Annotated in this window: 54 protein-coding genes (1 of these 54 running past the window's edge); 12 read left to right on the top strand and 42 right to left on the bottom strand. The window is 62.8% G+C overall.

Going from position 1 to position 56,285, the window contains the following annotated elements:
- The 6 genes from ahpC to GJ695_RS30095 all read right to left on the bottom strand — a co-directional run.
- On the bottom strand, positions 1-496 hold the 5' portion of the coding sequence (ahpC, locus tag GJ695_RS13150) for an alkyl hydroperoxide reductase subunit C (RefSeq protein WP_154365411.1). It extends 68 nt beyond the left edge of the window; the window shows 496 of its 564 coding nt (coding positions 1-496); it begins with the start codon at positions 494-496; its stop codon lies off the left edge, out of view.
- A gap of 86 nt (positions 497-582) precedes the next feature.
- Entirely contained in the window at positions 583-3,387 is a 2,805-nt protein-coding gene (locus GJ695_RS13155; RefSeq protein WP_371866525.1) for an EAL domain-containing protein, read from the bottom strand.
- A gap of 141 nt (positions 3,388-3,528) precedes the next feature.
- Entirely contained in the window at positions 3,529-5,010 is a 1,482-nt protein-coding gene (locus tag GJ695_RS13160) for an RCC1 domain-containing protein (RefSeq protein ID WP_154365413.1), read from the bottom strand.
- Positions 5,011-5,186: 176 nt separating this feature from the next.
- Positions 5,187-7,586 carry a YgiQ family radical SAM protein gene (locus tag GJ695_RS13165; RefSeq protein ID WP_154365415.1) on the bottom strand — a complete coding sequence of 800 codons (2,400 nt, stop codon included), beginning with the start codon at positions 7,584-7,586 and terminating at the stop codon, positions 5,187-5,189.
- A gap of 90 nt (positions 7,587-7,676) precedes the next feature.
- Positions 7,677-7,955: a DUF4404 family protein gene (locus GJ695_RS13170; protein ID WP_154365417.1), complete on the bottom strand. Its 279-nt coding sequence runs from the start codon at positions 7,953-7,955 to the stop codon at positions 7,677-7,679.
- A 13-nt stretch (positions 7,956-7,968) separates the two neighbouring features.
- A complete protein-coding gene (locus tag GJ695_RS30095) occupies positions 7,969-8,319 on the bottom strand; it encodes a VF530 family protein (RefSeq protein ID WP_229260490.1) in 351 nt (116 codons plus the stop codon).
- On the opposite strand from GJ695_RS30095, the gene GJ695_RS30100 reads away from it, so the two are divergent.
- The 3 genes from GJ695_RS30100 to GJ695_RS13185 are packed head-to-tail and all read left to right on the top strand — an operon-like array spanning position 8,318 to position 10,923.
- Positions 8,318-8,839 carry a PAAR domain-containing protein gene (locus GJ695_RS30100; RefSeq protein ID WP_229260489.1) on the top strand — a complete coding sequence of 174 codons (522 nt, stop codon included), beginning with the start codon at positions 8,318-8,320 and terminating at the stop codon, positions 8,837-8,839. The genes GJ695_RS30095 and GJ695_RS30100 overlap by 2 nt on opposite strands.
- Entirely contained in the window at positions 8,832-10,058 is a 1,227-nt protein-coding gene (locus tag GJ695_RS13180; RefSeq protein WP_229260488.1) for a hypothetical protein, read from the top strand. The genes GJ695_RS30100 and GJ695_RS13180 overlap by 8 nt, the downstream gene beginning before the upstream one ends.
- Complete coding sequence (locus GJ695_RS13185; RefSeq protein ID WP_154365419.1) at positions 10,051-10,923, top strand: hypothetical protein; 873 nt, start codon at positions 10,051-10,053, stop codon at positions 10,921-10,923. The genes GJ695_RS13180 and GJ695_RS13185 overlap by 8 nt, the downstream gene beginning before the upstream one ends.
- 52 nt (positions 10,924-10,975) lie before the next feature.
- On the opposite strand, the gene GJ695_RS13190 is transcribed toward GJ695_RS13185, so the two are convergent.
- Positions 10,976-13,102 (bottom strand): M3 family metallopeptidase, encoded by a 2,127-nt coding sequence (locus GJ695_RS13190; protein ID WP_154365421.1) that lies wholly within the window; start codon positions 13,100-13,102, stop codon positions 10,976-10,978.
- Between the two features lie 14 nt (positions 13,103-13,116).
- A complete protein-coding gene (locus GJ695_RS13195; protein ID WP_229260487.1) occupies positions 13,117-15,246 on the bottom strand; it encodes a M3 family metallopeptidase in 2,130 nt (709 codons plus the stop codon).
- 268 nt (positions 15,247-15,514) lie between these two features.
- On the opposite strand from GJ695_RS13195, the gene GJ695_RS13200 reads away from it, so the two are divergent.
- Positions 15,515-16,204: a hypothetical protein gene (locus GJ695_RS13200; RefSeq protein ID WP_154365423.1), complete on the top strand. Its 690-nt coding sequence runs from the start codon at positions 15,515-15,517 to the stop codon at positions 16,202-16,204.
- Between the two features lie 12 nt (positions 16,205-16,216).
- Positions 16,217-17,521: a DUF6630 family protein gene (locus GJ695_RS13205; RefSeq protein WP_229260486.1), complete on the top strand. Its 1,305-nt coding sequence runs from the start codon at positions 16,217-16,219 to the stop codon at positions 17,519-17,521.
- Here GJ695_RS13205 and GJ695_RS13210 read toward each other — a convergent pair.
- The 4 genes from GJ695_RS13210 to GJ695_RS13225 all read right to left on the bottom strand — a co-directional run bounded on the left by GJ695_RS13210 (position 17,511) and on the right by GJ695_RS13225 (position 19,323).
- Positions 17,511-18,086: a TMEM175 family protein gene (locus GJ695_RS13210; protein ID WP_154365425.1), complete on the bottom strand. Its 576-nt coding sequence runs from the start codon at positions 18,084-18,086 to the stop codon at positions 17,511-17,513. The genes GJ695_RS13205 and GJ695_RS13210 overlap by 11 nt on opposite strands.
- A gap of 25 nt (positions 18,087-18,111) precedes the next feature.
- Complete coding sequence (locus GJ695_RS13215; RefSeq protein WP_154365427.1) at positions 18,112-18,360, bottom strand: hypothetical protein; 249 nt, start codon at positions 18,358-18,360, stop codon at positions 18,112-18,114.
- Between the two features lie 24 nt (positions 18,361-18,384).
- Positions 18,385-18,831, bottom strand: coding sequence for an SRPBCC family protein (locus GJ695_RS13220; protein ID WP_154365430.1), 447 nt, complete (start codon positions 18,829-18,831; stop codon positions 18,385-18,387).
- Positions 18,832-18,912: 81 nt separating this feature from the next.
- Positions 18,913-19,323, bottom strand: a complete 411-nt coding sequence (locus GJ695_RS13225; protein ID WP_154365432.1) for a GGDEF domain-containing protein — start codon at positions 19,321-19,323, stop codon at positions 18,913-18,915.
- Positions 19,324-19,692: 369 nt separating this feature from the next.
- Here GJ695_RS13225 and GJ695_RS13230 point away from each other — a divergent pair, with 369 nt between their 5' ends.
- Positions 19,693-20,160 (top strand): heme-degrading domain-containing protein, encoded by a 468-nt coding sequence (locus GJ695_RS13230; RefSeq protein ID WP_154365433.1) that lies wholly within the window; start codon positions 19,693-19,695, stop codon positions 20,158-20,160.
- Here GJ695_RS13230 and GJ695_RS13235 read toward each other — a convergent pair whose 3' ends face one another.
- Together GJ695_RS13235 and GJ695_RS13240 are read right to left on the bottom strand one after the other, a co-directional pair.
- The gene (locus tag GJ695_RS13235; RefSeq protein ID WP_154365434.1) at positions 20,161-20,370 is read right to left on the bottom strand and encodes a SlyX family protein; all 210 of its coding nucleotides are present in this window, start codon (positions 20,368-20,370) and stop codon (positions 20,161-20,163) included.
- Complete coding sequence (locus GJ695_RS13240) at positions 20,367-22,445, bottom strand: UvrD-helicase domain-containing protein (RefSeq protein WP_154365436.1); 2,079 nt, start codon at positions 22,443-22,445, stop codon at positions 20,367-20,369. Before GJ695_RS13240 ends, GJ695_RS13235 begins: the two co-directional genes overlap by 4 nt.
- A 144-nt stretch (positions 22,446-22,589) precedes the next feature.
- On the opposite strand from GJ695_RS13240, the gene GJ695_RS13245 reads away from it, so the two are divergent.
- Positions 22,590-23,072 carry an SRPBCC family protein gene (locus GJ695_RS13245; protein WP_154365438.1) on the top strand — a complete coding sequence of 161 codons (483 nt, stop codon included), beginning with the start codon at positions 22,590-22,592 and terminating at the stop codon, positions 23,070-23,072.
- Here the strand turns inward: GJ695_RS13245 and GJ695_RS13250 are convergent.
- On the bottom strand, positions 23,069-24,205 hold the full coding sequence (locus GJ695_RS13250; protein WP_154365440.1) for an HD-GYP domain-containing protein: 1,137 nt from the start codon (positions 24,203-24,205) through the stop codon (positions 23,069-23,071). The genes GJ695_RS13245 and GJ695_RS13250 overlap by 4 nt on opposite strands.
- A gap of 91 nt (positions 24,206-24,296) precedes the next feature.
- A complete protein-coding gene (locus GJ695_RS13255) occupies positions 24,297-25,739 on the bottom strand; it encodes a dihydrolipoyl dehydrogenase (protein WP_154365442.1) in 1,443 nt (480 codons plus the stop codon).
- 96 nt (positions 25,740-25,835) lie between these two features.
- Here GJ695_RS13255 and GJ695_RS13260 point away from each other — a divergent pair, with 96 nt between their 5' ends.
- Entirely contained in the window at positions 25,836-26,726 is an 891-nt protein-coding gene (locus GJ695_RS13260) for an ArgP/LysG family DNA-binding transcriptional regulator (protein ID WP_154365444.1), read from the top strand.
- Here GJ695_RS13260 and GJ695_RS13265 read toward each other — a convergent pair.
- Together GJ695_RS13265 and hemE are read right to left on the bottom strand one after the other, a co-directional pair.
- Complete coding sequence (locus GJ695_RS13265; protein WP_154365446.1) at positions 26,723-28,738, bottom strand: primosomal protein N'; 2,016 nt, start codon at positions 28,736-28,738, stop codon at positions 26,723-26,725. The genes GJ695_RS13260 and GJ695_RS13265 overlap by 4 nt on opposite strands.
- Before the next feature lie 731 nt (positions 28,739-29,469).
- Entirely contained in the window at positions 29,470-30,555 is a 1,086-nt protein-coding gene (gene hemE, locus GJ695_RS13270; RefSeq protein ID WP_154365448.1) for a uroporphyrinogen decarboxylase, read from the bottom strand.
- 115 nt (positions 30,556-30,670) lie between these two features.
- Between hemE and GJ695_RS13275 the strand changes: the two genes are divergently transcribed.
- The 4 genes from GJ695_RS13275 (at position 30,671) to GJ695_RS13290 (ending at position 39,273) form a co-directional block, all read left to right on the top strand.
- Positions 30,671-32,590 carry a S9 family peptidase gene (locus GJ695_RS13275; RefSeq protein WP_154365450.1) on the top strand — a complete coding sequence of 640 codons (1,920 nt, stop codon included), beginning with the start codon at positions 30,671-30,673 and terminating at the stop codon, positions 32,588-32,590.
- The gene (locus GJ695_RS13280) at positions 32,587-36,744 is read left to right on the top strand and encodes a DEAD/DEAH box helicase (protein WP_154365452.1); all 4,158 of its coding nucleotides are present in this window, start codon (positions 32,587-32,589) and stop codon (positions 36,742-36,744) included. The genes GJ695_RS13275 and GJ695_RS13280 overlap by 4 nt, the downstream gene beginning before the upstream one ends.
- A gap of 77 nt (positions 36,745-36,821) precedes the next feature.
- The gene (locus tag GJ695_RS13285; protein ID WP_154365614.1) at positions 36,822-38,735 is read left to right on the top strand and encodes a DUF885 domain-containing protein; all 1,914 of its coding nucleotides are present in this window, start codon (positions 36,822-36,824) and stop codon (positions 38,733-38,735) included.
- A 97-nt stretch (positions 38,736-38,832) separates the two neighbouring features.
- Complete coding sequence (locus GJ695_RS13290) at positions 38,833-39,273, top strand: CCDC90 family protein (RefSeq protein ID WP_154365454.1); 441 nt, start codon at positions 38,833-38,835, stop codon at positions 39,271-39,273.
- Between the two features lies 1 nt (position 39,274).
- Here GJ695_RS13290 and tatC read toward each other — a convergent pair whose 3' ends face one another.
- The 24 genes from tatC to GJ695_RS13410 all read right to left on the bottom strand — a co-directional run bounded on the left by tatC (position 39,275) and on the right by GJ695_RS13410 (position 56,143).
- Positions 39,275-40,030, bottom strand: a complete 756-nt coding sequence (gene tatC, locus GJ695_RS13295) for a twin-arginine translocase subunit TatC (protein WP_154357466.1) — start codon at positions 40,028-40,030, stop codon at positions 39,275-39,277.
- Positions 40,031-40,552: a Sec-independent protein translocase protein TatB gene (gene tatB / locus GJ695_RS13300; RefSeq protein WP_154365456.1), complete on the bottom strand. Its 522-nt coding sequence runs from the start codon at positions 40,550-40,552 to the stop codon at positions 40,031-40,033. It abuts the gene before it with no gap.
- A gap of 13 nt (positions 40,553-40,565) precedes the next feature.
- Positions 40,566-40,769 carry a Sec-independent protein translocase subunit TatA gene (tatA, locus tag GJ695_RS13305; protein ID WP_154365616.1) on the bottom strand — a complete coding sequence of 68 codons (204 nt, stop codon included), beginning with the start codon at positions 40,767-40,769 and terminating at the stop codon, positions 40,566-40,568.
- Between the two features lie 114 nt (positions 40,770-40,883).
- On the bottom strand, positions 40,884-41,252 hold the full coding sequence (locus GJ695_RS13310; protein ID WP_166455185.1) for a histidine triad nucleotide-binding protein: 369 nt from the start codon (positions 41,250-41,252) through the stop codon (positions 40,884-40,886).
- Positions 41,253-41,274: 22 nt separating this feature from the next.
- Entirely contained in the window at positions 41,275-41,613 is a 339-nt protein-coding gene (locus GJ695_RS13315) for a phosphoribosyl-ATP diphosphatase (protein WP_110845880.1), read from the bottom strand.
- Positions 41,610-42,038 carry a phosphoribosyl-AMP cyclohydrolase gene (gene hisI, locus GJ695_RS13320; protein WP_154357606.1) on the bottom strand — a complete coding sequence of 143 codons (429 nt, stop codon included), beginning with the start codon at positions 42,036-42,038 and terminating at the stop codon, positions 41,610-41,612. The genes GJ695_RS13315 and hisI overlap by 4 nt, the downstream gene beginning before the upstream one ends.
- Positions 42,038-42,808, bottom strand: a complete 771-nt coding sequence (gene hisF, locus GJ695_RS13325) for an imidazole glycerol phosphate synthase subunit HisF (RefSeq protein ID WP_154365458.1) — start codon at positions 42,806-42,808, stop codon at positions 42,038-42,040. The genes hisI and hisF overlap by 1 nt, the downstream gene beginning before the upstream one ends.
- A complete protein-coding gene (gene hisA, locus GJ695_RS13330; protein WP_154365460.1) occupies positions 42,808-43,599 on the bottom strand; it encodes a 1-(5-phosphoribosyl)-5-[(5-phosphoribosylamino)methylideneamino]imidazole-4-carboxamide isomerase in 792 nt (263 codons plus the stop codon). Before hisA ends, hisF begins: the two co-directional genes overlap by 1 nt.
- A gap of 29 nt (positions 43,600-43,628) precedes the next feature.
- Positions 43,629-44,267: an imidazole glycerol phosphate synthase subunit HisH gene (gene hisH, locus GJ695_RS13335; RefSeq protein ID WP_154365462.1), complete on the bottom strand. Its 639-nt coding sequence runs from the start codon at positions 44,265-44,267 to the stop codon at positions 43,629-43,631.
- A gap of 9 nt (positions 44,268-44,276) precedes the next feature.
- Positions 44,277-44,867: an imidazoleglycerol-phosphate dehydratase HisB gene (gene hisB, locus GJ695_RS13340; protein WP_090190670.1), complete on the bottom strand. Its 591-nt coding sequence runs from the start codon at positions 44,865-44,867 to the stop codon at positions 44,277-44,279.
- 18 nt (positions 44,868-44,885) lie between these two features.
- Positions 44,886-45,980: a histidinol-phosphate transaminase gene (gene hisC / locus GJ695_RS13345; RefSeq protein WP_154365464.1), complete on the bottom strand. Its 1,095-nt coding sequence runs from the start codon at positions 45,978-45,980 to the stop codon at positions 44,886-44,888.
- 13 nt (positions 45,981-45,993) lie between these two features.
- A complete protein-coding gene (locus GJ695_RS13350; protein WP_154365466.1) occupies positions 45,994-46,806 on the bottom strand; it encodes a DNA-methyltransferase in 813 nt (270 codons plus the stop codon).
- Entirely contained in the window at positions 46,803-48,110 is a 1,308-nt protein-coding gene (gene hisD / locus GJ695_RS13355) for a histidinol dehydrogenase (protein WP_154365468.1), read from the bottom strand. Before hisD ends, GJ695_RS13350 begins: the two co-directional genes overlap by 4 nt.
- Positions 48,111-48,115: 5 nt before the next feature.
- On the bottom strand, positions 48,116-48,781 hold the full coding sequence (hisG, locus tag GJ695_RS13360) for an ATP phosphoribosyltransferase (RefSeq protein WP_154357456.1): 666 nt from the start codon (positions 48,779-48,781) through the stop codon (positions 48,116-48,118).
- 5 nt (positions 48,782-48,786) lie between these two features.
- Complete coding sequence (gene murA, locus GJ695_RS13365) at positions 48,787-50,037, bottom strand: UDP-N-acetylglucosamine 1-carboxyvinyltransferase (RefSeq protein WP_154365470.1); 1,251 nt, start codon at positions 50,035-50,037, stop codon at positions 48,787-48,789.
- A 2-nt stretch (positions 50,038-50,039) separates the two neighbouring features.
- Entirely contained in the window at positions 50,040-50,276 is a 237-nt protein-coding gene (locus GJ695_RS13370) for a BolA family protein (RefSeq protein ID WP_154357454.1), read from the bottom strand.
- A gap of 16 nt (positions 50,277-50,292) precedes the next feature.
- Positions 50,293-51,060 carry an ABC transporter permease gene (locus GJ695_RS13375; RefSeq protein WP_154365472.1) on the bottom strand — a complete coding sequence of 256 codons (768 nt, stop codon included), beginning with the start codon at positions 51,058-51,060 and terminating at the stop codon, positions 50,293-50,295.
- Positions 51,057-51,971, bottom strand: coding sequence for an ABC transporter ATP-binding protein (locus GJ695_RS13380; protein ID WP_154365474.1), 915 nt, complete (start codon positions 51,969-51,971; stop codon positions 51,057-51,059). The genes GJ695_RS13375 and GJ695_RS13380 overlap by 4 nt, the downstream gene beginning before the upstream one ends.
- A 160-nt stretch (positions 51,972-52,131) precedes the next feature.
- The gene (locus tag GJ695_RS30490; protein WP_154365476.1) at positions 52,132-52,566 is read right to left on the bottom strand and encodes an STAS domain-containing protein; all 435 of its coding nucleotides are present in this window, start codon (positions 52,564-52,566) and stop codon (positions 52,132-52,134) included.
- Positions 52,567-52,575: 9 nt separating this feature from the next.
- Positions 52,576-53,214, bottom strand: a complete 639-nt coding sequence (locus GJ695_RS13390) for an MlaC/ttg2D family ABC transporter substrate-binding protein (RefSeq protein WP_154365478.1) — start codon at positions 53,212-53,214, stop codon at positions 52,576-52,578.
- Between the two features lie 29 nt (positions 53,215-53,243).
- The gene (locus GJ695_RS13395) at positions 53,244-54,050 is read right to left on the bottom strand and encodes an MlaA family lipoprotein (RefSeq protein ID WP_154365479.1); all 807 of its coding nucleotides are present in this window, start codon (positions 54,048-54,050) and stop codon (positions 53,244-53,246) included.
- Positions 54,051-54,521, bottom strand: coding sequence for an outer membrane lipid asymmetry maintenance protein MlaD (gene mlaD, locus GJ695_RS13400; protein WP_154365481.1), 471 nt, complete (start codon positions 54,519-54,521; stop codon positions 54,051-54,053). It abuts the gene before it with no gap.
- Between the two features lie 24 nt (positions 54,522-54,545).
- Positions 54,546-55,331, bottom strand: coding sequence for a lipid asymmetry maintenance ABC transporter permease subunit MlaE (gene mlaE, locus GJ695_RS13405; RefSeq protein WP_154357447.1), 786 nt, complete (start codon positions 55,329-55,331; stop codon positions 54,546-54,548).
- Complete coding sequence (locus tag GJ695_RS13410) at positions 55,328-56,143, bottom strand: ABC transporter ATP-binding protein (protein ID WP_154365484.1); 816 nt, start codon at positions 56,141-56,143, stop codon at positions 55,328-55,330. The genes mlaE and GJ695_RS13410 overlap by 4 nt, the downstream gene beginning before the upstream one ends.
- Between the last annotated feature and the right edge of the window lie 142 nt (positions 56,144-56,285).

Here is a 56,285-nt window from a genome sequence, read left to right on the forward strand (position 1 = left end):
AAACCTGGCCTGGGTGCTCGGCAACGTATTTCGCTGCTTTAACTTTGCGCAGCAGTTCCGATGCGTCGCGGCCGATGCCGTTGTCGTGCACTTCCATCACTTTGATGAAGCCTTCTGGATTGATGACGAAGGTGCCGCGCAGTGCCAGGCCTTCTTCTTCGATCATCACTTCGAAGTTACGCGACAGTTTGCCGGTTGGGTCGCCGATCAGCGGGTAGTTCACTTTCTTGATCGCGTCCGAGGTGTCGTGCCATGCTTTGTGCGCGAAGTGGGTGTCGGTCGACACGCCGTACACGTCCACGCCCAGTTTGGCGAATTCAGGTTGGAAATCGGCCAGATCTTCCAGTTCGGTTGGGCACACGAAGGTGAAGTCGGCTGGGTAGAACATCAGAACGGACCACTTGCCTTTCAGCGACTCTTCGGTCAGGTCGATGAATTTGCCGTCGACGTAAGCGGTGGCAGCGAATGGCTTGACTTGGGTATTGATCAGGGACATTGTGGTTTCCTCGTTGGGTTGTGAATCATTGAGACGCCAGTTTAAGGCTTTTTAACCCATTTGCAAAATTGATTGTTCCAATAGTTTCAATTGTCTTTGACTATCAACGCCGCAAACGGCATAGCATTATCACGCAGGAAGAGGTCGAATTGTTGCGCCGGCATGGGCTTGGCGAACAGATAGCCCTGGCCATAGTCGCAGCCGGCGGCGGCCAGCAGGTCGCGCTGTTCGGGCGTTTCCACGCCTTCGGCGATCACTTTCAGGTCCAGCTTGTGCGCCATGACGATGATGGCTTCCGACAGGGCCATGTCGCTGGAGTCCGGGGCCAGGTTGCGGGTAAAGGAGCGGTCGATCTTTAAATAGTCGATGTCGAATTTCTTCAGGTACGACAGCGACGAGTAGCCGGTGCCGAAATCGTCCAGCGCCACCTGGATGCCGGCGTCGCGCAGTTGCAGCAGGCGGTTGCTGACGGCGCTGCTGGCGTCCAGCAGCAGGCCCTCGGTGATCTCCACCACCAGCGACTGGCCAGGCAGCGCCAGCGATTGCAGGTGTTCCAGCCAGCCTTGATAAGAACTGCCTTCGCGCTGGAACTCCAGCGGCGACTGGTTCAGGCTGACCTGGAACTCGGCGTAATGCTGCTGCCGCCAGCGCTGCACCCAGCGCGCCGATTCGCGGAACACCCATTCGCCGATGTCGATGATCAGGCCGCTCGACTCGGCCAGCGGAATGAATTCCAGCGGACTGACCAGCCCGCGCGACGGATGGTTCCAGCGTATCAAGGCCTCGGCCTTGTGGATGGCGCCGCTGGCCAGGTGCACGATGGGCTGGAAATATAGCTCGAACTGCTCGCCCTTGAGCGCGCCGCGCAGGTCGTTGGTCAGGCGCATGCGGTTCAGCGCCGCCACCTGCAAGGTCGGCGTAAAGTAGCTGTAGCGGTTGCGGCCGGCGCCCTTGGCCGCATACATGGCCTGGTCGGCGTGCTTGAGCAGGTCATCGATGTCGAGCGCATCATCGGGATACAGGGTGATGCCGATGCTGGCCGAGACGAACGCCTGCTCCTGCCCCAGGTCGAACGGCTTCAGCAGGCTGTTGAGGATGGCCTGGGCGATGCGCTCCACGTGGTCCGGCGCCTCCAGCTCGGTCAGGATGACGGTGAACTCGTCGCCGCCCAGCCGCGCCACCGTGTCCGACTTGCGCACGCAGGCGCCGATGCGGCGTGCGGCGTCGATCAGCAACACGTCGCCCTGCTGGTGGCCGAGCGTGTCGTTGACTTCCTTGAAGTGGTCGAGGTCGATGAACAGCACGGCGATGCGCGACTTGTCGCGCTGGCTTTTCAGCATGTCGTGCCCCAGGCGGTCGAGGAACATGCGGCGGTTGGGCAGCTGGGTCAGCGTGTCGAAATTGGCCTGCTGCCAGATCAGCGCCTCGCTCTGCTTCTTGGCCGTCACATCCTCGATCATGCACAGATGGTGCGGATGACTGCCGGCCGCCGTGTCGATGCTGTTGACCGACACGTCGATCCAGGCCACGCTGCCGTCCGGCCGGAACAGGCGGCTGAGCGCCTTGAAGCTGCTGATCTGCCCGGTCGTCATCAGCGCCATCTGCGCCTTGATCTGCACGATGTCGTCCGGATGGCCGACGTCCAGCCAATGCAGCGCCCGCAATTCGTGCTGGGTACGGCCCAGGATCTCCTGGTAACGCGCATTGATGTCGCGGTATTCGTAGCTGATCGAGTCGATCAGCGCGATGCCCAGCGGCGACGCCTCGAACATGGTGCGGAAGCGCTGCTCGCCCTGGCGGATGGTTTCCAGCGCCCGCTTGCGCTCGCGCGCCAGCAGGCTGAAGTGGATGGCCACGCCCAGCATCAGCACCAGCGCCGCCCCGGCCAGCGAACGGTACAGCCACAACAGGTTGCCGCGCGGCGGATCGACGCGGTACATGAAGCCGTCGAAGCGGGCGCCGCGCGCCATCATGCCAAGGCCGGCATAGACGTCGGCGATATGCTGCCAGCGCTCCGGATTCATGTAGCCGATTTCCACCAGCACCGGCTGCACCAGCGGCACCATCTGGCGCGCCTCGTACAGCAGGTGCTGGCGCTCGCTGCGGCGCGAATACTTACTGAGGATAAGGTCGGCCGCTTCCTCCTGGTGACTCATGGCCCACTGCCAGCCGCGCATGCTGGCGGCGCGGAAGGCCGCCACGCGCGCCGGGTGGCTGGCGATTTCCTGCTCGCTGGTAAACAGGTTATCGCCGTAGAAATCGATGCCGACCGCGCGCGGGCTGTAGATATCATACGGAAAGCCGACGCGGTCGAAGGTGTCCGGCTCGTTGGTGGTGTAGATCGCCATGGCGTCCACCTTGCCGTTGATCAGGTCGTCCGGATTGAAGCTGTGTTCGACGCGCTGGAAACTGCTGGTCGGCACGCCTTCCTTGGTCAGGTAGGCCAGCAGCTCGTCGGCGTTGCCGAGGTCGTCGGTGAGGGAGCCGATCATGGCCTTCTTGCCGATCAGGCGGCGGATATCGGCGTCGCCGCTGCTCTGGCGCATCGCCAGCGCATACGGCGAATGCTGGAAGATCACGCCCAGCACCACCACCGGCTTGCCGGCCATGCGCGCCAGCAGCAGGCTGCTGCTGCCGGTGCCGTATTCGGCCGTGCCGGCGATGACGTCGCGTTCCGGCGCGTTGCCATCCTGTCCCTCCAGGATGCGCACCTCGAGCCCGGCCTCGCGGTAATAGCCCAGTTCCTGCGCCGCGTAATAGCCGGCAAACTGGAACTGGTGTGCGTGCTTCAGCTGCAGCGTGACTTTTTCCAGCGCCAAGGCCGGCGCCGCGCCCAGCAGCAGGGCGGCAACGGTACACAGCTTGGCAAGGACGCTGAAGCGGAAAAGCACGGAGATCCCGGGACGGAAAGCACTGGCTCCAGTGTAGCTGTTTCATGCGCTACAACGCTGCTTTATGCCAACCCGGACGCACAAAAAGCAACGGACGGCCAGGCTTGCGCCTGCCGTCCGTTGGGCGCGGAAGAAACCCGCTTAGTTCGGGTTGGCGATGCTGACCGGCACCGTCGAGGTGGTGGTCTTGCCGTTGCCCAGCTGGCCATCGGCGTTGCCACCCCAGGTCCACAGCGTGTTGTCGGCTTTCAGGCCGGCGCTATGAATGGCGCCGGCGCTGATGCCGGTCCAGGTGCGGTCCAGGCCCACCTGGACCGGCGAGAACTGGTCGGCGCCGCTGCCGTCGCCCAGTTGGCCGTCGCTGTTGGCGCCCCAGGCCCACAGCGTGCCGTTGCTGCGCACCGCCAGGGTGTGCAGGCCGCCGGCCGACACCAGCGTCCAGTCGGCGTCGGTGCTGATCTGGGTCGGCGCACTGACGGTGCCGCTGCCGGCGTTGTTGCCCAGCTGGCCGGAGCCATTCGCGCCCCAGGCCCACAACTTGCCGGAGGTATCGATCGCCATCGAGTGGCTGCCGCCGGCCGAGACCGCGACATAGGTCAGGCTGCCGATCTTGGCCGGCGTCGACACCGGCGAGGTGCTGACGGCGGCATTGCCCAGCTGGCCGCTGCTGTTGTCGCCCCAGGTCGACAGCGAGCCGTCTTTCTGGATGGCCAGGGTATGGGTGCCGCCGGCGCTGGCGGCAATATAGGTGGTGGTGTTGGTTTTATCCGTGCCGCCGACCTTCACCGGCGCCGTGCGCACCTGCACCGTGGTGTCGCCCAGCTGGCCTTCGGCGTTGCGGCCCCAGGCCCACAGCGTGCCGTCGGCCTTCAGCGCCACGACGTGGTACTTGCCGGCCCAGACGCCGATCCAGGTGGTGTCCTTGCCGATCTGGGTCGGCGTCGAGCGGTTGGTCTGGTCACCCTGGCCCAGCTGGCCATAGGTATTCAGGCCCCACGACCACAGCGAGCCGCCGGTGGCGGTGGCGCCGGTATTGGCGCGGATGGCGACCGCGAACTGGTCGCCGACCGAAATTTTGCTCCAGGCGGTGGTGGCGGCGCCATTGGCGACCACGACCGGCGTCAGGCGCGCGGTGGTGCTGCTGTCGCCCAGCTGGCCCCAGTTGTTCTGGCCCCAGGAATACAGTTTGCCGTCGGCGCGGCGGGCGATGGTCTGGAAGCCGCCGGCCGACACATCTTTCCATGGCGCCGTCACGGTGATGGTCACCGAACCGACCACGCTGTCCTGGGTGGCGTTGATGGTTTCGGTGCCGACCGCGACGCCGGTCACGCGGCCGGTGGCGGTGGCGACCGACGCCACGGCGGCGTTGCCGCTCTTGGTGGTCCACGCCAGGCCGCCGGCGACGGTCAGCGGTTTGGTGCTGCCGTCCGAATAGGTGCCGGTGGCGGTCGCGTCCTGGAAGGTCGTGACCGGGATGGTGGTGGAGGCCAGCGTGACCGCGATGCTTTTCAGCGTCGGGGTCGCCGAACCGCTATTGCTGCCGCCGCCGCCACCGCCGCCGCACGCGGCCAGCACGGCAAACACCGGGATCAGCAAGAGGGAGGAGAATTTAAAATTTTTCATGATCTTCCAGTTCACAGAATAAGGTCTGCGGTGGACCCAGTGTAGTCCGGCACAGCGTCCACGCATCGCACGAGCAGGACTGAATTATCCACGTAATTGCAGCGATACGGTGATTTAACAACATTTCTTTTGAGAATTTATGCGAAAAAAAAGCACCCGCGGGTGCTTTTTCAGGATTACTTGCGGCCACGCGGCGGCGCGGCGGCGGCGCGGGCCGGTTTGCCGCCCTTGGCCGGCGCCGGCGGCGCCTTCTTGATCTTGATGGTGTCCAGGATCGACGGCTTGGCCTTGGTCTCGACGGTGGCGCGCGCGGTCAGCGAACCGGTCAGGGCGTTCGGCTTGCCGCGGCTGCCCACCGGCAGGCCGCGCTCGCGCCGGCCTTCGCCCGGCGCCAGCATCGGCATCGCGCGCTTGCCCTGCGACGCCTTGAAGTTCTCTTCCCCCACCACATACGGCGGGATCAGGTGGCGCTCGCCAGTGCCGATCAGGTCGCCACGGCCCATGTTGCGCAGGGCGTCGCGCAGGATCGGCCAGTTCTTCGGATCGTAATAGCGCAGGAAGGCCTTGTGCGCCTGGCGCTGCTTGAGGCTGCGCGGCGTAAACACTTCCTCCGAATCGTCGGTGACCTTGTGCAGCGGATTGCGGCGCGAGTGGTACATGGCGCTGGCCATGGCCATCGGCGTCGGCATGAAGGTCTGCACCTGGTCCAGGCGGAAGTTGTTCTTTTTCAGCCACAGCGCCAGGTTCAGCATGTCCTCGTCGGTGGCGCCCGGGTGGGCGGCGATGAAGTACGGAATCAGGTACTGCTTCTTGCCGGCTTCCAGCGAATACTTCTCGAACAGCGCCTTGAACTCGTCGTAGGCGCCGATGCCCGGCTTCATCATCTTGCTCAGCACGTTAGACTCGGTGTGCTCGGGCGCGATCTTCAGCAGGCCGCCCACGTGGTGGGTCACCAGTTCCTTGACGTATTCCGGCGAGCGCACGGCCAGGTCGTAGCGCAGGCCGGACTGGATCAGGATCTTCTTGATGCCAGGGATGGCGCGGGCGCGGCGGTACAGCTTGATCAGCGGATTGTGGTTGGTGCCCAGGTTGACGCAGATCGACGGGTACACGCACGACAGGCGGCGGCAGGTGGTCTCGATTTCCTTGTCCTTGCAGGCCAGGCGGTACATATTCGCGGTCGGCCCGCCGAGGTCGGAAATGATGCCGGTGAAGCCCTTGGTCTTGTCGCGGATGTGCTCGATTTCGCGCAGGATGGACGGCTCGGAACGGCTCTGGATGATGCGGCCTTCGTGCTCGGTGATCGAGCAGAAGGTGCAGCCGCCGAAGCAGCCGCGCATGATGTTGACCGAGAAACGGATCATTTCCCACGCCGGGATGTTGGCGTTGCCGTAGCTCGGGTGCGGACCGCGCGCGTAGTTCATGTCGTAGACGTTGTCCATCTCGTCCATCTGCAGCGGCAGCGGCGGCGGATTCATCCAGACGTCGCGGTCGCCGTGGCCCTGCACCAGCGCGCGGGCGTTGCCGGGATTCGACTCCAGGTGGAACACGCGCGAGGCGTGCGCATACATCACCGGATCATTGCTGACGGTTTCGAACGACGGCAGGCGCACCACGGTCTTGTGGTGTTTTTCCAGTTCCATGGCGCGGCGTTCCTCGCGGCTCATGATGCGGATCGGCTTGTACTCGGACGGCGGCGGTGGCGCAGCCTGGGCGGCGGCCTTGGTCGGCTCGACCATGGCCGGATTGGTTTCCTCGCCCGGCTTGGCGTTCGGATCGTTGCTGGTGGCGCAGGTCGGCGAGTTCGGCTCGACCATCAGGTACGGGTCGACATGTTTGTCGACCTTGCCCGGCGTGTCGACGCGGGTGCTGTTGTGCACGCCCCACTCTTCGCTCGGCATCCAGCCGGCCGGCACCAGGAAGGAGGTGCCGCGCAGGTCGCGGATATTCTTGATGCTTTCGCCTTCGGCCATGCGGCGGGTCAGGTCGACCAGCGCGCGCTCGGCGTTACCGAAGATCAGCATGTCGGCCTTGGACTCGAACAGCACCGAACGGCGCACCTTGTCCGACCAGTAATCGTAATGGGCGATGCGGCGCAGCGACGCTTCGATCGAGCCGATCACCACCGGCGTGCCGGGGAAGGCTTCGCGGCAGCGCTGGGCGTAGACGGTGACGGCGCGGTCGGGACGCTTGTTCGGCTCGCCGTTCGGCGTGTAGGCGTCGTCCGAGCGCGGCTTGCGGTCGGCCGTGTAGCGGTTGACCATCGAGTCCATATTGCCGGCGGTGACGCCGTAGTACAGGCGCGGCTTGCCGAGCGCGCGGAAGGCGTCGGCCGACAGCCAGTCCGGCTGGGCGATGATGCCGACGCGGTAGCCGTTGGCTTCCAGCAGGCGGCCGACGAGGGCCATGCCGAAGCTCGGATGGTCGATATAGGCGTCGCCGGTCACCAGGATGACGTCGCACTGATCCCAGCCGAGCACGTCCATTTCTTCACGGGACATCGGCAGGAAAGGCGCTACGGCAGCGCGGGCAGACCGCTTCGGGACGGCCGCAAATAAATTAGTAGGGGGGTTCATATGGGGCCGTATTGTACCGGAGTTAGCCCCGTTCCGCTCACGCGGTCGTGAATTTCCTTTTACTTTTCAAACACTTGTGCGAAAACGATATCAAATACCCATGTTTGACAGGATCGTGCCCAGCTCGCGCAGGCCCGACTCCAGCGTCGGATGCTTGGCGGCGAACTTGGCCGACAGCTCCTGCGAGCGCTCCGCCAGGCCGTACGTGGTGGACTCGCCGGGGGCCGGCTGTTCGGCGCCGCGTTCCAGCAGCGCCTGGATATCGCCGTTCAGCTGTCGCAGCAGCTCCTGCAGTTCCTCATCGACCGGACCGGCATTGGCCAGGTTGGCGTGCAGGCTCTTGAGCGAGGTTTTCAGATTGCTGTCCATAATCGTTCCCTGTTTAGAATGTGGTGGCCAGATACAGGTCTTCGACCTGCGTCCTGGCCCACGGCGTCTTGCGCAAGAACTTCAGGCTGGACTTGATGCTGGGATCGCTGCTGAAACAGTTGATATCGATCCGCTGCGCGAGTTGTTCCCAGCCGTAATGTTCATGCAGACGGGTCACTATCGCTTCCAGCGTCACGCCGTGTAGTTGGTTGTTCATATCGTACTCAAAAATCAAAGGCTGGGATGATTGTACACAAAGTGGCCGACATTCCAGTGTGATGCTTAACGCAAGCTTTTGTGCCAGATCAGTATAGCCGGCAGCGCGGCGCTCTAGAGTGACTTCTTTTTCCTTGGAGAAGCTCATGATGCGCGCCGTCATCTGCAAAGGCGACCCGACCTCCCATGGCGGCAAAGTCCTCGAAGGCAACGAACTGGTCACCACCAACGGCCGCGCCGTGGCGCAGCTGGGGCACAAGACTTTCTGCCCGCAATGCAAGGGCACATTTCCCATCATCGAAGGACTGGACTTCCACACCTACGCCGGCATCGGCACCGCGGTGGACGGCATGAAGACCGCCTGCGGCGCCAAGCTGATCGCCACGCAGCAGCAGATGGTGATAGACGATGGCGGCGGCGGTAGCGCGGCGGCGCCATCCAGCGCCGCCGCCCCCGTCGCCAAGGATCGCGCGCAATACAGTGGCGCCTTCCGCGCCGTCGACGAAACCACCGGCCAGCCGGTCGCCGGCCTGCCGTACCGCATCGAACTCCCCGATGGAAGCATCGTACGCGGCGTCACCGATCAAGATGGCTACACCCAGCATGTCAGCAGTCATACTCCGGACACCGTCCATCTCTACTGGGAAACGGAGATCCACGATGACTGACGCCGCCTGCAAGCTCGACGCCAGCGCCGCCGTCAAGACAGTCCCTGTCTGTGCCAAGCGCACGGTGTGCTACGAATTTGACACAAAGGCTACGGATGCTGGCGTGGCAATACCCTATCTTGTTGTCATCAACGGAAAAATCGACGGAAAGTTGAACAAGCTTGACCGCTCACGGAAGATCATGCGCACGGTCAATGTGGGAAGCACGGTTGCTCTCTATCTCAACAGCGACGTTCATCCGGATCATCGCAGTACACCGGTATATGCGGTAGAGGTGGGCAACAACCATGTGCTGATCAGGATCACGGAGAAAACCGGCCAGCATGCCGATCTTCGGCCAGTCGTCGGCACACCGTCGACACGCGGCCCGGATAAGCCAGGTGAGCTGGCGCAGGACTGCTATCAGGCGCCATTGACCGGCAACATCTGGATGACCGTCTCCCATCGCTACACGCAAGTGGAGGCCGAAAAATTGCTGGCCTCAGATACTGCGGTTGAGATCAGGCAGGCCATTGGCAGCATTTATCGCGGACTGAAATCGGCCAGACTCCAAATACCGCTGACGATGAAAACCGCAGACTGCGTACAAACGCTGAACGTCGCCTTTGAGGAGGGCGGCAACCCACAGAAAAACATTGCTGGCATCTCCACAACAGCAGATGTCCTAACACGCACACATCCATGGGCATTTGAAGCCCTGTTCAAGGAGGCCAGCAAGCTGGGTATTACCGACATGTTGATCACCTCTTGCTGGCGCCCATGCTACGGCTCCATCGCCCACCGCGCTGGCCTCGGACTCGACGTTTGCTACATCGCCACGCCGACTCAAAAAGTGAAAATCAATCGTATCGGCTTGCTTTTTAAAGGGCACTCCAACAATCCATATGTCTCGGATGCAGAAAAAAAACTGCGCAACGAATCCCTGGCATTGCAAGCACACGCTAACAATAAATCCGATCAGGAGGCCACGCAAGCCGCGCGCAACAAGCGCAATGAGCGCGTCGAGGAGATGGACAAAACCCAGCCCAAGGTGATGAGTGCCCTGCGAGAAGGCCTGCGCATCCAGCCAGTTGTTGGGCAGCTATTAGATCCATGGTACATCGATTTGAACACCCACAGCAATACCAGCCGGTCCATCAATGAACAGCAGAGCAAAACCGAACAGGGGCATGCCCATCATTTACATATCACCATCAGAGAGCCCAAGATATATGAATAAGCAAACTGGCATGGTTCTTTTCAGCCTGTTACTCCTACTGGACAATATTCAGGCGGCAGGATTGCAAGATGACTCACCTTCACGCCGATGGCTCAATGTTCCTTGGGAAGTACGTTATCTTTTGTTTACCAATACCCAGCAACGCTATGCCGAAGGCTATAGATTGGCAAAATTACAGAATACGCTGGACGGGAAAAAAGGCAAAAACTACGTCTATCTCGACGCATTGGAACTGATCAAACCGACAGCCAATTTTGTCACCCCTGACGCGCGAACCATCACCACCGGCATTATCGCCTTCGACAAGCAAGGCGACGTCACTACTCCTGACGGCGAATTGCGTAAATTCTCGGGGAAACTATCGGCGCTAGAAAATCTCGTACTGGTACAACGCACAGCGCCGATGGCAAAACCCTATGAACTGCTGTTCTGGTCGCAAGGTATTCCGGGCAACTTGGCTTTCGCACCAGGACCATGCACGATGCTCGATACCCTGCGTTACGAGGATGAGTGGAGGAGCGGCGACAAACGAGGTGACTTCGGCTGCCGTGAATGGACTGCGCAGCTGTTCAATGACGAACGTCCCTACATCGACGTTACCACCTATACCAAACGCGGCAACTTCATTGGCGAATTCGTCGGCTGGTCCCGTTTCAAAGATGCCCCCAAACCGGTCATCGGCATGAATGGCAAAACCTGGCTTTGCCTACATGAATGTCCAGCCGGAGAAAAGCCCGGCGTGATCGGTGACATACAGACATGGACCCGGAAGCACCGCTACCCGATGCCTGTTCCACCGCCATATCAGCCTGAATATCCAAACAAAAACTACTACGACGATCTGCACGAGATGGATGAGGACTGAGCGATCCAAAAGTCGAATGCGGGACCGAGACTAAACGGTCCCGCCGTTACGATTACTTCTCGGTCAAACCACGGCGTTCCAGCAGCGGTTCGATCTTCGCATCACGACCGCGGAAGTTGCGGTACATTTGCATCGCGTCCATGGTGCCGCCTTTCGACAGCAGCATCTTGCGGAAGTAGTCGCCGTTCTTGCGCAGCATGCCGCCGTTTTCATTGAACCAGTCGACGGTGTCGGCGTCCAGCTTCTCCGACCACAGGTAGCCGTAGTAGCCGGCCGAATAGCCGCCCGAGAACACGTGCGAGAAATAGGTGGTGCGGTAGCGCGGCGGCACCGGCGCGTAATCGACGCCGGCCGATTTCAGCGCCGACGCTTCAAACGTCAGCACGTCGCCCGGCATCTGCGACACGCCCAGCTGGTGCCATTTCTGGTCCAGGATCGACGCCGCCAGATACTCGGTGGTGCGGAAGCCCTCGTTGAATTTCTTCGACGCGATCACCTTGTCCAGCAGTTCCTGCGGCATCGGCGCGCCGGTCTGGTAGTGTTTGGCGTAGTTGGCCAGCACCGCCGGATAGACCGACCACATCTCGTTGACCTGCGACGGGAACTCGACGAAGTCGCGCGGCACGCGGGTGCCGGAGAAGCGCGGGTACTTCACGTTCGAGAACATGCCGTGCAGCGCATGGCCGAATTCGTGGAAGGCGGTACGCAGCTCGTCGTAGGTCAGCAGCGTCGGCTCGCCCGGATTCGGCTTCGGAATATTCAGGTGATTGGCCACCACCGGATGGGTGCCCATCAGCGACGATTGCGACACGTAGGCGTTCATCCAGGCGCCGCCACGCTTGTTGGAGCGGGCGTAGTAGTCGCCGATGAAGATCGCCAGCTGCTTGCCGTTGGTGTCGAACACGTCCCACACGCGCACGTCCGGATCATAGACCGGCAAGTCCTTGCGTTCCTTGAAGGTCAGGCCGTAGACCTTGTTGGCGGCGTAGAACACGCCGTTGGTGATGACGTTATTCAGTTCGAAGTAAGGCTTCAACTGGTTCTGGTCGAAGTTGAAGCGCTCGGCGCGCACCTTGTCGCTATAGAACGACCAGTCCTGCGCGGCCAGTTCAAAACCGCCTTTTTCCTTGTCGATCACCTGCTGGATCTCGGCGCCTTCCTTCTTGGCATTGGCGACGGCCGGACGGGCGAATTCGGACAGCATCTTGTTGACCGCTTCCGGATCGTGCGCGGTCTGGTCTTCCAGCGCGTAGGCGGCGTAGCTTGGATAGCCCAGCAGCGCCGCCTTTTCGGCGCGCAGCTTGGCCAGCGACAGCACCACCTGCGTGTTGTCGAACTGGCCGCCGTGGCTGCCGCGCGCCAGCGACAGCGCCATCAGCTTCTCGCGCACGGCGCGGTTGGTCAGCACCGCCAGATTGGCCTGGCCGGTGGTGTTCACCACCGGGATCAGGAATTTGCCGTCCTGGCCCTTGGCCTTGGCGGCGGCAGCGGCGGCGTCGATCGCCTTGTCCGGCATGCCGGCCAGTTCCTCGCGGCTGTCGACCACCAGCGCCGAGGCGTTGGCTTCTTCCAGCACGTTCTGCGCGAAGGTGGTTTGCAGCTTGGCCAGTTCCGCATTCATCGCTTTCAGCTTCTGCTTGTCGGCGTCCGACAGCTGCGCGCCGGCGCGCACGAAATCGGTGTGATAGCGCTCCAGCAGATACTTCGATTCCGCATCCAGGTGCAGCTTGTCGCGCTGCTCGTACAGCGACTTGATGCGCGCATACAGCTTGCCGTTGAGGCGAATGGCGTCGCTGTGCGCGGCCAGTTTCGGCGACAGCTCGCGCTCCAGCGCCTTGAAGGTGTCGTTGGTGTTGGCACCGGACAGGTTGCCGAACACGCTCGATACGCGCGACAGCAACTGACCCGACTTCTCCATCGCGACGATGGTGTTGTCGAAGGTGGCCGGCTTCTTGTTGTTGGCGATCGCCTCGATTTCGGCGGCGTTCTGGCGCATGCCTTCTTCAAACGCCGGCGCATAGTCCTCGTTCTTGATCTTGTCGAAGGCCGGATAGCCGAACGACAGCGTGCTTGGCTTGGCAAACGGATTCGATGCCGGCAGCATCGACGCCGGTTCCGCGTGCGCGGCGCCGAAAACAGCCGCCACACCGGCGGCGATGATCATATTGGTACGGTTCATTCGATATCCTTTATTTATTTGCCGGTCAGCCCGCGGCGTTCCAGCAGCGGCTCGATCACCGGATCGCGGCCGCGGAAGTTGCGGAACAAATTCATCGCATCGTCGGTGCCGCCGCGCGACAGCAGCTTGGCGCGGAACCAGTCGCCGTTCTTGCGTTGCAGGCCGCCGTTTTCCTTGAACCATTCGACGGTGTCGGCATCCAGTTTCTCGGACCACAGGTAGGCGTAGTAGCCGGCCGAGTAGCCGCCCGAGAAGCTGTGCGAGAAGTAGGTGGTGCGGTAGCGTGGCGGCACCGGCGCGAAGTCGACACCCATGTCCTTCAGCGACTGCGCTTCAAAGCCCAGCACGTCGGTCGGGATCTGGGCCGGCGTCAGCTGGTGCCAGCGCTGGTCCAGCAGCGATGCGGACAGGTACTCGGTGGTCAGGAAGCCCTGGTTGAATTTCTTCGACGCGATGACCTTGTCCAGCAGTTCCTTCGGCATCGGCTCGCCGGTCTTGTAATGCTTGGCGTAGTTGGCCAGCACTTCCGGCCACACGGCCCACATCTCGTTGACCTGCGATGGATATTCGACGAAGTCGCGCGGCACGCTGGTGCCGGAGAAGCGCGGATACTTCACGTTGGAGAACATGCCGTGCAGCGCGTGGCCGAATTCGTGGAAGGCGGTCTTCACTTCGTCGTAGGTCAGCAGCGTCGGCTCGCCGGCCGGCGGCTTCGGAATGTTGAGGTGATTGGCCACCACCGAGTGGGTGCCCAGCAGCGACGATTGCGAGATGTACTCGTTCATCCAGGCGCCGCCCTGCTTGTTGGAGCGGGCGTACATGTCGGCGATGAAGATGGCCAGCTGCTTGCCGTCGGCGTCGAACACATCGAACACGCGCACGTCCGGGTTGTACACCGGCAGATCCTTGCGCTCCTTGAACGACAGGCCGTACAGCTTGTTGGCCGCGTAGAACACGCCGTTGGTCAGCACGTTGTTGAGTTCAAAGTAAGGCTTCAGCTGGTTCTCGTCAAAGGCGAAGCGCTGCGCGCGCACCTTGTCGGTGTAGAAGGCCCAGTCGGCGGCGCCGATCTTGAAACCGCCCTTGTCGGCGTCGACCACCGCTTGCAGGTCGGCCGCTTCTTTTTTCGCGTTGTTGACGGCCGGCTTGGCCAGTTCGCTCAACAGCTTGTTGACCGACGCGGTATCGTGCGCGGTCTGGTCTTCCAGCGAGTAGGCGGCGAAGTTTTCGTAGCCCAGCAGCGTGGCCTTTTCGGCGCGCGCCTTGGCGATCTTCAGCACCACTTCGCGGTTGTCGAATTCACCGCCATGGCTGCCGCGCGCCAGCGACAGCGCCATCAGCTTTTCGCGCACGGCGCGGTTGGTCAATTCCGCCAGCGGCGGCTGGCCCGAGGTGTTGACCACGGCAACCAGGAATTTGCCGTCCATGCCCTTGGCCTTGGCGGCCGCAGCGGCAGCGTCGATGGCTGCCGGGCTCATGCCGGCCAGTTCTTCACGCGTATCGACCACCAGGCCGGAAGCGTTGGTTTCCTTCAGCACATTCTGGGTGAAGGTGGTTTGCAGCTTGGCGATGGTGCCGTTGATGGCTTTCAGCTTTTCCTTGTCGGCGGCCGACAGGTTGGCGCCGGCGCGCACGAAGTCGGTGTGGTAGCGCTCCAGCAGGTGTTCGGATTCGGCGTCCAGCTTGAGCGCGGTGCGCTTGTCGTACAACGATTTCACGCGCGCATACAGCTTGGCGTTGAGGTAGATGGCGTCCGCGTGCGCGGCCAGCTTCGGCGACATTTCGCTGTCGATGGCGTCCAGCTTGTCGTTGGTGTTGGCGCCTTGCAGGTTGCCGAAGATGGTTTGCACGCGGGTCAGCAGCGCGCCGGATTTTTCCATGGCGACGATGGTGTTGTCGAAGCTTGGCGCCGCCTTGCTGTTGGCGATGGCGTCGATTTCCTTCAGCTGGATGCGCATGCCTTCATTGAAGGCCGGAATGAAGTGTTCGTCCTTGATCTTGTCGAATGCCGGATAGTGAAAGGGCAGGCTGCTGGCGGTGGCCAGCGGATTGCCGGCCAGGGCGGCGGCCGGCGCCGCCAGTACGGTTTGCGAAAACGCTACGCCCAGGGCGGCAGCAACAACAAGCATATGAGGACGGGTCATGAAGATCTCTTTTCTCTTATGAAGGGCAGGAAAAATGCTGAAGTGCTCAAAAGTTCAGCATGGAAGCGATAGATCATAGCAGCGTGATGCGGCGTGGTCACTGGCAAATAATGCTGCACTGCACTTGCTTGGAATCATGGGCTGTTTTCCGAAGAATACTTTGCCTCTTTGTAAATTCCCGTCTAATGTCATATGAAATAGGAGATGCGCCAATGCAATCACGGTCCGCACAATTGACTTCGTCGCGCCACGAAATTACATTAAAAGCATGCAAAATAAATATCTCGCCATCGCTGCGCTGCTGGCCGCAGCCAATGCGGCCGCCGTCAGTCAGGCCGACTACGCGCGCATCATGCCGCCGCCTGGCCTGTACAGCATCGAGGCCGATGCCACGATCATGCACACCCGGCAGCCACTGGGCATACGCACCCAGCGCAGCGGCGCCACCGAAACCAGCACCTACATCGCGCCGGACCAGCAGGTAACGCGCCAGTTGCCGCTGGACCAGCCGGAAACCACCTGCGTGCCGCCGCGCCCCGCCAAAGCCGCGCCGCTGCCCTCGTACATGTTGCCGGCCGTGTGCAAGAACCTGTCCGAAACCGTCAGCGGCGACAGCCTGACGCTGGTGCACCAGTGCCAGACCGGGCGCATGTCGATCGTGTTCCAGCGGCTGGACAGCACGCACTGGCAAGTCAGCCACGCGGCCGAGATCATGGGCGGCGTGCCCAACGTTACTGCGCTCAAACCCATGCTGGAGCAAATGGCGCGGCACGGCGCCAGCGAACAGGAGCGCCAGCAGGCGAAACGGATGCTGGCCGAGCTGCCGCAGCGGCAGGCGGCGCTGGAAGCCCAGCTGGCCAGCATCGGCATGAAGCCAGGCTATACCAATCAAGTCGCCATGCGCGATACCAGCGTCCAGCGCTGGACCCGCATTGCCGATCAATGCCAACCCCGATAGAAAACAATCCCCATGAAGATGCGCGATCCCGCCGGCCATCCCCAGCGCTACGAATTCCATCTCGGCCGCGACGTCGAGAGCGAAACCAACTGGGAACAAATTCTCGCGGCGCTGCCGCCGTATAACCAGGCCTACCGCACGGCCAGCCGCTATGTCGGCGACCAGGAACATGTGCACCTCATGTACGGCATCGGCGCCAGCCTGGACGAGATCATCGCCACCCTGCAGCTGCGCACGCCGCGCATGCTGGCCGACATGGCCTATGTGCGCGCCTATGAGGGCGGCGAATGGTCCGATGCCAGCCCGCTGGACGGCAAGCACCGGCGCACCTTTGCTTACATCACGCTGGCCATGCTGTTGCTGCCGGAGCCGGAGTTGATGGAAATGATCCGTCAGATGACTTCATCCTACAAGGATTGCCAGAGCTATCTGTACGACCTGATGCTGCTGGCCGTCAATCCGCGCCACAAGGTGCAAAAGAAATACAAGTCCGATAAATACCAGAAGATATGGTTGGACCCGGTAGTGCGCGTACTGGCCTTGCCGCCGCAGCAGCGGCCGGCCGCCATGGCCAAGCACATGCAGCAGTGGACACGCATCATGCGCCCGTTCGGCTGGAAGCCCAACCTCAAGGACATGCCCGACAGCGACCGCTGGTTCCGCCATTTCGCGTTTGAAGTCGCGCTCGCGTGTGCGCTGTACGACATCGATGACAGCGCCTTCAACACGCATCCCTATTACCCGCGCGATCTGGTGGACTACTACCGCGCCCACATCCGCAGCACGCGCGACGGCTGGCGCGGCGAGTATGTGGGCGCCGGCGTCGAAGTGATCGCACCACCGCCGCCGGTCAAGGCCGACCTGGCCAACAGCAAGCGCAAAAACCTGGCGCGCTGGGTGGAATTGGCGGCCGATGGCGACATCGGCGCCACCGACAGCGTGCTGGAAATCACCGGCAAACTGCGCAAGGTGCGGGATCCGGAAGAACTGTTGTCCGCCCTGTTCGACAACGACATCGCCGTGCACGCCGATATCAAGGACGACGACTCACTGGAATCCCAGATCAGCAGCCTGAACGAAGCGCGCGGCCTGCCGCCATTTGAAGGACCGCTCGCGCCGCCGCAAGGGCCGGCGCGCTGCGAGGCCATGCTGCACACCTGGGAGGAAGAAAGCCCCGCACGCGGCTACAGCGTGGTCCAGATCGACCTGCAGGACGATGCCTGGCACGCCGTGCTGGTGCGCAGCATCTACCGCGACGAACTGCTTGAACTGTCCGAAGCGCTGGAAATCCCGCTGCTGGTGTCACTTAAGACTTGAAGCGCGCCTCGATACGACGGTCCGGCAGGAACCACAGGATGGCCACCAGCACATAGAGGATGAACGACAGCCACACGTGGAGGAAGGCGGCCGGCACCGCCAGCAAATACATCACCGCCGAAGCGATTCCCTTGCGCTCCTTGGTCAGTGCCATGGTGACGACCGCGTCGCTCGGGTTGCAGACGATCAGCGCCTTCTCCAGCATCGTATAGGCGATGGCGGACATGAACAGCATGGCGCCATACAGCGCCACCGGCAGCGGCGCGAACTGGTTCTCGCCCATCCAGCCGGTGGTGAACGGCACCAGCGACAGCCAGAACAGCAAATGCAGATTCGCCCACAGCACGCGGCCATCCACCACCGTCGACGCATGCAGGAGGTGGTGATGGTTGTTCCAGAAGATACCCACGTAGATAAAGCTCAGCACATAGCTGCAAAACACCGGCAACAGTTCCTGCAGCGCAGCGAAATCCGCCCCATGCGGCACCTTCAATTCCAGCACCATGATCGTAATAATGATCGCGATCACGCCATCGCTGAATGCTTCCAACCGTCCCTTGCCCATCGACACTCCAACAAAAATATTTAGCTTACTTATCCAGTTTTTCCAGCGGCAGCGAGGTGAAGCCGCTCTTGATACATTGGCCCACCGCCTCGCGCGATCCCTTGACCTCGCAGGCGTCAAGGAGGCTGCGGACTTGCGGCACGACCTCGGGCTTCTGGAACGGCAGGTAGACTGCATCTTTCAAGGCTGCCATGCAGGACTCGGCGACGTAGCTGCCCTTGGTAAAAGGCTTGTAGCCCGGCAGCCTGTCCGCCATGACCGCCCACGGTTTCATCTCATCCTTTGGGAAAATATCTCGCTACTCACGGATTTCAGGTTCGGTCAGCTGGGCCAGCAGCAGCAGCGACTCCTGCCAGCCGAGGTAGCACGCTTCCACCGGGATCACGGCCGGGATGCCTTCCTGGACCACTTTCATCTCCACCCCGCAAAACACTTCGCGCAGCGTGACGGTGGTTTGCATCTGGCCCGGTAGGTTGGGATCGTCGAACTGCGCGGTGTAGCGCAGTGTCTGGCCGGGCACCAGCTCCAGGTATTCGCCGCCGAACGAATGGCTGCCGCCGGTGGTGAGATTGGTGAAGCGCATGCGGTACTTGCCGCCCACCCTGGCGTCCATTTCGTGCACCTTGCCGACGAAGCCGTGCGGCGGCAGCCATTTGGCCAGCGCGTCCGGATCAAGGAACGCCCGGTACACCCGGTCCGCCGTGGCCTTGAGCACGCGTTGCAATTGTACGGTATTGGTAGTCATGATCGATTCCCTCAAAAGAAGTCAGAGGACAGCCCTCTACAGCCTACGACGAGCGAGGCTACCGGAAATCGACACGCGGCGCTACCTGATTTCCACTTCCAGCGCCTGCTCGTCCAGCGTCAGGTTACGGCCCAGCATTTTCGCGCTGTAATTCAGCGGCAGGCCCAGATCGCGCGGTCCGGCTTCGGCCAGCCAGGCGCGCAGGCGCTGGCTGTCGGCCACCACCTGCTCCGCCTGCGACGTCCAGGCGCGACGATTGAGGGCGCCGGTCACGCCGTCGGTGCAGGCCAGCCGCTCCAGCTCACGCGCGGCTTCCTCGCGGTGCGCCAGCAGGATGGCCACCATCGACATCACCACCGTGACATTGGCGGCCAACGCAAACAGCAGGTTGGCCGGATGCGGCGCAAAGAAATTCGGAAACAGTTCGGTATAAAACGCGCCCAGCACGCCGCACGCGGCGGTCACCGCCATCTGCACCAGCAGCGACGTCACCAGCAGCCAGCGCCACCATCGCCAGCTGCAAGGTCAGCAGGCCGTTGGCCCAGCCGATGCGGAACGGATAGCTGTCGAAGCCGGCGCAGTAGCCGGCCGCCGTCACCAGGCCGGACGACAGCAGCAACACCCAGCCCAACGCCTGCAGGCTGATGCCGAGCTACGCCCGGCGCGCGGCAAGGTTGACCTTGCCCATTACCGCCAGCAACGCCACGGCCATGGTCAGCATGGCTGAACGTCATGGCGATGAGCAGGGAAGTGACGTCGATATGCATGGAGGAGGAAAATTTGTGTGCGCAGGGAAAGAGTATAGCAAGCCCGCGTGGGCTACACTCTGGTCTGACATCACCTCAAGATTGGGAAGGAAGCATGGAAAACTACGCGGAACTGCTGCAAACACTGACGCAGCAGGAAGAAGAATTGCAATTTACCGCCTTCAGCAGCGATACCGCGCTGACGCTGGGACTGAAAATCGTCGAGCTGGCGAAGGCCAAGCAGAAGATCATCACGGTCAACATCACCGTCAACGACAAGGTGCTGTTCCACCATGCGATGCAGGGCGCGGCGGCAGACCAGGCCGACTGGATACGGCGCAAGAACAACGTGGTCGCGCGCTTCGGCCGCTGCTCGTTCTACATCGGCATCGACCACAAGCACCGCGGCGTGGCGTTTGACGAAATCAAATACCTGGACCCGCAGGACTACGCGGCCAACGGCGGCGCCTTCCCGATCACCATCAAGGGCACCGGCATGATCGGCACCGTCACCGTCTCCGGCCTGCGCCAGGCGGAAGACCACGCGCTGGCCGTCGAAGCCCTGCGCGCCGTGCTGGCCTGATCAGTAGTGCGGCGGGCGCTCGTGCGGGAGCTGGCCGCCGCTGCCCCCTTGCGCGCTTTCGCGCACGCGCTGGACCAGCAGGCCGCATAGCTGTTCCAGCTTGTCGATCTGCTGCTGTTGCTCGTAGACGCGCTGGTTCAGCGTCTCCACCACGTGTTCCTGGTGCGCCAGCTTGATTTCCAGTTCGATGAAGCGGTCTTCGGTGTTCATGGTTGTTCCTTGTCGGGTTTCGGGGTGGCCAGCAGTTCCTTCATGCGCGCCAGGCGTTCCTTTGGCGTGATCACTTCGGTTTCCAGCGGCACGGCGGTCCCCTCGTCCAGTTTCATTTCCTTGATAAAGCGCGACGGGTCGCAGTGCACCTGCTCGCCCGCGCGCTTGCGCTTCTTGCACCAGGTGATCTGCAAGGTGCGCTGCGCGCGCGTGATGCCGACGTACATCAGGCGCCGCTCTTCCTGCACCCGCGCCGCGATCGATTCGGCCGGCGCGTCGGCGTCGCCCTTGTGCGGCAGGATGCCTTCCTCGACGCCGACCAAGAACACGTGCGGATACTCCAGTCCCTTCGACGCGTGCAGGGTCGACATGCGCACCGCGTCCGGATCCTCGTCCTGCCCTTCCAGCATCGACATCAGCGCCACCATCTGCGTCAGCTCCAGCACGTTCTTCTCTTCGCCGTCGCGGTCCTTGCCGCCCCGGCCGCGATCCTTCAGCCAGTTGACGAACTCCAGCACGTTCTGCCACTTGCTCTGCGCCGCGCGCTCGTCGAACATATCGTATAAATAGTTTTCGTAGCTGATCGCTTCCAGCAGGTCATCCAGCACCTGCGCCGCGTTGTCGCCGCTGCCGCTCGGTCCCGGCCGGCTGGCGCGCGCTTCCAGGTTGTTGATGAAGTTGCAGAAGTCGCGCAGCGGATTCAGCTGGCGATCGGGCAGCAGGCCCTCGATGCCGCCCTTGAACACCGCCTCGAATAGCGAACACTGCCACTGTCCCGAGAAGGTGCCCAGCGTTTCCATGGTCGACTGGCCGACACCGCGGCGCGGCGTGGTCACCGCGCGGATGAAGGCCGGATCGTCGTCGGTGTTCGCCAGCAGCCGCAGATAGCTGATGATGTCCTTGATCTCGGCCTTGTCGAAGAACGACTGGCCGCCGGAAATCGTGTACGGAATACGCTCTTTGCGCAACGCCTGCTCGATGATGCGTGCCTGGTGGTTGCCGCGATACAGGATCGCATAATCCGACCACTTGTTCTTGCGCTGGAAATGGTCGGCCGAAATCATGATCGCCACCTGCTCGGCTTCCTGGTCGTCGTTGGCCATCGCCAGCACGTTGATCGGCTCGCCCAGGCCGTGCTCGGACCACAGCGACTTCTCGAACAGCTTGGGATTGTTGCCGATCACCGCATTGGCCGCCTGCAGGATGCGCGTGGTGGAGCGGTAGTTCTGCTCCAGCTTGATCACTTCCAGGTTGGGGAAATCGGTCTGCAGCGTTTTCAGATTTTCCACCGAGGCGCCGCGCCAGGCGTAGATCGCCTGGTCATCGTCGCCCACGGCGGTGAACATCGGCTTCTTGCCGACGCCGGTCACCATCAGCTTGACCAGCTCGTACTGGCAGGTGTTGGTGTCCTGGTACTCGTCCATCAGCAGGTAGCGCAGGCGGCGCTGCCACTTGTCGCGCACCGGGTCATTGTTGCGGAACAGTTCCACCGGCAGGCGGATCAAATCGTCGAAATCCACCGCCTGGTAGGCCGACAGCGTGGCCACGTAGCTGGCGTAGATGCGCGCCGACTGCGCCTCGTCCTCGTCCTTGGCCTGGTTCAGCGCGATCTGCGGGTCGACCAGGCCGTTCTTCCACAGCGAGATGTCGGTCTGGATGCGGCGCACCGCCTGCTTGTCGGTGGTGATCGCCAGATCCTGGATCAGCGAGCCGCAATCGTCGCTGTCCATGATGGAGAAGCGGTCCTTGAGGCCGACGCCGTTGGCTTCCTGGCGCAGGATCTTCACGCCCAGCGAGTGGAAGGTCGACACCGTCAGCTGCTTGGCCTGCTTGGGCTGCTTGAGCAGCTTGGCGATCCGCTCCTGCATCTCCAGCGCCGCCTTGTTGGTGAAGGTCAGCGCGGCGATGGTGCGCGGATCGTAGCCGCGGTCCTCGATCAGGTGGGCGATTTTCTGCGTGATCACGCGGGTTTTGCCCGAGCCGGCGCCCGCCAGCACCAGGCACGGACCATCCAGGTAGGTAACAGCCTGGCTCTGCGGCAAGTTAAGGCCGAATACGGGAACTTTGGTGGACATGGAGTGAGGGCTAGGAAAACGGGAGAACAGCCCCACATTGTATCAGTCGCCGCGGCCGCCACTGATATGCCGCATGTAGGGTTGCTGACAATGCGCTAACATGCGGACATGGGGCCACCGCCTAACCTTATTCTGGTTGCAATCATGAAATTTGAACACTTAATCGAAGTAAACGACCCGCTCAACCCGCTGATCGACGCCCTGACCGTCCAGCAAGTCTGGCGCGGCCTGGTGCTGCGCGCCGAATCGCCGAAGCTGTTCGTGCCGCACCTGGACGAATCCATCATCGACGAGCGCACCGACAACAGTTTCCGCCGCCGCCTGCGCTACGGCGAGCTGGTGGTGGAAGACCGCGTCGAGCTGGAACCGATGCGCCAGGTGCGCTACCGCGTGGCGGCGCAGCAGGACATCGCCGAGTCCAGTTTGACCATGACCATCGAGACGCCGAGCGAGAACGCGCTGTTCGTGCGCTTCCAGTACGAGGACAGCCATGACGCCGCCACCGATGCGGCCAACGCCATGTACGACGAGTTCCGCCGTTCGGCCTACGTCGAGTCGGACATCGACACCATCGGCATGCTGCGCAACCTGGCGCAGGAAGGCCGGCTGGACGCGCTGCTGAACTAATCGGCGACGGCCGCGCGTCCCCACACCTGCGCCATGCGCAGCGGCGGGACGTGCAGCGCGGCCACCTGCGCGTTGGTCAATACCTCCCGGATGGTATGCAGTTCGCTGCGCGTGTCGCGCTGCAGGAATACGTCCAGCGGCGCGCCGCGCGGTCCCAGCACCGATTCCACATGCGGCGTGGTCGACTGCAAGCCGCGCCGCGCCACCACGCCCACCTCGCCGTTGATCAGCCGCACCCAGGTGCCGATCGGATAGATGCCCAGTTCGCGTATCACCAGCGACACCAGGTTGGTGTCGAGCGTGGTGCGCGCTTCCAGCAGCATGTCGCGCAGCGCGCCGTTCGGCGTCATCACCGGCCGGTAGCGGCGCTCGGACACGCGGGCGCAATAGCGGTCGGCCAGCGCCACCAGCTTGGACAACAGCGGAATCTGCGCGCCGACCTTGCCGTGCGGGTAGCCGGTGCCGTCCTCGTTTTCGTGGTGGTGCAGCACGCAGCTCAGCCACGCCTCGTCGTTGACGCCGGCGGCGCGCAGCAGCTGCACGCTCAGTTCGGGATGGGCCAGCATGCGGGCGCGGTCGTCCGCATTCAGCGGCGCGCTGCTGTCATGCCAGCGCTGGTGATGCGCCAGCATGCCGGTGTTCATGGTCAGCGCGGCCAGCGTGACGGTCATGACGTCGTTGCGCGAACGTTGGCGCGCGCGCGCCAGCAGCACCGCGATCACCGCTGTATTGACGCTGTGGCGCGCCGCATACGGCGCCTGCTGCTGGTTGTGCAGCACGCTGGCGGTGGCGATGTCGGCGTTCAGGTCCACGGCGGCGTGGACCAGCAGGGCGATATCGTCCAGCTTGCGGCAGAAATCGGCCGGCGCGACGCCCTGCGACACCGCTTGCAGCAGGGTGTGCAATTCGAGATATGCCGCGTTCAGCTTGCGCAGCACGGATGGCGGTTCCGGCGGCGCCTCGGGCGGCACGCCGTCTTCAAACACGCCGCGCTCGACCAGATACGCGATCTGGTTGGCGCTGGCGATCATATGTCCCTTGCGAACCAGCAAAGCGCCATTTTCACCGTAGACATCCCACGGCAGCAGCATGCCCAGTTTCAAATCGGCCGCTGTGACTTTGCGTATGTTCATTAAGCTGATAAAGATGCTATCGATCCGGCAGCATACGGCTTTTCAGGGGCGCGTGTGTAAAATTTTTGTATCTTTGATTTAACAATAACAATCAAGGCGCAGGTGTGCAATCGACGCAAGGACAGTCATGCACCGGCTCATGTTGCAGATGGTGCGCCAGATCGCGCAGCGCGCTGCGCACGCCTTCCTCCACCACCGGATGGTAGAACGGCATGTCCAGCATGGCGTCCACCGTCAGCCCGGCCTGCACTGCCCAGGACAACAGATGGCCGATGTTTTCCGCGCGCGGGCCGATCATCTCGGCGCCGAGGAAGCGGCCGCTCTGGTATTCCGCATAGACGCGCAGCATGCCCTTGTTTTGCAGCATCACGCGGCTGCGCCCCTGGTTCACGAACGACACCTTGCCGACCGCAAAGCGGCCCGCGTGTGTAATACAAAGCTCGCTGTAGCTGGCGCCCATGGTGGCGATTTGCGGCTCGGTGAACGAGATCGCCAGCGGCGTGCGGCGCAGGCCGGGCTGAACGTCCGGAAAGCGCGCCGCGTTCTCGCCGGCGATGCGGCCATGGTCGGCCGCCTCGGGCAGTTGCGGACGGTCGTTGTTGGCGTCGCCGGCGATGAAGATGGCGCTATCCCCGCATTGCATCGTCTGCGGATTGAACAGCGGAATGCCATGGTGGTCGCGCTGCAGGCCGGTGTTTTCCAGTCCGAGATGATGCACATTCGGCCGCCGGCCGATGGCCGCCAGCAGATAGCTGAAATGCTCGGTCTGCTGGTCGCCATTGGTGTCCTCGCTGGTGACGGCCAGGCCGTCGCCTTGCTGCTCCACCTTGACCACCCTGGTTTTGAAGCGCACGTCCAGTTCGTCCAGCATGGCGCTGCGGGCCACATCCAGCACTTCCGGATCGCTCAACTGGGCGACGCTGCCGCCACGGCCGAAAATGGTCACGCGCACGCCCAGGCGGTGCAGCGACTGCCCCAGTTCCAGCCCGATCACGCCGGTGCCGGCCACCGCCACCGATTCCGGCAGGTCGTCCCAATCGAACACGGCGTCGCTGTGGATCACGCGCGGACCGGCCGCGCGCCATTCGTCCGGCACGATCGGCGTCGAGCCGGTGGCGATGACGAAACGCTCGGCCTCGACCACCGTGTGGTCGTCGATTTGCAGCCGGGTCGGGCCGAGGAAGCGGGCATGGCCGTGCAGCTTGTCCTCGGCCGGATAAGCGTCCACGCTCTCGACCACGAAACCGACAAAGCGGTCGCGTTCGCTGCGCACGCGCGCCATCACCGCCTTGCCGTCAATGCGCACCTCGCCCGCGTGCACGCCGAAGTCGGCGGCGGTATGCAGCGTGTGGGCCGCGTCGGCCGCCGAAATCAGCAGCTTGCTCGGCATGCAGCCGACCCGCGCGCAGGTGGTGCCATAGACATTGCTTTCGATCAGGATAGCCTGCTTGCCGCCGGCCTTGGCGGCGCGATAGCCGGTCATGCCGGCCGTGCCTGCGCCGATCACGGCGACTTCAGTGCGTAGGATTTTCATGGGAAGAAGTCTACTCCGAACTGCCAATCGTGTTTTACTTTGTGGCAAAACGGTATTAGTATGGCTTATCGTTTTCAAATTTTATAAGCTTGCCTTATGGACAATCTGGATTATCGGGCGTTGGCCGTGCTGGATGCTGTAGTCAGCCAGGGCAGCTTTGAAAAGGCGGCTTTGGCGCTCGGCATCAGTCAATCGGCCGTATCCCAGCGCATCAAGGCGCTGGAGGATGCGGCCGGGCGTCTGCTGATCGTGCGCGGCCAGCCGGCCATGCCGACCGGGCTGGGCCAGCGGCTGGTGTCCCATCACCGCAACGTCAAGCTGATGGAAGCAGCGCTGGATATCGATCTGGGCAACCAGGTCAGCATGCCGGAGATTGCGCTGGCGGTGGACGCGGCCAGCCTGGCGACGTGGTTCCCGCTGAGTCTGCAGCCGCTGTTGTCGCCGCCGCGCTGCCAGTTGAACGTGCAACTGGCAAGCACCGAGCATGCGCTGCATCTGGTGCGCGAAGGCAGCGTGTTCGGTTGCGTGGCGGCCGGGGCGGCCGAGCCGCAGGCCAACGGTCCGCAGGTGACGCCGCTGGGCCATATGCGCTACGTCTGCGTGGCCACCAAGGGGTTTGCCAACCACTGGTTCGGCGACGGCTTCCTGATCGAGGCGGCGCAGCTGGCGCCGGCCGTGGTCAGCGACCGCGACATGATGGATGGCTTCGTGCACCAGGCGACCGGCCTGCGCGGCGCCTATCCGCGCCACACGCTGCCGCTGTCGGCGGCCACCAGCGAGTGCGTGTTCGGCGGCCTGGCGTATGGCCTGATGCCGCAGCCGGAAGTGGCGGCGGCGCTGGCCGACGAGCGGCTGGTGGATCTGGCGCCCGGCCAGCATGTCGACGTGGCGCTCAACTGGTACGCCTGGAACCTGGACACGCCGTTCACCCGCGCGCTGTCCGAACAAATCGTGACGACCGCCCGGCGCTACCTGCTGCCTGCTTAAATATCCAGCGGATCGACTTCCAGCGACCACTTCACGCGGCTCTTCATTTCCTTGAGAGTGAGCATCCACTCCTTCAGAAACGCCTGCAGCGCCGGCCTTGACGGTGATTCCACAAGTAGCTGCGCGCGGTCGACGTTGTACACCCGCGTCATGGTCATCGGGATCGGATCGTTGATGGTGATGCCCGGATGCTCCATGCAATCGCGGGCCATGGTCAGGAATTCGATCGCCGTGGCCAGCTCGCGCGCCTCGGCCCGCAGCAGCGCCTGGAACAGATAGGGCGGCAAGGCGGCCTGCTCGCGCTCCTCCAGCAGCGCCGTGGCGAAGTGGTCGTAATCGTGGTGCACCACCGCGCCGTACAGCGGATGCTGCGGATAGCGCGTCTGGATCAGCACCTCGCTGGGAATGCCGGCCCGTCCGGCGCGGCCGGCCACCTGCATCAACTGCGCGAACAGCCGCTCGCTGGCGCGGTAGTCCTGCGAGAACAGCGCCGTGTCCGGATTCATGATGCCCACCAGCGTCAGCTTCTTGAAGTCATGCCCCTTGGCGACCATCTGCGTGCCGATCAGGATATCCACCTCACCGCGGTGCACGGTGTCGAAGGCCTCCTGCGCGCTGCCCTTCTTGCGCGTGGAATCGGCGTCGATGCGCAGGATGCGCGCCTCCGGGAACATGGCCTGCAAGCCTTCTTCCACGCGCTGCGTGCCGCGTCCCAGCGGTTGCAGGTCGACGTTGCCGCAGGTCGGGCAATGACGCGGGATGCGCATCTCCAGGCTGCAATGGTGGCAGCGCAGCCGATGTTCCGGACGATGCAGCACCATAAACGAGGTGCAGCGCGTGCATTCGCTGACCCAGCCGCACGATTCGCAGCAGATCACCGGCGCATAGCCGCGCCGGTTCAGGAACAGCAGCGACTGCTCGCCGCGCTCCAGGCGCTGCTTGATGGCCGCCACCAGCCGCGACGTCAGGCCGTCGGACGGCTTGTCGCGCTCCATGTCGACCAGCTTGACCGTCGGCAGCACGGCGTTCTGCACCGCCCGCTCGCGCAGCTCCAGCTTGCGGTAGCGGCCGGACTGGGCGTGATGCCAGCTTTCCAGCGACGGCGTGGCCGATCCCAGCACGATCGGAATCTGCAGCTGCCAGGCCCGCCACACGGCCAGGTCGCGCGCCGAATAGCGCAGGCCTTCCTGCTGCTTGTACGAGGGATCGTGCTCCTCGTCGATGATGATCAGCTTCAGATGCGGCAACGACGACAGGATCGCCAGCCGCGTGCCCAGCACGATGCGCGCCTTGCCCTGATGCGCGGCCAGCCAGTGCAGCATGCGCTCGCCTTCGGACAGGCTGCTGTGCAGCGTAGCCAGCATCACGCCGGGGAAGCGCGCACGGATATTGCCTTCCAGCTGGGGCGTCAGGTTGATCTCCGGCACCAGGATCAGGATCTGCGCCTCCTGCTCGCGCGCCAGCACCTGGGCGCAGGCTTGCAGGTAGACCTCGGTCTTGCCGCTGCCGGTGACGCCGTACAGCAAGGTCGGCTTGAAGCCCTGCTGGCCGCCGATGGCGTCCGCCGCCGCCTGCTGCGAGGCGTTCAGCACCGGCATGTCGACCGGCGCCGGATCGTGCGCCGGCTCCACCTTGGCCAGCTTTTTCAGCGCCCGGTCCAGCGCCACCGTGGTCAGCACGCGCAAATTCTTCGGCAGGCCCGGCAGCGCCACCTCGCCCAGCGGACGCTGGTAGTAATCGGCGGCAAAGCCGGCCAGCGCCAGCCACTGCGCCGACAGCGGCGACAGCTGGCTGCGCACGGCCAGCGCGTCTTTGAGCTTGTCGGCCGGCACATCGGTCTGGTCGGCCACGCCGACGATCAGTCCCACCACCTCGCGCCGCGCGAAGGACACCAGCGCCAGCTGGCCGATTTGCGGCCGCTCGGCCGGATCGCACTCCCAGCGATAGTCGAACACCGCATTAAGCGGCGTATCAATGGCGATTTGCAGGTAGCAGAGGCGTGGATTATTCATGCTGCACCTTGCAAAAAACCGGGTGCTGTATGTATCCACAGTTTCTGTGGATAACTTTGTGGACAATGGAATCTTAATCCCCGGAAAGCATAGACATCCAAGTTGGTATCGTCGTAAACCGGGCAAAAATTCAAAATTTTTTCTCTTTAAAATCAGTTACTTGGAAAACGCTTCCTAGAGGAAGAAAAATCGCCGTCGTTTCTGCTCAGCTGTGCATAAGTGAAGTATTTAGGATGCTTTTTGCACCGAAATCAAGCACTTTTTTGCGCTTATCCACTGGTTTGCAGTGCACAACCGTTCCAAATTTTATCCTTATGCTCACACCAAGCTTTGTGTCCTGATAACTAGCTTGGCAAGCCTGCTATTTTTGCCTAAAAATCGTGCAACGCAACATGAATCTCAGGTCAAACAGCAATATTATGGCTAAGTCACGGTTTACTAAGTCATTTTATTTCTTGTCCACAGTTTTTGTGGATAACTTTGTGGAAAATGAAGAAATAAACCAGATCAACCTTCAGCAGAGTGTTTACGGCTTGCTAAACATTGCTCTATGAGCCACAAAATTTATCTTTAAAAATCAACAAGTTGGCGCATGCTCCGGGGCTAGCTGAAATACACTGCCTGTTATTTCCGCAGCAAAAAAAATTGTGCATAAGTCGGTCTGCACAGACCGTTCGCACCAATGAAAAAGGGCACGTTTCTGCCGAAACGTGCCCCGATATGGACGTCAATCAGCCTGCGCGCTGCGCCTTGCTGTAGGTATGCACCGCTTCCACCATGGCCGCCACGTTTTCCGGCGGGGTGAACTGCGAAATACCGTGGCCCAGGTTGAACACGTGGCCGCTGCCGCTGACGCCCGGCTTGCCGAAGGCATCCAGCACCTTGTGGACTTCAGCGGTGATCTGGTCCGGGCTGGCGAACAGGATGGCCGGGTCCAGGTTGCCTTGCAGGGCGACCTTGTGGCCGACCTTGTGGCGCGCCTGGGTCAGGTTGGCGGTCCAGTCCAGCCCCAGCGCATCGGCGCCGATGTCGGCGATTTCCTCGATCCAGTGGCCGCCGCCCTTGGTGAACACGATGGCCGGGATTTTGACGCCGTCCTTTTCGCGTTTCAGCAGCGCCACCACCTGGCGCATGTATTTCAGCGAGAACTCCTGGTAAGCGCCGTCGGCCAGGGCGCCGCCCCACGAGTCGAAGATCATCACGGCTTGCGCGCCGGCGTCGATCTGGGCGTTCAGGTACTCGGCCACCGCCTTGGCGTTGGTGTCCAGGATGAAGCGCATCAGGTCAGGACGGTTGTACAGCATCTTCTTGATGTTGTGGAACTCGCGCGAGCCTTCGCCCTCGACCATGTAGCAGGCCAGCGTCCATGGGCTGCCGGAGAAGCCGATCAGCGGCACGCGGCCATTGAGCTCGGTGCGGATCTGGGTCACGGCCTTGAATACATAGTCCAGCGAACCCGGTTCCGGCTGGCGCAGGGCCAGCACGTCGGCTTCGGTTTTCAGCGGACGCTCGAATTTCGGGCCTTCGCCTTCGACGAAGTGCAGGCCCAGGCCCATCGCGTCCGGCACCGTCAGGATGTCGGAGAACAGGATGGCGGCGTCCAGCGGGAAGCGGTCCAGCGGCTGGATCGTCACTTCGGTGGCGTAGTCCGGATTGGTGGCCAGGCCCATGAAGGAGCCGGCCTTGGCGCGGGTGGCGCGGTATTCAGGCAGATACCTTCCCGCCTGACGCATCAGCCACACAGGGGTGTATTCGGTCGGCTGGCGCAGCAACGCGCGCAGGAAGGTGTCGTTCTTCAGCGGAGCAAATTGTGGCATGGAAGGCAATCAAAGACATTCAAAGCGGCTATTATCGCATCCCGCGCCGCTTTTTTTTTCGCTAAGCTTTCTCTATCATGCGTAGCACCCTGCGTTGACCCTTTCTGGAGTAGCCATGACATCGACCGTATCGCCTACCATCGCCGCCTATGGCGCCTGGCCTTCGACCATCAGCGCCGCGCGCGTGGCGGCCGGGGCGACGCCAATGTCTTCGCTGATGCTGGGCGGTTCCGACGGCAGCGATATCTTCTGGCTGGCCGGCCGCGCGGCGGAAGCGGGGCGCAACACGCTGCTGCGCTACCACGGCGCCACCACCGGGGAACTGACGCCGGCGCCGTTCAATGTGCGCTCGCGGGTGCATGAATACGGCGGCGGCGCCTATGCGGTGGATGGCGAGATGGTCTACTTCTCGCATTTCAAGGACAACTGTGTGTACCGCATGGCCGCCGGTGAGGCGCCAGTGGCGGTCACGCAGGCCGGCAAGCAGCGCTTCGCCGATTTCGTCGTGGACCGCGCGCGCAACCGCCTGATCGGCGTGCGTGAGCTGCATGGCGAGGATGAACACGCGCAGCCAACCAATACCCTCTGCGCGATCGACATCGCCACCGGCGCCGAAACGGTGCTGGTGCAGGGCGCCGACTTCTACTCGTCGCCGCGCCTGTCGCCGGATGGCCGCACGCTGACCTGGCTGAGTTGGGACCATCCGCGCATGCCGTGGCAGGGCACCACGCTGTGGCTGGCCGGTGTGAACGCCGACGGCTCGCTGGCCGCGCCGGTCCGCATCGCCGGCGGCGAAGAGGAATCGATTTGCCAGCCCGAATGGTCGCCGGACAACCTGCTGCACTTCGTCTCCGACCGCAGCGGCTGGTGGAACCTGTACCGCCTGTGCGCCGACCGCCAGCGCATCGAAGGCCTGTGCCCGATGGAAGCCGAATTCGCCTCCCCGCACTGGACCTTCGGCAACAGCATGTACGGCTTCCGCTCGGCCAGCGAAATCATCTGCACCTACATCGACAAGGGCGTGAGCCGCCTGGCGCGCCTGCTGCCGGGCAGCGGCAAGCTGGAAGCCATCGCCAATCCCTACGAGGAAATCCGCGAACTGCGCGTCGGTCCCGGCTACATCGCCATGCTGGCCGGCGGCCCGACCATCCCGATGGAACTGGCGCGCATCGACTTCACCGAAGAAGGCGTGGAAATCCTCGCGCAATCGATTGAAGACCTGCCGGACGAAGCCAACCTCTCGGTCCCGACCAGCATCAGCTACCCAAGCGCGAATGGTCGCACCTCGCACGCCTTCTACTACCCGCCGCGCAACCGCGACGTGCAGGCGCCGGCGGACAGCAAGCCGCCGGTGATCGTCATCAGCCACGGCGGCCCGACCGGCATGACGGTCAACACCCTGAACCTGAAAACGCAGTACTGGACCAGCCGCGGCTTCGGCGTACTGGATGTGAACTACGGCGGCAGCACCGGCTTCGGCCGCGCCTACCGCGACCTGCTCAAGGGCCAGTGGGGCATCGTCGACGTTGAAGACTGCGTGGCCGGCGCCCAGGCGCTGGTGGAGCGCGGCCTGGCCGACGGCGAGCGCCTGATCATCCGTGGCGGCAGCGCCGGCGGCCTGACCACGCTGTGCGCGCTGACCTTCCACGACGTGTTCAAGGCCGGCGCCAGCTATTACGGCGTCTCCGACCTGAAAGGCCTGGACCAGGATTCGCACAAGTTCGAATCGCACTACAATGAATACCTGATCGCGCCGAAAGCGCAAGCCGACGCCATTTACCAGCAACGCTCGCCGATCAACCACACCAACAAACTTTCGCGCCCGATGATCTTCTTCCAGGGCCTGGACGACAAGGTGGTGCCGCCGCAGCAATCGGAAATGATGGTGGACGCGCTGAAGAAACGCGGCATCCCGGTAGAATACGTGCCGCTCGAAGGCGAAGGCCATGGCTTCCGCAAAGCCGAAAACATCATCCGCACGCTGGAAGCGGAACTGAAATTCTATCAAAACATCTTTGGCCTGAATAACGCATGACCGATCCCAAGCTGCTCGCCGAATTCGACGCGCTGCCCTTCAACGAAAAAATGATCCTCGCCCTGCTCGCCCTGATCGGCGAGCCGGCCGGACGCACGCTGGTGCTCGATCACCTGATCCACGCGCGCATTGAATTCGATGACGACGGCAACCTGTACACGGTGGGCACGCTGGACGAAGCCCTGCAAAAACTGGAGCGCCTGGCCTTTATCAGCGTGGTGACGGGACGCGGCTTTGTCTGCAATCCCAAGCTGCGCTGGCCCGCGCTGCGTGCCGCCATCGGCACCCATGCGCTGGAAGACCTGTGCGCCGCCTACGCCGAGCTGGTGCCGATGCGCCAGACCTGGAACAGCATGGAACCGCGCAGCTACCGCGCCGGCATGGCGCGCCTGCGCATGGGCCTGTTGCGCGGCCACGGTCCGCAGCAAATCCAGCAGGTGCTGGCCTTCTGCCTGGGCAGCTACGAGGCGGCGCAGCTGCACCCTGTCGTCGACATCTTCGGCCGGCCGTTCGAGCCGGGCATGATCGCGCTGGTCAACCCGCTGCTGCAGGACGACGTGCTGGCGGTCCTGATGCACAACGCCCAGCATGAACCGGCCACCGCGCCGGCCATCCGCGAATTCTGCGAGATGCACATGCAGCGTCGTCACGGCGATATCAACGCCGAACTGCGCATGGCGATGGCGGAAGACGCGCTGCTGTGCGGCCGCCTGGACGACGCCAAGCGTTATCTGGAACGCACCGCCGGCCCGCAAAGCCAATACCTCGCCAGCGTCATCGTGCTGCTGCGCGGCGCCGCCAGCGCCGCCATCATCGGCTTTGACGCCGCATTGAAAACCCTGCGCCGCGATACCGGCAAGCGCAAACACCTGTTTGCCGGCATGGGCGGCTACCTGTATCTGCTGTCGATGCTGCGCAGCGGCGACGCCAAGCACCTGAAGGCGGCGGAAGCCTACCTCGAAATCGCGGTCAAGCTGCCGAAGAATCATGACAGCTCGGTGCACCAGCAGATCGACATGCTGCGCCAGGTGCGCGCCGGCGTGATGCAGACCGACGCCATCGCCAACCTGGCGTGGGAACCGGGCCTGCAAACGCAGGTGTTCCAGTTCCTGCTGTACTTCTGGCTCTCGCTGCCGCAACTGCAGGAGCGCAAGGAGCAGCTGCAGGAGCTGGTGAAGAACGCCGAGCGCGCCGGCTATATGTTCATCGCCGGCCAGGCTGCGGCGCTGCTGGGCCAGATGGGCGATGCCGAGATGCAGACGCACGCGCAGGCGCTGCGCTCGCGCTTCGGCTTCCCGGATCTGAGCACCTGGTTCGAACGGCAGGAAGGCTGGCAGCGCCAGCTCACCGCGCTGATCAACCTGCACCAGCCCTCCGCACCCGATGCGGCGGGCAGCTCGCGCCTGGTATGGCTGCTGACCTACGATAACCGCCACGGCCTGACCGACATCGTGCCGCTGGAGCAGAAGCGCGATGCGCGCGGCCTGTGGAGCAAGGGCCGCGCCGTGGGTCTGAAGCGCCTGCGCTTCGAATCCGAGCAGTTCGACTTCCTGACGCCGCAGGACATCCGCGCGGCGGAAGCGATCACCGTCGCTCATCGCGGCTACCAGTCCACCGGCCTGACTTACGAGATCGATCCGCAGCGCGCCGCGCCGACGCTGGTGAATCACCCATTGCTGTTCTGGTCCGACCTGCCGGACATGCGCGTCGAGATGCTGTCCGGCGAGCCTGAACTGCTGATCAAGAAAAGCCCCGGCAACCTGGAACTGCGCTTGCAGCCGCCGATTCCGGACGACAGCTCCTCGGTGGTGATCACCAAGGAAACGCCGACCCGCCTGCGCGTGGTCAACATCCTCGACGAGCACCGCCGCATCGCCGCCATCGTCGGTGATGCGCTGAATGTGCCGGCGCACGCGGAACAGCAGGTGCTGTCCGCCATCAGCGCCATCTCGTCGCTGGTGACGGTGCAATCGGAAATCGGCGGCGCCGCGCCGGACATGGAACAGATGGAAGCCGACATGCGCCTGCACCTGCACCTGCTGCCGTACCAGCACGGCCTGAAGATGCAGATCCTGGTGCGGCCGCTGGTCAACGGCGCTTACTACAAGCCGGGTGACGGCGCCGACAGCGTGATAGCCGACATTGGCGGCAAGCCGGTACAGGCGCGCCGCAAGCTGATCGACGAACGCGATGCGGAGCGCGACCTGATCGCCAAATGCCCGGTACTGGAATCGGCGGAGCAGGATCACGGCGAATGGCTGCTCGGCCAGCCGGCGCTGTGCCTGCAACTGTTGGTGGAGTTGCAGGAGCTGGACCCGGCAAGCATCGTCATCGCCTGGCCGGAAGGCGAAAGCTTCCGCGTCACCGCCAAGGTCGAGACCAAGCATCTGCGCCTCGCCATCAAGAGCAACAAGGACTGGTTCGCGGCCAGCGGTGAACTGAAGGTCGATGAAGACAAGGTAATCGACCTGCGCACGCTGCTGGAGATGATGCAGAAGAGCCAGGGCCGCTTCGTGGAGCTGGGCGAGAACCGCTACATGGCGCTCACCGAGGAGCTGTACCGCCGCCTGCAGGAAGTCTCGGCCTATGGCGAGATTACCGCCGACGGCGTGCGCGTGCATCCGCTGGCCTCTTTCGCGCTGGAAGAACTGGCCGACGACGTCGGCGGCCTCAAGTCCGACAAGCTGTGGAAAGAACACCTGGCGCGCATGCAGGAACAGACTGTCTTCGAACCGCAGCTGCCAAGCACCCTGCAGGCGGAGCTGCGCGACTACCAGGTCGAAGGCTACAACTGGCTGTCGCGCCTTGCGCATTGGGGCGTGGGCGCCTGCCTGGCCGACGACATGGGCCTCGGCAAAACGCTGCAGGCGCTGGCGCTGATGCTGTCGCGTGCACCGCAAGGTCCGACGCTGGTGATCGCGCCGACCTCGGTCTGCATGAACTGGATGAGCGAAGCCGCGCGTTTCGCACCGACGCTGAACGTGCAGCTGTTCGGCGCCGGCGACCGCGCCGAAGTGATGAACAACCTGCACGCCTACGACGTGGTGGTGACCAGCTACGGCCTGCTGCAACTGGAGTCCGCATTGTTTGCCGGCGTGCAGTGGAACACCATCGTGCTCGATGAAGCGCAGGCCATCAAGAACGCGGCCACCAAGCGTTCCGCCGCCGTAATGGCGCTGAAGGGCGATTTCCGCATCGCCGTCACCGGCACGCCGCTGGAAAACCACCTCGGCGAATTGTGGAACCTGTTCCGCTTCATCAATCCGGGTCTGCTGGGCAGCATCGAGCAGTTCAACCTGCGCTTCGCCGCGCCGATTGAAAAGCCGCAGGACCACCGCGCCGAACTGGGCGCGCGCAAGCGCCTGCGCCGTTTGATCCAGCCGTTCATCCTGCGCCGCACCAAGGCGCAGGTGCTGACCGAGCTGCCGTCGCGTACCGAGATCACGCTGGAAGTCGATCTGTCAGCCGACGAAACGGCGCTGTACGAATCGCTGCGCCGCGCGGCATTGGAAAACCTGGAAGCGGTCGAAGGACCGGCCGAGAAGAAATCGATCCAGATCCTGGCCGAGATCATGAAGCTGCGCCGCGCCTGCTGCAATCCCAACCTGATCGCGCCGGAACTGAACCTGGCCAGCAGCAAGCTGGCCGCCTTCGCGCATCTGCTGGAAGGCCTGCTGGAGAACAAGCACAAGGTGCTGGTATTCAGCCAGTTCGTCGACCACCTGGCGCTGATCCGCGCGCATCTGGACGCGCAGGGCGTCAGCTATCAGTACCTGGATGGCTCGACCTCCATGGCCGACCGCAAGAAGCGCGTGGATGCCTTCCAGGCCGGCGTCGGCGATGTGTTCCTGATCTCGCTGAAAGCGGGTGGCGTCGGCATCAACCTGACGGCCGCCGACTACGTGATCCACATGGACCCGTGGTGGAATCCGGCGGTGGAAGACCAGGCCTCGGACCGCGCGCACCGCATGGGCCAGTTGCGGCCGGTGACCATCTACCGCCTGGTGGCGCGCCACACCATCGAGGAAGGCATCGTCGACCTGCACCAGCACAAGCGCGACCTGGCCGACAGCCTGCTGGAAGGCAGCGACGTCAGCGGCCGCATGTCGGCCGGCGAAATGTTGGCGATGCTGCAAGAAGGGTTGAAAAAGTAATTCGGCTTGTATCGAGCGCTCTCAAGCGGCCGGATTAGTGATAATCTCCTCCGCTTCAGATACAAGGCTGCATAATGATGATTAAGACAAGATTTGCATTGGCTGCGCTGATGGCGGCTCTTGCCGCCGCGCCAGCCGGCGCCGCCACACACCACCACAAGGCTGCTCCCACCAAGAAAAGCAGCGCCAAGGCCAGCACCAGCAAGGCCAAGAGCACCAAATCCACCAAGAGCAAAGGCAAGGCCAGCGCCAAGTCGTCCGGCAAGACCAAGGCTGTCGCTGCCGTCGCCGCGGTGCCGGCCCTGAAGGTCGCTTCCGAGCGCTACCAGGACCGCCAGTTCGACAACCTGAGCAACCAGTTCCTCAACGCGCTGTGGCGCATCGATTCGGAAAGCGCGATCTACGCCGGCAAGTACGACACCGCCGCCACGCTGACCGTGTTCGACAAGGCGGAACAGGCCAAGGAACTGGCCTTCATCGACGACTGGAAGCAGCGCCTGACCGCCGTCAACGCCGGCAAGCTGGCGCCCAAGCAGCGCACCGATCTGGCGCTGCTGCTCAACAAGCTTGATGGCGACCGCTTCCGCCTGACCACCTTGCGCGAGTGGGAATGGAATCCGGCCAGCTACAACGTCGCCGGTCCGATCGATCTGATCCTCAATACCGAATACGCGGCCCAGCCGCAGCGCCTGCGCACGCTGCTCAAGCGCATCGCCAGCATTCCGGCTTACTACGACGCGGCGCGCGCCAACATCGTCAATCCGACGCGCGAGCACACCCGCCTGGCGATCGCGCAGGCGCCCGGCGTGCAGGCACTGCTGGCCGAGGTGGACAAGGTGGCGCAGGCGTCGATCCTGACGCCGGTGGAGAAGCAGCAGTACACGCAGCGCGTCAACGCGGCCTTGATGGCGGTCGACGGCTACGTGGCTTTCCTGACCGAGATGGACAAGCAGATGGACACCAGGGGCCGTCGCACTTTCCGTCTGGGCAAGGAGCTGTATGAGCAGAAGTTTGCCTACGATATCCAGTCCGGCAGCACCGCCGAGCAGACCTATCAGAAAGCGCTGGCGGCGCGCGAAGAGCTGCTGGCGAACATGGACAAGCTGTCCGACGAGCTGTGGGACAAGACCATGGGCGGCGCCGCCAAGCCGGCCGACCGCTTTGCCAAGATCGGCATGGTGATCGACAAGCTGTCGGCGCGTCACGTGGCGCGCGAGGATTTCGTCAGCGAGATCAAACGTCAGATTCCGCTGTTGCAGGATTGGGTGATCAGCCGCAACCTGCTGACGCTGGACCCGAACAAGCAGCTGGAAGTGCGCGCGACGCCTGCCTACCAGGCCGGTGTCGCGGGCGCCAGCATCGATGCGCCGGGGCCGTATCGTCCGCAGGACCGCACCTTCTACAACGTCACGCCGCTCGATGGCGCGACGCCGGAAGCGGCCGAAAGCAGCCTGCGCGAGTACAACTACTGGATTCTGCAGATCCTGAATATTCACGAGGCGATTCCGGGCCACTATGCGCAGCTGATCTACGCCAACCGTTCGCCGTCGATCGTCAAATCGATCTTCGGCAATGGCGCGATGGTGGAAGGCTGGGCGGTATATGGCGAGCGCATGATGCTGGAGTCCGGCTACGGCGACAACGCGCCGGAGATGTGGCTCATGTGGTCGAAGTGGAACCTGCGCAGCGTGACCAACACCATTCTCGATTACAGCGTGCATGTGCTGGGCATGACGGAAGAACAGGCCGTCGATCTGCTGCAGCGCCAGGCGTTCCAGACGCATAGCGAGGCGGTGGAGAAATGGCATCGCGTGCAGGTGTCATCGGTGCAGCTGACCAGCTACTTCAGCGGCTACAGCGAGATCATGGAGTTGCGCGAGCAGCGCAAGCAGCAGCTGGGCGCGGGCTTCAACCTGAAGCAGTTCCACGAGCAATTCCTCAGCTACGGCAGCGCGCCGGTGCGCGTGATCAAAGGTTTGATGACGCAGTAGTCCTGCGCTCGCTCAAACAGATGGGCATGTGATTCGATACGATGGGGAACGGCTGTGCGTCAGCCGTTTTCTGCTACGATCAAATTCGGGAGGTATCATGACCATGCCCATTAAATTCGACACCCTGCAGTACACCCAGAGCCTGATTGATGCCGGTATTCCACCGGTACAAGCCGAGGCACAAGCACAGGCCCTCACTCAGGCAATGGACGAAGCCACCGTCGCGCCAAGCGAACTGGTGCTATTGCGAACCGACATGATCGCGCGCATAGAGATGTTGCGCATCGAAATGAACGAAAAATTCGATGCGCTTCGTGCCGAAATGAATGCCAAGCTGGAAGCGCTGGAAGAGCGATTCAATGCCAAGCTGGAAGCGCTGGAAGAGCGATTCAACGCCAAGCTGGAAGCGCTGGAGCAGCGCTTGCGGGCGTATATCGACCGCAAGCTGACTACCGTTTATTGGATGGTGGGAATTTCACTGGCATTGCATGCCGTTACGATCGGCATGCTGGTGCGGGTCATCGACCGGCTGCCCTAGATCAGGCTTTTTCTTCCGGGGCCGTGGACATGCGCACGAACATCGGCGCCACCAGCAGGCCCAGCTCGAACAGCAGGCACATCGGAATCGCCAGCGAGAACATGCTGACCGCATCCGGCGGCGTCACGATAGCCGCCACCACAAACGCGCCAACGATCGCATAAGGACGAATCTCCTTCAGCTTGGCCACCGTCACCAGGCCCATGCGCACCAGGATCACCACCACCACCGGCACCTCGAAGGTCGCGCCAAACGCCAGGCACATCGACATCACGAAATCCAGGTAGTTTTCGATATCCGGCGTCACCGCAATCGACTGCGGCGAAAACTCGGCAATGAACTGGAACACCCGGCCGAACACAAGGAAGTAGCAGAACGCCACGCCCGACATGAACAGCACCGACGACGAAATCACCAGCGGCGCGATCAGGCGCTTCTCGTGCGCATACAGGCCCGGCGCCACAAACGCCCACAGTTGGTACAGCACCCACGGCAACGACAGGATGATGGAAATCACCAGCGTCACCTTCATCGGCACCAGGAACGGCGAGATCACGCCGGTGGCGATCATCTTCGAGCCGACCGGCAGCGAGCGGATCATCGGCTCGGCGATGATGTCGTAGATGTGCGAAGGGCCAGGCCAGATCATCAGGCCGATGCAGACCAGCGCAATGCCGATCGACGCCTTGACCAAACGATCCCGCAGTTCGATCAGGTGAGAGATAAAGGTCTCTTCGCCCTGGTTAGGTGTAGTCATTTAATAGAAGGAGCTGTTGGTAGGACCACGCGGACGGAAGCGGGCCACCCGCGCCGCGCCGGACGTCACGTGCATCTTGCCGCCAGTGCGCTGCTTGTACCAGTTGGGAATGGCCGAATTGCGCACCAGCTTCTTGCGGCGGAACTCGCGCGCCTTGCGCGACAGGTCGTCCGTGGTCACGCTGTTGAACGCGCCATGCGAATACGAGGACGAACTATCCGACAGCGACGACGAGGACGTGTCGGTGAAGGCGTTCTCCACTTCCGCCATATTCTGCGAAATCGAATTCTCCACGTCGGTCTTCACCGCCTGGGCCGCGTCCTGCACTTCTTTTTGCAGGTTCTTCAGCTCTTCCAGCTCGATTTCGCGTGTGACTTCGGATTTCACGTCGTTCAGATAACGCTGGGCGCGACCGTACAGCGTCCCGGCCATGCGCGCCACCTTGGGCAGCTTTTCAGGACCGATGACGACCAGCGCAATCACGCCGATGACAGCAAGTTTGGTAAGACCGAGATCGATCATAAGAAGGCGCTACTTACTTCTTCTCTTTCGCATCGACGTCGATGGTGCCAGGCGCGGCAGGGGCGGCCGGCTTCTCTTCGTCGCCTTTTACGCCATCCTTGAAGCCCTTGACGGCCTTGCCGATATCCGAACCCATATTGCCCAGTTTCTTGGTGCCGAACACCAGCATCACGATAACCAGAACGATCAGCCAGTGCCAAATGCTAAATGAACCCATCATATTCCCCTTGGGAGCGCATGCGCTCCAGATTTATTCGTTGATTCCCAGAACTGCTGCGACAGTATAAGCGATGCGCAGTCTCTGGGGTAAGTGTGGTCGCTCGCCGTTAAATCAACGCTCGCCGCGCCACGGATGCGCGCCGCCGACCACGTGCAGGTGTAAATGGTACACCTCTTGGCCGCCGTCCGGTCCACTGTTGATCACGGTCTTGAAGCCGGCGGCTGGCGCGCCGTCCGCATCATAGCTGACTGCGCAGCCAAATTCCTCTGCCAACCGGGGGGCCAGCGCCAGCATTTTGCCCAGCAGCGCCGGCTCGCCGGCCGCGTCCTGCAGCGTCGAGAAATGTTTCTTTGGAATCACCAGCAGATGCACGGGGGCCGCAGGATTGATGTCCTTGAAGGCCAGCAAGTCCTCGTCCTCATAGACGGTGGTCGAAGGAATTTTCTTTTCGGCTATTTTGCAAAAGATGCAGTTTTCCACTCAGAGGCTCCGATTATTCCAATTATTCTTTACGGGATGCTTTTTCCTCGATGCCGGACACGCCCTCGCGGCGCGCCAGTTCATCGAGCACCTGCTGCGGCTTGAGGTCGAACTGGGCCAGCAGCACCAGCGTATGGAACCACAAGTCGGCCACTTCGTACAGCACCTTGCCGCTGTCGGCGCCGGCGCGCGCATCCTTGGCGGCCATCACGGTTTCGGTGGCTTCCTCGCCGATCTTCTTCAGGATGGCGTCGTCGCCCTTGGCGAACAGCTTGGAGGTATAGGAGGTGGCGGGATCGCCGCCGTTGGCCGGCTTGCGCGATTCGATCACGTCGGCCAGCCGGTCAAGAATGGTGCTCATTTGCCTGCCTTGTAGATATCGGATGGGTCTTTCAGCACCGGCTCGGTGTTCTGCCAGTCGCCTTCCTGCGCGTCGCCTTCGAACTTCTGGAAGAAGCACGAGTGACGGCCGGTATGGCAAGCGATGCCGCCGGCCTGCTCGATTTTCAGCAGCAGCACGTCTTCGTCGCAGTCCAGGCGCACTTCCAGCACCTTCTGCACGTGGCCGGACTCTTCGCCCTTGTGCCACAGCTTCTTGCGCGAACGGCTCCAGTAGACGGCTTCGCCCAGCTCCACCGTCTTGGCCAGCGCCTCGCGGTTCATCCAGGCGAACATTAGCACATCATTGCTGCCCGCTTCCTGGGCGATCACCGGCACCAGGCCGTGTTCGTCCCATTTTACTTTTTTCAGCCAGGCCGCTTTCGGCTGGACGTTGGGGGTATTCATCATGCTGCTCCGTCCAGGCGCATCGGAATGCCCTGTTGCGCCATGAAGCGCTTGGCTTCCTGCACCGAATATTGGCCAAAGTGGAAGATGCTGGCGGCCAGCACCGCGTCGGCCTTGCCCAGCTTGATGCCGTCGGCCAGGTCCTGCAGACCGCCGACGCCGCCGGAAGCGATCACCGGAATGCCGACCGCGTCGGACACGCCGCGCGTCAGACCCAGGTCGAAGCCGGACTTGGTGCCGTCCTTGTCCATGCTGGTCAGCAGGATTTCGCCGGCGCCCAGCTGTTCCATTTTCCGGGCCCATTCGATGGCGTCGATGCCGGTGGCCTTGCGGCCGCCGTGGGTGAACACTTCCCACTTGCCCGGCGAGGTCTGCTTGGCGTCGATCGCCACCACGATGCACTGCGAACCGTGCTTCTGCGAGGCGTCGTACACCAGCTGCGGATTCGACACCGCCGACGAGTTCATGCTGACCTTGTCGGCGCCGGCGTTCAGCAGGCGGCGCACATCGGCCACCTCGCGCACGCCGCCGCCCACCGTCAGCGGAATGAACACCTGCGAAGCGACCGCTTCGATGATGTCCAGGATCAGGCCGCGGTTATCGCTGGTGGCGGTGATGTCGAGGAAGGTCAGTTCGTCGGCGCCCTGCTCGTCGTAGCGGCGCGCGATTTCCACCGGGTCGCCGGCATCGCGCAGCTCGGTGAAATTGACGCCTTTGACGACGCGGCCATCGGTCACGTCGAGGCAGGGGATGATGCGTTTAGCAAGCATTATTCTTCCGTGTCTTCTTCAATCAAGTCACCGCTCAATTCGTCGGCGCGCAGCTGGGCCGATTCCAGATCGATGGTGCCTTCGTAAATCGAACGGCCGCAGATCACGCCTTCGATGCCTTCGTCCTGCACCGCGCACAGCGCTTCGACGTCGGCCAGATTGTGCAGGCCGCCGGAGGCGATCACCGGAATTTTCACGGCTTGCGCCAGCTTGACGGTGGCTTCGATATTCACGCCGCCCATCATGCCGTCGCGGCCGATGTCGGTGTAGATGATCGATTCGACGCCATAGGCTTCGAACTTCTTGGCCAGGTCGATCACTTCGTGGCCGGACATCTTGCTCCAGCCGTCGGTGGCGACCTTGCCGTCCTTGGCGTCCAGGCCGACGATGATGTGGCCGGGGAAGGCGCCGCAGGCGTCGTGCAGGAAGCCCGGCTCTTTCACCGCGGCGGTGCCGATGATGACGTAGGTGATGCCGGCGTCCAGGTAGCGCTCGATGGTGTCGAGGTCGCGGATGCCGCCGCCCAGCTGCACCGGGATTTCGTCCAGGTCGTTTTCTTCCGCGTAGTCCTGCACCGCTTGCAGGATCGCCTTGATGGCCGCCTCGTTCTTCGGCTTGCCGGCGAAGGCGCCGTTCAGGTCGACCAGATGCAGGCGGCGCGCGCCTTGCTTGAGCCAATGCAGGGCCATCTCGGCCGGATCTTCGGAGAATACGGTGGCGAGTTCCATATCGCCTTGTTTCAAGCGAACGCAGTGACCGTCTTTGAGGTCGATGGCAGGAATGAGCAGCATGATGGTTTAAGTTAAATTAAAAAAGGGAATCAAGGGTTCCAGTGAACGAAATTTTTGTACAACTGCAGACCGGTCGCGGCGCTTTTCTCCGGATGGAACTGGGTCGCAAAAATATTATCACGGGCGACCGCGCAACTGAACGCCGCACCGTAGACAGTTTGTCCGACCGTGTGCGCGGCCTGCTCCGGCTGGGCAAAATAGCTGTGCACGAAGTAGAAGTAGGCGTTGTCCGGAATATCCTGCCACATCGGATGAGACGCCGTTTGCCGCACTTGGTTCCAGCCCATTTGCGGCACCTTGAAGCGCGAGCCGTCCTCCTGGGTCTGGCCGTCGAGCTGGAAGCGCACCACCTTGCCGGGCAACAGCCCGAGGCCGGCGGCATTGCCTTCCTCGCTGCCATCAAACAGCATTTGCTCGCCGATGCATACTCCCATCAGGGGGATGGTCTTCGACGCCGCCAGCAGCGCTTCCTGGACACCGGATTCGCGCAGGCTGCGCATGCAGTCCGGCATGGCGCCCTGGCCGGGCAGCACGATGCGGTCGGCGCTCTGGATATCGGCCACTTCGCCGGAAATCAGCACGTTGGCTTCGGGCGCGACGGCGCGCAGCGCTTGCGCGACCGAGCGCAGATTACCCATGCCGTAATCAACTACTACGATTTTTTTCATGGTGTGTGTTTACAGAGTGCCTTTGGTCGACGGGATGGTGCCGGCGGCGCGCGGGTCCAGCTCGGACGCCATGCGCAGCGCGCGGCCAAATGCTTTGAAGACCGTCTCGCACTGGTGGTGCGCATTGGTGCCGCGCAGGTTGTCGATGTGCAGCGTGACCAGCGCATGGTTGACGAAGCCGCGGAAGAATTCCAGCGTCAGGTCGACGTCGAAGGTGCCGATCATCGCGCGCGTGAACGGGATGTGGTATTCGATGCCTGGGCGACCGGAATAGTCCAGCACGACGCGCGACAGCGCCTCGTCCAGCGGCACATACGAATGGCCGTAGCGGACGATGCCCTTGCGGTCGCCGATGGCCTTGGCCACCGCCATGCCCAGCGTGATGCCAACGTCTTCCACCGTGTGGTGGTTGTCGATATGGATGTCGCCGGTGGCCTCCACCTCCAGGTCGAACAGGCCGTGGCGGGCGATCTGGTCCAGCATGTGGTCGAGGAAGGGCACGCCGGTGTTCAGCTTCTGCTTGCCGGTGCCGTCCAGGTTGATGGAAACGCGGACTTGCGTCTCGTTGGTGTTGCGGATGATTTCTGCGGTGCGGTTCATGAAAAGCTCGCGATGGTGTCAGGCTGCCTGCGATGCGGCGAAGGCATCGAGGAAGGTGGAATTTTCTTCCGGGGTGCTTACGGTGATGCGTAGACAATTGGTCAGCACACTGTGCATTTTACTCACATTTTTGACTAAAACCTTGTGAGACAGCAGTTTCGCGTGGGCATCGTCGGAATCGGGCACGCGAATCAAGATAAAATTCGCCGCCGACGGAAAAACCTCGACGCCGGGGATACGGGCCAATGCAGCCGTCAGATCGGCGCGTGCGGCGCGCAACGCGGCCGCCTGCTGGTTCAGCACCTCCACGTGGTCGAGCGCGAATTCGGCCGCAACCTGGGTCAGCACGTTGATGTTGTAAGGAGGCCGCACTTTGTCGAATTCCGCCAGCAATTGCGGCGCCGCCGACAGGTAGCCGAGGCGGATGCCGGCCAGGCCCAGCTTCGACACCGTGCGCATCACCACCAGATTGTTAAATTCAGGCAGGCGATGCATGAATGTCTGCTGCGCGAACGGCTCGTAGGCTTCGTCCACCACGGCCAGGCCGAAACCGTCGAGCGCGCGGATGATGGCGACAATGTCGTCTTCGGCGAACAGGTTGCCGGTCGGGTTGTTCGGGTAGGACAGGAACACCAGCGCCGGCTTGTGCTGGGCGATGGCGGCCAGCATGGCCGGCAGGTCCAGCGTCAGGTCGGCTTTCAGCGGCACGCCGACGTAGTCCATGCCGGCGAATTGCGCCGAGCGCTGGTACATGACGAACGACGGCGTCGGCGCCACCACGGTGGCGCGGCGGTCCTGCATGGCGCAGGCCATGCACAGGATCGAGATCAGTTCATCCGAGCCGTTGCCGAGGATGACGTCGTGGCCGGCCGGCACGCCCAGCTTGTCCTGGATGCGCTGCTTGATGCTGGCGTAGGACGCCACCGGATAGCGGTTCAGCGCCACGTCGGCCAGGCGCCGGCCCAGTTCCTCGCGCAGATGCTGCGGCAGGTGGTAAGGGTTCTCCATCGCATCCAGCTTGATAAAGCCACTCGCGTCAGCCACGTGGTAGCCGGCTACGGCGCGCACGTCTGGGCGGATGGTGCTGTTGATCAGGGTGTCGATGGGGGACATCTTACTGGGGCTCCTATGAGTTGACGGTACTTCGGGGTTTCTTGAGTTTTTTCGGCGGCGGCGCCGGCACTTCCGGCAACGCCAGCCGCTCGGCGATGATGGCGCAGTATTCCGGATTCAGCTCGAAGCCGACGTAATTGCGGCCGGTGCGCTTGGCCGCGATCGCCGTCGTGCCGCTGCCCATGAACAGGTCCAGCACCACGCCGTCCGGCGGGCACGAGGCCTTGACCATGCGCTCGATGATCTCCAGCGGCTTTTGCGTCGGATGGTCGGCGCGCTCCGGATGCTCGCGGTGCAGGCGCGACACGCTCCACAAATCCTTCGGGTTGTAGCCCACTTCCAGCCACTTGGCACCGATGAAGATCGAGCGCGTGCGCGCCTTCTTGGTCTCGGCGTCGTAGGGAATGCGCACGGCGTCGAGGTCGAAGTAGTAATCCTTGCGGCGCACGAAGAAGCCGATGGTGTCGTGCACCGACGAGAAACTGCGCACGCTGCCGCCCATCGACGGCACGCGGCGGTCCCAGATAATTTCGTTCATCATCATCATGCGCTTTTTCAGCATGACGAAAATCTCCGGCGAAAAGCGCCAGGTCAAAAAGATATACAGGCTGCCGTTGGGCTTCAGCTTGGGCAGCGCGGCGTCCACCCACTGCTCGGTCCAGCGCAGGTATTCGTCCACCGTCTGCTGGTCCGAGGCGTTGCCATAGTCTTTGCCGAGGTTATACGGCGGATCGGTCAGAATCAGATCGATGGAACCATCCGGGATGCGCGCCAGTCCGGCCAGCGCATCCTCACAGAAGACCTGATTGAGCCACGCGTCGGTCATTTCAGGCGCAGCTCCGCGCTGCGGGCATGCGCCTGCAGGCCTTCGCCATACGCCAGTTCAGCCGCGACCTTGCCCAGCGTTTGCGCGCCGGCTTCGCTCACGTGAATGATCGACGAACGTTTCTGGAAATCGTACACGCCCAGCGGCGACGAGAAGCGCGCCGTGCGCGACGTCGGCAGCACGTGGTTCGGGCCGCAGCAGTAGTCGCCCAGCGACTCGGACGAGAAGCGGCCGAGGAACATGGCGCCGGCGTGGCGGATCTTGTCGGCCCATTGCTGCGGTTCGGCGGCGGAGATTTCCAGGTGCTCGGCGGCGATACTGTTGGCGATGGCGCAGGCTTCATCCATGTCGCGCACCTTGATCAGCGCGCCGCGGTCGCCCAGCGAAGTACGGATCACTTCCTGGCGCGGCATCGTCGGCAGCAGCCTGGCGATACTAGCTTCCACCTTGGCGATGTAGTCAGCGTCGGGGCACAGCAGGATGGCCTGCGCCAGCTCGTCGTGCTCAGCCTGTGAAAACAGGTCCATGGCGACCCAGTCCGGGTCGGTGGTGCCGTCGCAGACGATCAGGATTTCCGACGGGCCGGCGATCATGTCGATGCCGACGATGCCGAACACGCGGCGCTTGGCCGAGGCCACATAGGCGTTGCCCGGTCCGACGATCTTGTCGACGGCCTGGATGGTTTCGGTGCCGTGCGCCAGCGCGGCGACAGCCTGTGCACCGCCGATGGTGATGACGCGGGTGACGCCGGCAATCGCGGCGGCGGCCAGCACCATCTGGTTCTTCACGCCGTCCGGCGTCGGCACCACCATGATGATTTCCTCGACGCCGGCAACGTGCGCCGGAATCGCGTTCATCAGCACCGACGATGGATAAGCAGCCTTGCCGCCGGGGACGTAGATGCCCACGCGGTCCAGCGGCGTGACGCGCTGGCCCAGCACCGTGCCATCGGCTTCGGTGTAGGTGAAGCCGTTCAGTTCCTGCTTCTGGCGTTCGTGGAACACGCGCACGCGGTGCGCGGCGACTTCCAGCGCCTGGCGCTGCGCCTCGGGAATCGCGGCCAGCGCGGCCTGCATTTCTTCCTGCGAGATTTCCAGCGCGGCCATGCTGGTGGCGCCGCCGTTGGGAATGCGGTCGAAGCGGTTGGTGTATTCGAGCACGGCGGCGTCGCCGCGCTTTTTCACGTCGGCGAGAATGCCGCCGACGGCGCTCTCGATGGCGTCGTCGGTGCTGGCCTCAAAAGCCAGCAGCGTGTCCAGGCGCTGTTTGAAATCAGCCTGGCTGGAATCGAGCTTGGTGATCATGGCGTTCACTTGTTGGAAGCGCGTTCAAACGCTTCGATGATGGGTTGCAGGCGCTCGCGCTTCATCTTCAGTGCGGCCTGGTTGACGATCAGGCGCGACGAAATATCCATGATGGCTTCGACCTCTTTCAGGTCGTTGGCGCGCAGCGTGTTGCCGGTGCTGACCACGTCGACGATGGCGTCCGACAGGCCGACCAGCGGCGCCAGCTCCATCGAGCCATACAGCTTGATCAGGTCGACGTGCACGCCCTTCTTGGCGAAGTGCGCGCGCGCCGTCTCGACGAACTTGGTGGCCACGCGCAGGCGCGCGCCCTGGCGCACGGCGGTCTCGTAATCGAAGCCGTTGCGCACCGCGACCGACATGCGGCATTCGGCGATGCGCAGGTCGATCGGCTGGTACAGGCCTTCGCCGCCGTGCTCCAGCAGCACATCCTTGCCGGCCACGCCGAAGTCCGCCGCGCCATGCTGCACATAGGTCGGCACGTCGGTGGCGCGCACGATCAGCACGCGCACATTGGGATCGTTGGTCGGCAGGATCAGCTTGCGCGAAGTTTCCGGATTCTCGGTGACGGTGATGCCCGCCGCCGCCAGCAGCGGCAGCGTGTCCTCGAAAATGCGGCCCTTCGACAGCGCAAGAATCAGCTGCTGCGAGTCGGCTTGGAAGGTACTCATGGTGTTTATTTAATTCGCTTGATGTTGGCGCCTACGGCGGAGAGTTTGAGTTCCATCTGGTCGTAGCCGCGGTCCAGGTGATAGATGCGGTCGACCAGCGTTTCACCGCGCGCAGCCAGGCCGGCGATCACCAGCGAAGCGGATGCACGCAGGTCGGTCGCCATCACGGGCGCGCCAACCAGCTGTTCCACGCCCTTGATAAAGGCGGTGTTGCCATCGGTTTCAATTTGCGCGCCCAGGCGGTTCATCTCCTGGACGTGCATGAAGCGGTTTTCAAAAATGGTTTCCGTCACGCGGCTGGCGCCGTCGGCGATGGTGTTCACCGCCATGAACTGCGCCTGCATGTCGGTCGGGAAGCCTGGGTATTCGGTGGTGCGGAAGGTGACCGGCGTCGGACGCTTGTCCATCTGCGCGCGGATCCAGTTGTCGCCGATGGTCAGCTGCAGGCCGATCTCGCGCAGCTTGTCCAGCGCCGCATCCATGATGTCGACGCGGGTGTTGCGGATGGTGATGTCGCCACCGGTCGCGGCCACCGCGCACAGGAAGGTCGCCGCTTCGATGCGGTCCGAAATCACCGCGTGTTTGGCGCCATGCAGTTCGGCGACGCCCTGGATCACCAGGCGGTTGGTGCCGATGCCTTCGATCTTCGCGCCCATGGCCACCAGCAGGTGCGCCAGGTCGGTCACTTCCGGTTCGCAGGCGGCGTTTTCCAGCACAGTCTCGCCTTCGGCCAGCGTGGCGGCCATCAGCAGGTTCTCGGTGCCGGTGACGGTGATCATGTCGGTGACGATGCGCGCGCCTTTCAGCTTGGCGCACTTGGCGTAGATGTAGCCGCCTTCAACGGTGATGTCGGCGCCCAGCGCCTGCAGGCCCTTGATGTGCTGGTCCACCGGACGCGAACCGATGGCGCAGCCGCCCGGCAGCGAGACCTTGGCTTCGCCGAAGCGCGCCAGCAATGGGCCCAGCACCAGGATCGAGGCGCGCATGGTCTTGACCAGGTCGTAAGGCGCTTCCAGCTTGGTGATGGCGCTGCCGTTCAAGGTGACCTTGTCGTTGTCCTGCGTGACTTTCAGGCCGGTTTCGCCCAGCAGCTTGAGGATGGTGGCCACATCGTGCAGGTGCGGCACGTTGGACAGCTCGACGTCGCCGGAGGTCAGCAGGCCCGCGCACAGGATAGGCAGGGCGGCGTTCTTGGCGCCGGAAATGGTGATGTCGCCTTGCAGGCGGTTACCGCCTTGGATCAGAAGCTTGTCCATGCTTATCCTTGATATTCTTCAGGGGTGAGGGTTTTCATCGACAGCGCGTGGATTTCTTCGCGCATGCGGTCGCCCAGCGCGGCGTACACCAACTGGTGGCGCTGGATCGGGCGCTTGCCGGCGAACGCCGGCGACACGATCACCGCCTGGAAGTGCTGGCCGTCGCCGTCCACTTCGAGGTGGGTGCATTCGAGACCGGCCGAGATGTAGCCGTGGATGAGTTCTGGAGTAGTAGGCATGATGGGTCCTTGAATATTAGTGACGCAGGCGGTAGCCGCTGCGCAGCAGGCGAATCGCCAGGAACGCCAGCACCACCAGGAAGGCCGAAACAATGGCCAGGCTCACCAGCGGGTTGACGTCGGACTGGCCGAAGAAGCCGTAACGGAAGCCGTCGATCATGTAGAAGAACGGATTCAAATGCGATACCGCCTGCCATACCGGCGGCAGCGAGTGGATCGAGTAGAACACGCCGGCCAGGAAGGTCAGCGGCACGATCAGGAAGTTCTGGAACGCGGCCAGCTGGTCGAACTTTTCCGCCCACACGCCGGCGATCAGGCCCATGGTGCCGAGGATGGCGGCGCCCAGCAGCGCGAACACGATGATCCACAGCGGCGCGGCAAACGACAGGTGGGCGAACCAGGCGGTGACCATGAACACGCCCAGTCCCACCATGATGCCGCGCACCATGGCGGCGATCACGTAGGCCGAGAAAATCTCCCAGTGCGACAGCGGCGTCAGCAGCACGAACACCAGGTTGCCGGTGATCTTGGACTGGATCAGCGACGACGACGAATTGGCGAAGGCGTTCTGCAGCACGCTCATCATCACCAGGCCGGGAATCAGGAACGAGGTGTAGTTGACGTCCTGGTACACGGTGACGCGGCCTTCGAGCACGTGGCCGAAGATCATCAGGTACAGCATGGCGGTCAGGATCGGCGCGGCGATGGTCTGGGTGGCGACTTTCCAGAAGCGCAGGGTCTCCTTGTAGACCAGGGTGCGGAAGCCGGCGGAGAGGAAGTTCATACGGTACCTTTTTCCATGATCTGGATGAAGATGTCTTCCAGATCCGCTTGTTGCAATTGCATTTCGTCGACGATGGCGCCCGACTCGCGCAGGCGGCGCAGGATCTGTTCAACTTCGGCGTATTCGTTGATGCGCAGGCTGTACTTCCTGCCGCTTTCCGAGCTTTCCGGATGCGTGACCAGCGCCTGCAAATCGTCCGGCAGGTCGCCGTGCGTGATGTTGACCACCAGCTGCGAACCGGAGATGCGGCGCACCAGCGACGCCATGGTGTCGAGCGTCACCACCTGGCCCAGCTTGAGCATGGCGACGCGCTTGCACATGGCCTGCGCTTCCTCCAGGTAGTGGGTGGTCAGCACCACGGTGTGGCCTTCGCGGTTCAGGCGCGAGATGAATTGCCACAGCGTCTGGCGCAGCTCGACGTCGACGCCGGCGGTCGGCTCATCGAGCACGATGACCGGCGGCTTGTGCACCAGCGCCTGCGCCACCAGCACGCGGCGCTTCATGCCGCCGGACAGCGCGCGCATATTGGTGTCGGCCTTGTTGGTCAGGTTGAGGTTGTGCATCACCTCGTCGATCCAGGCGTCGTTGTTCTTCAGGCCGAAGTAGCCCGATTGCAGGCGCAGCGTCTCGCGCACCGTGAAGAACGGGTCGAACACCAGTTCCTGCGGCACCACGCCGAGCTTCTTGCGCGCCTCGCGGAAGTCGCTGACGACGTCGTGGCCGTGGATCTTGACCGAGCCGGCATCCGGCCGGATCAAGCCGGCGATGATGGAAATGAGGGTGGTTTTGCCGGCGCCGTTCGGGCCCAGCAGGCCGAAAAACTCGCCCTCCTCGATACTGAGGGACACGCCGCCCAGTGCCTGGAGCGACTTGTAGCGCTTCTCGACATTGCTAATTTGGATCGCTGTCATTCTTGACTTATCAATAAGGTTGCGGCGGCAAAGCCGGCGCGCGGGAAGATGCTGCGGAACGCCACAGCACTGCGGCTGCGGCAACGTTCAATTATATTGGAAATTCAGGCGGTCCGAGCCGGACCGGGGATTTACTGCGAGCGGCGGGGTGGGGCGGAGGTCAATGGTGGTGCTGAGTGGCCGAAGCCTCGGCGGAGGCGCCGGCCACCGCGGTCTTCTTGGCGAAGACCGTGTCGGGCGCCTTGACGGGCGCAAATTCGTCGTGCTCCAGGCTGCGCGGCGCCGCGCAGTCCTGCTCCAGCTTGACGTCGCTCGGGAACAGCAGCGAGCATACGCCGTACAGCTTGGTCAGGCTTTGCAGCGCCGGCGGCAGGTTGCGCAGCTCCAGCTTGACGCCGGCGTCGTGCGCGGCGCGCTGCCACGCCAGCATCACCGACACCGCCACCGAATCCACCGTCAACACATGGCGCAGGTCGAACGCGGTCTGGCCGGCCTTGATGGCGGCGTGGCCGCGCTCCAGCGCCGCCGAGGCGTTGAGCACGGTCAGGGACGTGAGCGATTGCAGATTGTCGAGGGGGTCGGTAACGGCGTTCATGGCGTCAGATTACTTCGGTGCGTTGGTGTTCAGCGGTTTGCTGGCGAGTTTTTTGTTCTTCTCGGTCAGCGCCTTGATCAGGCCGTCCATGCCGCCCTTGCTGATCTCGGAAGCGAAGGTGCCCTTGTAGGTCTCGACCAGCCACGCGCCCAGCACGTTGATGTCGTAGATCTTCCAGCCTTGCGGGCCCTTGGCGACGCGGTAGTTCAGCGGAATCGGCTCGCCGCGGGCCTGGTTGACCTGCGAGCGCACTTCCACTTCGGTGTCGGTCGGATCGGCGCGCAGCGGCTTGAACTCGACGGTCTGGTCTTTCACCTGGGACAGGGCGCCCGAGTAGGTGAACACCAGCAGCGTGCGGAACTGCTCGGTCAGGGCTTTTTGCTGTTCCGGGGTGGCGTCGCGCCAGAAGCGGCCGGCCGCCAGCGCGGTCATGCGCTGGAAGTCGACGTAGGGCAGGATCTTGGTTTCCACCAGGTCGATGACTTTTTTGGTGTCGCCAGCCTGGATGGCCTTGTCGTTCTTGGCCGTGTTGAGCACGTCCGAGCTGATGCGCTTGACCAGCGCGTCGGGCGCCTCGTCGGCCGCGTGGGCGGCGTTGAACGCCAGCGCCACCGTGGCCAAAGCGATAAATTGTTTAATGAATTTCATGGTCTATGCCTTATGAGTGGTTCTTCAGGTCACTGGCTGTCAGGTTTTGCAGCCGGTGTGCCGGAGTTTAACTCTTTTGCGGCCGGTTCGGATGACACGGGTGCAGAAGTTTCAGCAGTATCATCTTTTTGTACTTTACGTGGCGCACCGTCGCCGTCCGGGTGGATCTGGCTCTCGCGGCGCTGCAGATAACCGTCGCGCAGGAACTCGTAGCGGTCCAGCGCGGCGTCCTCGAACAGCGTCGAGGCGTCCAGCAGGCCGGCGCGGGTGTCGACCACGCGCAGCACGGTGCCCATGTTACGCACGTTGGTCGGGTCCTTGTAGCGCCAGATGTCGCCGGAAATGTCGACCGGCAGGGCGACGGTGTCGCGCACGGTCGACGGGCCCAGCAGCGGCAGCACCACATACGGACCGGAACTCACGCCCCACACGCCCAGCGTCTGGCCGAAGTCTTCCTTGTGCTTCGGCAGGCCGGCTTCGGTGGCGATGTCGAACAGGCCGAGGATACCCAGCGTCGAGTTCAGCGCGAAGCGGGTGACGTCCGACATGCCGTCGGCGCCGTTACCCTGCAACAGGTTGTTGACGGCGGTCCAGGCATCGCCCAGATTGCCGAAGAAGTTGCCGACGCCGGTCTGGACGAACTGCGGCGTGACCGTCTTGTAGCCCTTGGCCACCGGCTTCAGCGCATAGGTGTCGACCGTATCGTTGAAGTCGAACATGGCGCGGTTGAAGCCTTCATACGGGTCGCGCGGGTTCGGGCCGGCGCAGCCGGCCAGCATGGCGGTGACGCCCAGCGCCAGCGCTGCCTGACGAATGTGTTGTACGGTACGGCTCATTTATTTGTCGTCCTTTCCTTCTGCGGCCTTGCTGTAGATGAACTGATTGATCAGGTCTTCCAGCACGGCTGCCGATTGGGTGCGGGCGATCTTGTCGCCGGCACCCAGATTGTTGGTATCGCCACCGGCTTCGATGCCGACGTATTGTTCTCCCAGCAGGCCGGCGGTCAGAATCTTGGCCGAGCTGTCTTTCGGGAACTTGTAATTCTCTTCCATATTCAAGGTTACCAGCGCCTGATAGCTCTTGTCATCAAACTTGATCTCTCCCACACGGCCGATCACCACGCCGGCCGCCTTGACCGCCGCCTGCGGACGCAGGCTGCCGATGTTGTCGAATTTGGCGGTGATCGCATAGGTCTTGGCAAAGGACATGGAACCCATGTTGCCGGCCTTGAGGGCCAGGAACATCAGGGCGGCCACGCCGACCACGATGAACAGACCGACCCAGACATCCAGAGATTTGCGTTGCATAATTATTCCTCAGTTCTTAATCTTTTATTTGCTGAACATCAGCGCCGTCATCATGAAGTCCAGCCACCAGATCATCAGCGATGAAATCACGACCGTGCGCGTGGTGGCGCGCGCCACATCTTCCGGCGTCGGCTGCGCTTCGTAGCCCTGGTACAGGGAGATGAAGGTAATCGCGATGCCAAACACCACGCTCTTGGCGAAGCCGTTGAAGATATCCTTGTAGATATCCACGCCGCCCTGCATCTGCGACCAGAACGCGCCATCGTCGACGCCGATCAGCTGCACGCCGACCAGCCAGCCGCCCAGCACGCCCACGGCGCTGAACACCGACGCCAGCAGCGGCACCGAGATCACGCCGGCCCAGAAGCGCGGCGCCAGCACGCGCTGGATCGGGTTGACGGCCATCATTTCCATGGCGGACAGCTGCTCGCCGGCCTTCATCAGGCCGATTTCGGCGGTCAGCGAGGTGCCGGCGCGGCCGGCGAACAGCAGCGCGGTGATCACCGGCCCCAGTTCGCGGGTCAGGCCCAGCGCCACCAGCAGGCCCAGCGACTGCTCGGCGCCGTACTTGTTGAGCGTGTAATAGCCCTGCAGGCCCAGCACCATGCCGACGAACAGGCCGGACAGGGTGATGATGAGCATCGAGTAATTGCCGATGAAATGCAGCTGCTCGATCACCAGGCCGGGACGGCGCAGCAGGCCGGGCGACACGCCCAGCATGTTGGCGAAGGTCCGGAAACCATAGCCGATGCTTTCCACGTAGTCGCGCAGCGGCGCGCCCAGGCGGGACAACCAGTTCTTCACACTCATACATGCACTCCCAGGCCCAGATCGTCGGCCAGGGACTTGCCTGGATAGTGGAACGGCACCGGACCGTCCGCTTCCGCGTTCACAAACTGCTTCACATACGGATCGGTCGACACCAGCATCTCGGCCGGCGTGCCGCTGGCGACGATTTTGCCCTGCGACAGGAAATAAACATAATCGGCGATGGCGAAGCTTTCCTTGACGTCGTGCGACACCAGGATCGTGGTCGAGCCGAGCGCCGTGTTCAGGTTGCGGATCAGGTTGGCAGTGACGCCCATCGAGATCGGGTCCAGGCCGGCGAACGGCTCGTCATACATGATCAGTTCCGGATCGAGCGCGATCGAGCGCGCCAGCGCCACACGGCGCGCCATGCCGCCGGAGATTTCGCCCGGCTTCAGCCTGGCGGCGTTGCGCAGGCCCACGGCCTGCAGTTTCATCAAGACGAGGTTGCGGATCAGCTCTTCCGGCAGGTCGGTGTGCTCGCGCAGCGGGAAGGCGACGTTCTCGAATACCGACAGGTCGGTAAACAGCGCGCCATGCTGGAACAGCATGCCCATCTTGCGACGCAACAGATATAAGCCGGCGGTATTCAGCTTGTGGACCACCTGGCCCTGCACCTTGACCTGGCCGCGCTGCGGACGCAGCTGGCCGCCGATCAGGCGCAACACCGTGGTCTTGCCGCTACCGGAGCCGCCCATGATTGCAACCACCTTCCCGCGCGGGAAGTCCATCTGGAGACCGGACAGGATCGCCCGCTTTCCATAGGAGAAGTGTAAATCACGGATTTCGACTAAATTTGGCACGACTGAACTCATTTTTTTGAATGCCGTATTGTAGTGCAGAAACGTCAATCTCTGCTGAAGGTGGCTCCGGGCAGGGGCGCGAAGCTGACAAGAATACAGATAATACAACACTACTGAACCCAAAGTCAGCAATTTACACCGGGCACCAAATGTT

The sequence above is a fragment of the Duganella alba genome (genome assembly GCF_009674495.1).
GTDB classification, from domain to species: Bacteria; Pseudomonadota; Gammaproteobacteria; order Burkholderiales; family Burkholderiaceae_D; genus Rugamonas; species Rugamonas alba.

Excerpts from the sequence above, each read along its gene's own strand:
- GJ695_RS13160 (WP_154365413.1), bottom strand. The coding sequence starts at position 5,010 with ATGAAAAATTTTAAATTCTCCTCCCTCTTGCTGATCCCGGTGTTTGCC.
- GJ695_RS13165 (WP_154365415.1), bottom strand. The coding sequence starts at position 7,586 with ATGAACCCCCCTACTAATTTATTTGCGGCCGTCCCGAAGCGGTCTGCC.
- GJ695_RS13170 (WP_154365417.1), bottom strand. The coding sequence starts at position 7,955 with ATGGACAGCAATCTGAAAACCTCGCTCAAGAGCCTGCACGCCAACCTG.
- GJ695_RS30100 (WP_229260489.1), top strand. The coding sequence starts at position 8,318 with ATGATGCGCGCCGTCATCTGCAAAGGCGACCCGACCTCCCATGGCGGC.
- GJ695_RS30095 (WP_229260490.1), bottom strand. The coding sequence starts at position 8,319 with ATGAGCTTCTCCAAGGAAAAAGAAGTCACTCTAGAGCGCCGCGCTGCC.
- GJ695_RS13180 (WP_229260488.1), top strand. The coding sequence starts at position 8,832 with ATGACTGACGCCGCCTGCAAGCTCGACGCCAGCGCCGCCGTCAAGACA.
- GJ695_RS13185 (WP_154365419.1), top strand. The coding sequence starts at position 10,051 with ATGAATAAGCAAACTGGCATGGTTCTTTTCAGCCTGTTACTCCTACTG.
- GJ695_RS13190 (WP_154365421.1), bottom strand. The coding sequence starts at position 13,102 with ATGAACCGTACCAATATGATCATCGCCGCCGGTGTGGCGGCTGTTTTC.
- GJ695_RS13195 (WP_229260487.1), bottom strand. The coding sequence starts at position 15,246 with ATGACCCGTCCTCATATGCTTGTTGTTGCTGCCGCCCTGGGCGTAGCG.
- GJ695_RS13200 (WP_154365423.1), top strand. The coding sequence starts at position 15,515 with ATGCAAAATAAATATCTCGCCATCGCTGCGCTGCTGGCCGCAGCCAAT.
- GJ695_RS13205 (WP_229260486.1), top strand. The coding sequence starts at position 16,217 with ATGAAGATGCGCGATCCCGCCGGCCATCCCCAGCGCTACGAATTCCAT.
- GJ695_RS13210 (WP_154365425.1), bottom strand. The coding sequence starts at position 18,086 with ATGGGCAAGGGACGGTTGGAAGCATTCAGCGATGGCGTGATCGCGATC.
- GJ695_RS13215 (WP_154365427.1), bottom strand. The coding sequence starts at position 18,360 with ATGAAACCGTGGGCGGTCATGGCGGACAGGCTGCCGGGCTACAAGCCT.
- GJ695_RS13220 (WP_154365430.1), bottom strand. The coding sequence starts at position 18,831 with ATGACTACCAATACCGTACAATTGCAACGCGTGCTCAAGGCCACGGCG.
- GJ695_RS13230 (WP_154365433.1), top strand. The coding sequence starts at position 19,693 with ATGGAAAACTACGCGGAACTGCTGCAAACACTGACGCAGCAGGAAGAA.
- GJ695_RS13235 (WP_154365434.1), bottom strand. The coding sequence starts at position 20,370 with ATGAACACCGAAGACCGCTTCATCGAACTGGAAATCAAGCTGGCGCAC.
- GJ695_RS13240 (WP_154365436.1), bottom strand. The coding sequence starts at position 22,445 with ATGTCCACCAAAGTTCCCGTATTCGGCCTTAACTTGCCGCAGAGCCAG.
- GJ695_RS13245 (WP_154365438.1), top strand. The coding sequence starts at position 22,590 with ATGAAATTTGAACACTTAATCGAAGTAAACGACCCGCTCAACCCGCTG.
- GJ695_RS13250 (WP_154365440.1), bottom strand. The coding sequence starts at position 24,205 with ATGAACATACGCAAAGTCACAGCGGCCGATTTGAAACTGGGCATGCTG.
- GJ695_RS13255 (WP_154365442.1), bottom strand. The coding sequence starts at position 25,739 with ATGAAAATCCTACGCACTGAAGTCGCCGTGATCGGCGCAGGCACGGCC.
- GJ695_RS13260 (WP_154365444.1), top strand. The coding sequence starts at position 25,836 with ATGGACAATCTGGATTATCGGGCGTTGGCCGTGCTGGATGCTGTAGTC.
- GJ695_RS13265 (WP_154365446.1), bottom strand. The coding sequence starts at position 28,738 with ATGAATAATCCACGCCTCTGCTACCTGCAAATCGCCATTGATACGCCG.
- hemE (WP_154365448.1), bottom strand. The coding sequence starts at position 30,555 with ATGCCACAATTTGCTCCGCTGAAGAACGACACCTTCCTGCGCGCGTTG.
- GJ695_RS13275 (WP_154365450.1), top strand. The coding sequence starts at position 30,671 with ATGACATCGACCGTATCGCCTACCATCGCCGCCTATGGCGCCTGGCCT.
- GJ695_RS13280 (WP_154365452.1), top strand. The coding sequence starts at position 32,587 with ATGACCGATCCCAAGCTGCTCGCCGAATTCGACGCGCTGCCCTTCAAC.
- GJ695_RS13285 (WP_154365614.1), top strand. The coding sequence starts at position 36,822 with ATGATTAAGACAAGATTTGCATTGGCTGCGCTGATGGCGGCTCTTGCC.
- GJ695_RS13290 (WP_154365454.1), top strand. The coding sequence starts at position 38,833 with ATGACCATGCCCATTAAATTCGACACCCTGCAGTACACCCAGAGCCTG.
- tatC (WP_154357466.1), bottom strand. The coding sequence starts at position 40,030 with ATGACTACACCTAACCAGGGCGAAGAGACCTTTATCTCTCACCTGATC.
- tatB (WP_154365456.1), bottom strand. The coding sequence starts at position 40,552 with ATGATCGATCTCGGTCTTACCAAACTTGCTGTCATCGGCGTGATTGCG.
- tatA (WP_154365616.1), bottom strand. The coding sequence starts at position 40,769 with ATGGGTTCATTTAGCATTTGGCACTGGCTGATCGTTCTGGTTATCGTG.
- GJ695_RS13315 (WP_110845880.1), bottom strand. The coding sequence starts at position 41,613 with ATGAGCACCATTCTTGACCGGCTGGCCGACGTGATCGAATCGCGCAAG.
- hisI (WP_154357606.1), bottom strand. The coding sequence starts at position 42,038 with ATGAATACCCCCAACGTCCAGCCGAAAGCGGCCTGGCTGAAAAAAGTA.
- hisF (WP_154365458.1), bottom strand. The coding sequence starts at position 42,808 with ATGCTTGCTAAACGCATCATCCCCTGCCTCGACGTGACCGATGGCCGC.
- hisA (WP_154365460.1), bottom strand. The coding sequence starts at position 43,599 with ATGCTGCTCATTCCTGCCATCGACCTCAAAGACGGTCACTGCGTTCGC.
- hisH (WP_154365462.1), bottom strand. The coding sequence starts at position 44,267 with ATGAAAAAAATCGTAGTAGTTGATTACGGCATGGGTAATCTGCGCTCG.
- hisB (WP_090190670.1), bottom strand. The coding sequence starts at position 44,867 with ATGAACCGCACCGCAGAAATCATCCGCAACACCAACGAGACGCAAGTC.
- hisC (WP_154365464.1), bottom strand. The coding sequence starts at position 45,980 with ATGTCCCCCATCGACACCCTGATCAACAGCACCATCCGCCCAGACGTG.
- GJ695_RS13350 (WP_154365466.1), bottom strand. The coding sequence starts at position 46,806 with ATGACCGACGCGTGGCTCAATCAGGTCTTCTGTGAGGATGCGCTGGCC.
- hisD (WP_154365468.1), bottom strand. The coding sequence starts at position 48,110 with ATGATCACCAAGCTCGATTCCAGCCAGGCTGATTTCAAACAGCGCCTG.
- hisG (WP_154357456.1), bottom strand. The coding sequence starts at position 48,781 with ATGAGTACCTTCCAAGCCGACTCGCAGCAGCTGATTCTTGCGCTGTCG.
- murA (WP_154365470.1), bottom strand. The coding sequence starts at position 50,037 with ATGGACAAGCTTCTGATCCAAGGCGGTAACCGCCTGCAAGGCGACATC.
- GJ695_RS13370 (WP_154357454.1), bottom strand. The coding sequence starts at position 50,276 with ATGCCTACTACTCCAGAACTCATCCACGGCTACATCTCGGCCGGTCTC.
- GJ695_RS13375 (WP_154365472.1), bottom strand. The coding sequence starts at position 51,060 with ATGAACTTCCTCTCCGCCGGCTTCCGCACCCTGGTCTACAAGGAGACC.
- GJ695_RS13380 (WP_154365474.1), bottom strand. The coding sequence starts at position 51,971 with ATGACAGCGATCCAAATTAGCAATGTCGAGAAGCGCTACAAGTCGCTC.
- GJ695_RS30490 (WP_154365476.1), bottom strand. The coding sequence starts at position 52,566 with ATGAACGCCGTTACCGACCCCCTCGACAATCTGCAATCGCTCACGTCC.
- GJ695_RS13390 (WP_154365478.1), bottom strand. The coding sequence starts at position 53,214 with ATGAAATTCATTAAACAATTTATCGCTTTGGCCACGGTGGCGCTGGCG.
- GJ695_RS13395 (WP_154365479.1), bottom strand. The coding sequence starts at position 54,050 with ATGAGCCGTACCGTACAACACATTCGTCAGGCAGCGCTGGCGCTGGGC.
- mlaD (WP_154365481.1), bottom strand. The coding sequence starts at position 54,521 with ATGCAACGCAAATCTCTGGATGTCTGGGTCGGTCTGTTCATCGTGGTC.
- mlaE (WP_154357447.1), bottom strand. The coding sequence starts at position 55,331 with ATGAGTGTGAAGAACTGGTTGTCCCGCCTGGGCGCGCCGCTGCGCGAC.
- GJ695_RS13410 (WP_154365484.1), bottom strand. The coding sequence starts at position 56,143 with ATGAGTTCAGTCGTGCCAAATTTAGTCGAAATCCGTGATTTACACTTC.